Genomic DNA, 57,671 nt, shown 5'->3' on the forward strand with positions numbered 1-57,671 from the left:
ACAGCAACTCCTGTTCATCGACGCCAATATCCTCACCGTCTTCAGCGATGTCAACGACCCCGCTGGCGCGGATAGTCATCTCGCTATGCGGATTATCCAGCGTCAAGACGTGCAGGACGTTGCCCCACGCATCGGTGGTGGTGACCGCCGCCCCCTCCGGCAGAGTCAGCGTCCAGGAAGCAATTTTCTGCCGCCCGGTGCTGCGCGGGGTCAGGCGTAAGTACTGGGTAGAAAACTTCACTTCTTCATCGTAGCCGTAGCGGGTCAGGTGATCGATAACCAGTTTCATAACGCCTCCAGATAAGTTTGTCTGATGCTGTCTGAAAGCGCGTTAATTCGCGCCAGCAGTTCATTGAGAGTGACCTGTAAATCCGCCTGAACCAGATCGTCGCGAGTACTAAAGCGTAAATCGACGTTGAGCTGATGCGCCAGGCGCAGCGGTAGGTGTGACCGATCGTTGGCGATCTGTTCCAGTTGCCCGACCAGATCGGAAATACTGGCGCGCAGCGAACGGGGTACATCGTTGCGCAGGATCAGCAGCTCCATCACCGTTTCGCGACTCACCGGCTGGCGATAAATGCTGTTATACGCCTCGCGGGCGCTGACCGCGTTGAGCAGCGTATCCAGGCGGTAATACTCGCGGACCGGGTCCGGATCGTTGGTTAACTGCTGATCCTTAATCAACAACAGTTGCGCGGTGGAGGACGCCCGCTCGATCAGCGTACCGATGCCGATGAAGCTGAGCGCATCATTGCGCAGCAGCGTGCCAAGTATCGCACCGCGAAACAGATGCACCCGCTCTTTCACCCATTCGAAAAAAGCGTCGTTGCCCAGCTCGCTGATTCCCCGCTGGCGCAGTTTGCGCAGCTCAATTCGCGTGGCGTTGATGCTCTCCCACACTTCCGCCGACAGGCTACCGCGCACCGCGTGGGCGTTGTTCCACGCCATCTCGACGCAGCTAAAAATGCTGTACGGGTTGTTGCCATCGAGGGCGAAAAAATTGAGCAGGTTGCTCATGGTGAAACGCGCGTGGCGCGCCTGAAACAGCTCATGGGTCAGCGACAAATTTAGCGGTAAGGCTAAATCCCGCGACTGCTGGCTGTGGCGCGGGATCATCGACAGCTTCCAGGTGACATCCAGCACCCGGGCATAGCTTTCTGCGCGCTCAAGGTAGCGCGCCATCCAGAAAAGTTCACTCGCTGTGCGGCTTAACATGATTCATCATCCTCCATCACCCAGGTATCCTTGGTGCCGCCGCCCTGGGACGAGTTCACCACCAACGAGCCTTCGGTTAGCGCCACCCGCGTGAGCCCGCCGGGCACCAGGCGGATCTCTTGCCCCGAAAGCACATAGGGCCGCAAATCGATATGGCGCGGCGCCAGACCCTCGTCGATAAAGGTCGGGCAAGTCGATAGCGCCAGGGTGTCCTGAGCGATATAATTCGCCGGGTTCGCCAGCAGACGCTGGCGAAACGCCTCACGCTCCTCTTTGGTTGAGCGCGGGCCAACCAGCATGCCGTAGCCGCCTGCGCCGTGAACCTCTTTAACCACCATCAGCTCAAGGTTGCTCAGCACGTAGCTGAGGTCTTCTGCTTTACGGCATTGCCAGGTAGGAATGTTGCTCAGGATCGGCTGCTCGCCCAGATAGAAGCGAATCATCTCCGGCACGTAGGGATAGATCGATTTATCGTCGGCGACGCCGGTACCGATAGCATTCGCCAGCACCACGCCTCCGGCGCGATACACCGACAGAAGCCCAGGTACGCCTAGCATGGAGTCGGCGCGGAAGGCCAGCGGGTCAAGATAGTCATCATCAATACGGCGGTAAATCACATCGACGCGTCGCGGCCCCTCGGTGGTGCGCATATACACCGCCCCGGTTTTAATAAACAGATCGGCGCTCTCTACCAGCTCAACCCCCATCTGCTGGGCCAGAAAGCTGTGCTCAAAATAGGCGCTATTAAACCGCCCCGGCGTCATCACCACCACGCACGGGTCGTCCACCGGCGAGCTTTCGCGCAGCGTTTGCAATAAATAGCTGGGATAGCGCTCCACTGGCGCAATATGGTGCTGTTCGAACATTTCGGGATACAACCGCATCATCATTTTGCGGTTTTCGAGCATATACGAGACGCCGGAAGGCGTGCGCAGATTGTCCTCCAGCACGTAATACTGGCCGTCGTTATTACGCACCATATCCACCCCGGTGATATGGGCGTAGGTATTGTTGGGTAAATTGATCCCCTGCATGCAGGGCTGATACTGTTCGTTCGCCAGCACCTGCTGTGCCGGAATCAGCCCCGCGCGGAGGATATTTTGCTCGTGGTAGATATCGTAAAGGAAAGCGTTGAGCGCTTTTACCCGCTGGCGAATGCCGCGATCAAGTCGCTGCCACTCTCCAGCAGGAATAATGCGCGGCACGCTATCAAAGGGGATCAGGCGCTCGGTCCCTTCATCTTCGCCATAGACGTTAAAGGTGATGCCGATACGGTGAAAGAGCAGTTCCGCCTGCTCTTTTTTCTGCCGGATAGAGAATTGATCGGTGCTGCGAAACCATTGCCACCAGGCGTTATAGTGCTGACGCTGCTCTCCCTGCGCGGTAAGCATCTCATCATAATAATGCCCGTCAGGAAGCGTTATTTTTATCATGGCCGTCTCCTCCGGTTGTACTCACTTTGGGGTAATCCCGGGAAGAGATAAGCATTAATTATGCCAGGTCACACAGCGCGATGGCTTCACCATGCGCCGTCAAGCCGCACCGTTTCATTGCATAAAAAACAACCAGACGCTTTGCTTATTTATCGCCAAAAACGCACCAATATGGCGCAAGTTGATTCGCGCGATGCTACCGCTTTGCTAACCACTGCGCGTAATGCGCGGGCCACTCGACGGTGGGCGTGCCGGGGCGCCCCATGGCAAAACCGTGACCACCGCGGGCGTAGCGGTACATGCTGACGGCAACCTGATGCTCACGACAGGCGGCGGCCATGATTAGCGTATTGTGTGGGTCAGAGACTTTATCGTCCTCTGCCTGAGCGAGAAAACAGGGCGGCGTCTGCGCGCTAACGTAAGTTTGTACCGACCAGGCGCGATCGACCTCTTCGCTAGCATGAGGTCCGGCGAGAATTCGATGCGTAGCGGTATGGGTATACGGCGGTTCGAGGGAAATAATCGGGTAAATCAGCGCCGCGCCGTCGACCCGGGGTGATATGTCATCCACGGCGTCGACTGGCGAGTAAGCGGCAAAATCGGACCGACAGGCCGCCATGCCCAGCAGATGCCCGCCAGCGGAAAAGCCCAACAAACTGACTTTTCCCTCGCGCTGGCGAATCAGGCGCAGCGCTCGCTGGGCATCCTGCAATGGTGCGAAGCCGCCCGCTTTCCATCCTTCACCGGGAAGGCGGTAGGTCAGCACATAGGCCGTATAGCCGCGCGCGGTTAGCCAGCGCGCAGCGGGCCAGGCCTCTTTCGCCATTTCAATGCGCCGATATCCACCGCCTGCGGCAATTAACACACCGTGACCAAGCGGCACGGCAGGACGCCATACCGTCAATTCAGGCTGAGCGATATGGCTTAGCGCGCCGCGTTCGGATAAGCGGCTGGGTCCGTCAGGACAGCCACCGCCAGGAGGCTCGCCCGGCCACAGGCGCAGCGTTGTCTGCGCTTCCATAGCCCGCGCGCGGCTCACCGCAAGCAGCGCGGCGGCGCTAAAGAATAAAAAATGACGTCGGTTCACTGGCGGCTCCTGATACGGGTATGACGGCAATAACACCATAAACGTTTTACCGATATCACATAATAATGTAGGCCGGGCAAGGTGCCAGCCGCCGCCCGGCAGAACCATCAATCATGGCTAATCATTTACGTGTCTCAGCTCCAGCCAGTCCACCACCAGACCCGGTTTGATAAAATCAAAGCCGACGCGATATTTTCCCGGTTGCAGCTCAAGCCGACACAGCTTCTGTACGATTTCTCGCCCGAGGGTGCCGTTGGTCTGGATCGTCGCCACAAACTGGTCATTAAGCAGCAGATTGCAGGCGGTTTGCGCCAGCGCCGCGCCGTTAGCGTACACGCTCACCAGTACGTCATAAATCGCCGTCTGTTCAACGCTCAACACCAGATCTTCGTCATAGCGCAGCCGCGACTGCTCGGCAATTTTAATTGCCCCCTGACAGGTTCCAGCGCGCCCGGGTTCTGCCACCAGGCGAATGATATCCGTCCGCGGTTTATCCCCGCGTTTAAAGACCTGAGTCTGCATGATAAAGTCGAGAATATTGATCGCACAGCGCTGAAGCTCGCCCAGGGTTAATTGGCCTTTTGCCAGCGCCTCCAGAGTATTATCCCCGCCCGCATTAACCTCCGCGCCGTTATTATTCACCACCATATAAAGATCGTTCTGCGCGCGGATCATCGCCGCAGTGTTGTGGGTGCTTGCCGCGCCGCCGCTGACCGGATCGTTCATCGTTGCCCACCAGTCGGTCATCACAATCCCGCGAAAGCCCCACTCCTCGCGCAGCACGGTGGTGGTCAGATCGTAATTAGAGGCAGCGTGATGGCCATTGACCGGGTTATAGGCGGTCATCACCGCGCTAGCGCCGCCGAATTTCACCGCGTATTCAAAGCCTTTGAGGTAGATTTCACGCAGCGCGCGCTCCGACACCACCGAGTCCGCTTTGGCTCTGGCGAACTCCTGGTTATTGCAGGCAAAGTGCTTAAGCGTCGCAATTCCGCCGCCGCTGCGAATGCCGCGAACCACCGCCGCCGCCATCATCCCGGTCAGCAATGGATCTTCGGAGAAATATTCAAAATTGCGGCCATTGAGCGGGTGGCGCTGGATATTCATCCCCGGCCCCAGCAGCAGGTCGATACCGTTACGCAACAGCTCTTTGCCCTCCATAACATATAGCCGCTCAACGAGAATCGGGTCCCAACTGGAAGCCAGCAGCGTGCCGCTGGGGAGCAGGGTCGCCTTCGCGCCGTTATCCATACGAATACCTGAAGGGCCGTCGGCGGTCGATGCCAGCGGGATACCTTTTTCCAGCAGGCTGTCGGCTACCCCGCCGAAGGCCGATGCGACACCGGGGGTCACTTTATGGCTGCACATCCCTTCCCCGCGCACCAGGCAGGCCAGCTCTTCAACCGACAGCTGGGCAATAAACGCGTTCATCGTGGCGCGTCCTTCGGCGACGTCGCTAAGAGTCAGTCCCTGATTACCGGTGAGCGTGATGGTCTGTGGAAGACGCTCTTCGATGCGCGCACGCAGATTAATCTCCCGACGCGGAACATCCTCCCACTCAATCTGATAGCAGCCATCATCGCCATCGGCAACCGGCTTAATGCGTACAAACGGCACCGTCGGCGCCAGTACCTGCTGATGGCGAGAGAAGACCCGCAGCGTCTTCTGCGTGTACCCGGCTTCACCGTCAATCGTCAGCAATTGCAAATCGCGAACGCTATTGCCCATCAGCAGGCGGTAAAGCCCCGGCTCCATCACATAGCAATGGGGATGTCCGGTAGCTCCGCTGTCGTCCAGCGAGGCAAAGCGCTCCAGTGGGATACGCAGGGTTAAGGTTTCGCTTTCTCCCGGCTGTAACAGACGCGTTTTGGCGAAAGCCACCAGCACGTGCGCAGGTTTCCCCAGCGCGCCCTGCGGTGCCTGAAGATAAATCTGCACCACCTCTTTCCCCGAGAAAACGTCGCCGCTATTGGTGACCGTCACCGACGCCTGAATATGGTCGCCGAAAGCTTCTGCCCGCGCTGATTGCAGGGTAAAACGGGTATAAGAGAGGCCGAAACCAAAAGGGAATTGCAGGCGTTGTGGGCAAAAGGTTTCAAAATAGCGATAGCCGACGTAAATATCTTCCTGATAGAGATTTTGCGCTTGTGCTCCCCAGCAGGGTGATGCCGGATGGTCATCCAGCGACATAACGATGCTGCCGACCAGCTTGCCGGAAGGCGTCACATCGCCATACAGCAGCGAGGCTGCCGCCTGCGCGCCATCGGAGCCGCCGTGCCAGACGTACAGTAACGCGCGTATGCGCTTACGCAACAGAGGATCGTCAGCCCACGACAAATCAATCAGTCCGGCGGTATTCAGCACCACGACGATTTCATCAAACTCACGGCACACCTGGTGCAGCAGGCGCATCTCATCAGCGGTTAACCGATAGCCCCCTTCGACATCAGCATTGTCCTGATCTTCACCTGCGGTACGCCCCAGCACAATCACCGCCTGCGTTGAAACGGCTCGCGCCTGGCGAACCTGCTCATCACTCAGCGACATTTCCTGCTGAAACCAGGGCTCAGCCGCCCATGCACCGCCGCCGTTATCAAACGGGTGATCATTGACCCACTGCTCATAAAGCGCGGCCAGTGACTCATTGAGCGCTCCACTGCTTCGCGCCCGTAAAGCCTGTAATAAGGTGGTATGACTCACCACGTTGACCGCCCCGCCCGAACCGGTGCCGCTGCGATAGTAGTTAATCTGCGTGCGGCCAAACACTGACACGGGCTGCTGAGCGCTAAGCGGCAGCATGCCGCGATCGTTTCTCAGCAACACCGCGCCTTCGGCGGCGGCGGCGGTAGCAAATTCAGCAAACCCTTCCAGCGGGGTTCCCGCTTTACTGTCAAACATGGTGTCGTCCTGTTAACTCGCGCCTCCGTGGGAGGCTAAATGGCATAATGAGCAGAGCCCGCAAGATGCGGGCTGAGACTGATGACAAACCAGTTTTAAAGATTGTGCTCGCGTTTCTGCCGGGCGGCGGCTGACGCCTTGCCCGGCCTACAAAACCCACAATATCAATAAATTGTGCATTTTTCGTAGGCCCGGTAAGGTGCTAGCCGCCACCGGGCAATTCCAGAAAGGTGCACTTTGTCAGCAATCTGAGCCCGTAAGATGCGGGCTCTGCTTTGATCAGAAGAAATACTTGAAGCGGAGACGGCCGCCGTAACGGGCGTCTTCGTGTTTGTCGCCATCCGTCGGCTTCGCTTCAATCCACGAGGCGTAGGCGCCAAGATAGATGTTGAAGTTCTTCATATCCATGACGTTGGGGAACAGGTACGACGCGTGAATCGTGTGGATGTCATAATCACCTACGTTAGAGATCCAGCAGCCATCATCGCAGGTAGAGACGTAATTAGCGGAGTTGAACTTGTCGATTTTGTTGTGGGCATAGATATAACCCAGCTCAAAACGATGCCACAGGGAGTTAATACCGGCAGTGAAGTCTTTCTCATCTGAAGCGTCCATATAGGCCACGTTCAGGTTGGTAGTTATTCCATCTTCAGGATCGGTTTTTTGTCCGTTCCAGGACATTGTCAAACCATAACCCGTGCGATCGGACTGGTCGACCCAACCGCCACGGTTATCGTAATAACCGTAAGCGTTTTTCACGACGTTTTTCTCCATCGCCACGGCGGTCGAGAAACGACCGCTATTCCACGCAATAACCGGGCGCAGGTAAGCAACGTTTTTCTCATTCTCCAGCGTATTACCATGGTAGCTGGAATCCTGGAATAACGTACTGCCGTTTTCAACCAGGTTATTCAGTTCAAAATACCAGTTATCTATCGTTTTGCTGACCAGGAAGTTACCGCCGCTGCTGCTACGACCGCGCCCCTCTTTCATCATGTAGATATAACCGTAACCGTCGCTGTAGAGATCGTTGGCGGTATTCCCGGAGTATTCAACAAAAGTATCCTGATTCAGCGGGAACATATCGTAGGCTTCGAAACGACCCACTTTGACCTTCCAGTCATCTTCACGACCAAAGAAGAATACCGCGTCATCAAGGTTCATTTTACCAGTCATATCGGCCAGCGGCTGGGCGGAAAAACCGGCAAAATTGCCGTTATCCATTTTGCGCATGCCATCGAAGCCCAGCAGAATACGGCCATTAATATCCCAGCGCTCTTTAGTACCGGGCGCCCAGTTTTTACTGGAAGAGGTTTTTACCGACGTCAGGCTGCCGCTGCCGCTGGCGCCATCCATATTGAATTCCACATCACCATAAATCTTCAGATCGCCATAGCCAGAAAGCGTGAGCTTCGCGGGTACCGCGCCGGGAGTCGCTGGTTCAGCAGCCTCCACTTTCACCGCCGGGGCCGTCGTCGCCGCCACTGTTTGTTGTTGCTTGAGCGTTTGTATCTGCGCTTCCGCATCTGCCGCGCGTTGTTCAGCAGTCATTAATCTTTGTTCGAGCTGCGCAAGGCGTTTATTAATATCTTCAGAGGGACTATTTTTTGCTGCCATCACACCAGAGGACATAATGGCGCTAATAGCCAATGCCATATATTTTATCTTCATTTTGACATCCCTAAATTATTTATTGTTTGTTTTACCCAGAATATACCTGTGGCTATGTGATAAATAATTCACATTGCCACAGATATTATTCTGCTATTATCATGACTCGGCGAAAGTTCCGTTTTTCAAATCATCAACAATGCCATTCATTTTATTTTCGGTTAAGCCATAGAACCGAATGGATACTGCGGTAAGAACATAAAACACGGAGGGAACAAGGGTAAACAACAGCATCACGCCCTGCACGGCTGAAGCCGACTGCACAGCGGTATTAGCGGCATAATGGTAGTAAGCCAGCACCCAGCCGAGGATTGCGCCACCTACAGCCACGCCCAGTTTGATAACAAAAATATTGGCCGCGACGTTCATCCCGGTAATACGGCGCTGGGTTTTCCATTCGCCATAGTTATTGACATCAGTGATCATGGACCACTGCAACGCACCGTTACCGCCCTGAATAATGGAGATCAGAATATGTACGCCAAGCACCAGAATCCAATATTGCACCGGCACCATAAAGCACACTACGCCCAGCGCCGCAGTAACCAGATTAATCCAGAAGGAGAATTTAATTTTGCAATAACGCGTACCAAACGGTTTTGCCAGCACCGAACCCAGCATTGAGGCAAACATCCCGCCGAGCATAAATATCGTTATCACATCAGCGCCTTTATTCAGCACGCTATTGACGTAATACACTACCGCACCACCGCGAATCACCACGGCAACCAGCATCATAAAGTTGTAGACCGAAAGAATACGCCACTGATCGTTACGGAAGAGAATTTTGACGTCACGAGCAATATTCAGATTCTCTTCTTTAATCGGCTGAACGCGTTCCTTGGTGGTTGCGAAACAGACAATAAACATCAGACAACCGATAACACCGAATAACGCCATGGAGACCTGAATCCCGGTAGCACGGTCGCCCGGATAAAGAAAGTCAGCCAGCGGCAGGATAAATGCGGTACCCAGCGCACCACCAATTGGGGTGATGGCAAAACGCCAGGATTGCAGGGAGAGACTTTCACGCGGATCGGAAGTCAACGCGGCGCCCAGCGAGCAGTAAGGAATATTAATAGCCGTGTACATCAACGTCATAAATATATATGCCGCTACCGCATAAACCACTTTACCTGAATCGGAGAAAGATGGAATGGAGTAAACCAGTACGCAGCTCACCGCAAATGGGACGCAAATAGCCAGCAGCCACGGACGGAAACGCCCCCAGCGGGTTGAGGTGGCATCCGCAATGGCCCCCATAATCGGATCGGTAATCGCATCCAGCAGACGGACCAGCAAAAACATCGTCCCCATCACGGCGGGCGGTAGACCATAAATATCGGTATAAAAGTAGGCCAGGATGGCCACGGATGAGTCAAACACGATATGACTCGCCGCGTCCCCCAGGCTATAACCTACTTTTTCTCTGACTGAAATTTTGTCGCCAGCAGACATACACCACTCCTTTATGCAAAAGATGAAACCGGTTTCTGTAATGTCTGCATTTTTCACTTATCTGGAGTACTGATGCCATTATGTTTTTTTATAAATTATTTATGTTTTTTTATTTATGTGATCCTGTCAGGCGTCAACGGTATTAATGCACAGATTTTTGTTTGCCAGATCACATGTTTTAATCCGTGGCAGCTTATTTTTGAGTAAAAGGGCTGAGGTCATAAAAACCCCATATAAGAATGCCATAGTGTTTGTCTATTTATTTTTCTTACTAGTGGATTACGTTTTTTATCAATTTACTCTACTCACCAAAATAATGTTCCCATCATCGATGGCAGGTCTGCGGTAAATAGTCTGTTTTGGCGCAAAATGTTACCTCCGACACGCGCAGCGGCGGATATTCGTCTAAGGTTTTCTGATAACCGAATGCAGTGGCGCAAAGTCTACATGATAAGGAGAACCATCAATGAAGTGTTCTGTTTCCCATCGCCCCGCAACCCTGCCTTATGTTCTACGTCTGGCACTCGGCGGCGCGCTCTTCACCCTGGCGACGTTGACGGTACAGGCTGAAGAGCCTCGCCCAACCCCGCAATCACCGGACGTTCTGCTTGGCCCGCTGTTTAACGATGTGCAAAGCGCTAAACTCTTCTCCGACCAGAAAACCTTCGCCGATGCCGTCCCTAACAGCGACCCGTTGATGATCCTTGCTGATTACCGCATGCAGAAAAATCAGACCAGCTTCGACTTACGCCACTTCGTCGAGCTCAACTTTACCCTGCCAGGAGAGAGCGACCAGTACGTGCCGCCGAAGGGGCAGACATTACGCCAGCATATTGACGGGCTGTGGCCGGTGCTCACCCGCAGTACCGTGGAAGTGGAAAAATGGGATTCGCTGCTGCCGCTGCCAAAACCTTACGTCGTTCCCGGCGGACGCTTTCGCGAGGTCTACTACTGGGACAGCTATTTCACCATGCTTGGCCTGGCGGAGAGCGGGCACTGGGATAAAATCGAAGATATGGTCACCAACTTCGCCGCTGAAATCGACGCCTGGGGCCATATCCCCAACGGCAACCGAACCTACTATCTGAGCCGCTCGCAGCCGCCGTTTTTCTCGTTTATGGTTGAACTACTGGCGACACATGATGGTGACGAGGCGCTTAAAAAATGGCTGCCCCAAATGGAGAAAGAGTACCAGTACTGGATGGATGGCGCGCAGGCGCTTGAGCCCGGCGACGCGCACAAGCGCGTGGTGCGCATGGCTGATGGCGCGCTGCTAAACCGCTACTGGGATGATAACGACACCCCGCGTCCGGAATCCTGGCTGGATGATGTCACGACCGCCAAAAATAACCCTAACCGTCCGGCGACTGAGATCTATCGCGATCTGCGTTCTGCCGCAGCTTCCGGCTGGGATTTCAGCTCCCGCTGGATGGATAATCCTCAGCAGCTTGGCACCATCCGCACCATGAGCATCGTTCCTGTCGATTTGAACTCATTGATGTTCCATATGGAAAAAACCATCGCCCGTGCCAGTAAAGCGGCGGGAGACAACGCAAAAGCCGCGCAGTTTGACGCCTTAGCCAACGCCCGGCAGAAAGCGCTGGAACAATACCTGTGGAATGATAAAGAGGGCTGGTACGCGGATTACGATCTGAAAAGCCATAAGGTACGCAATCAGCTGACCGCTGCGGCGCTGTTCCCGCTGTACGTCAACGCTGCCTCCAGCGAACGCGCGGCGAAAGTCGCCGCAGCTACCGAGGCCCGTTTGCTCAAACCTGGCGGCATAACGACCACCACGGTGAACAGCGGCCAGCAGTGGGATGCGCCGAACGGCTGGGCACCGCTTCAGTGGGTCGCCGCTGAGGGCCTGCAAAAATATGGTCAGGAGAAAATAGCCATGGAGGTGAGTTGGCGTTTCCTGAGCAACGTTCAGCACACCTACGACAGCAAGCAGAAGCTGGTTGAAAAGTATGATGTCAGCTCGACGGGTACCGGCGGCGGCGGTGGCGAATATCCGTTACAGGACGGCTTTGGCTGGACCAACGGCGTAACCCTGAAAATGCTGGATCTGCTGTGCCCGAAAGAGAAACCGTGTGACTCCGTTCCCACTACGCGCCCGGCGGCAAATGACGACGTCGGTCAGGCGGCTCAGCCCGCAGCGAATGAACCGGCTACGCCAGAGGATAAAAAAGCCACACAATAAACCTTCGCGCGGCGGGCTTCCGTCGCGCATCTTCCTTTAGCATTCCCCCCGCAGGACGCGATGCCTGCGGGGGGAAAGGATATCTTACATCGCGTCCAGCGCTTTCTGTAGCTTCCAGATATAGCGCGGTGCCTGCGGGGCTGGATGTTTCTTCGCTACGTGTTCAAAGAAGTCATCGGCATCCATATCGTTAATGTCATCAATCGCATCCTGGCGATTAGACGAGAACGTGCGCAGCAGCGCGCCCGCGCCGTTGGCATAGGAGACCACCACCGCATAGCGCATCACCTGCGGGTCCTTAATCCCCGCCAGCGGACCGTTTTCAAGGATGCTCAGATAAGCGGCGCCCATGGAAATATTGCGCTCAGGATTTTTCAGCTCGCTCACCGAAGGATCGCCGCTCCAGCCCATGCGCCGGTAGACGTCGCGACCGGATGTCGAAGGTTTAAGTTGCATCAGGCCAACCGCGCCCGATTTGCTGACCACCGTCGGGTTGCCACCGGACTCAATGGCGATGATTGCGGTAATCAGCTGCGGGTCAACGCCCCACGCCGCACCGGCTTTTTCACTGATTGGCATCCACTGCATCGCCCGCTTAACCGGGACTTCCGCGTTCCACGGCGGATTACGATAATCATGTTTCGAGCTACAACCGGCCAACAAAACCACTAAAAAAACACACCATCTCAATTTCACACATCTATCCTTATTGGCTGAAGTTTGCCGCCTGAAGATGACAATAAACGCTCCAGGCGGCATGATAACCCTTTCATTCTTAGCAAGGAATTGTCATGTCTCAGTTTTATCTCATCGCCCCTTCCGGTTATTGCATCAACCAGGAGGCGGCGAACCGCGGCGTTCAACGTCTGCAGGAGGCCGGACATCAGGTCACGCACGAAGAGGTTATCCCTCGCCGGGCGCTGCGTTTCGCCGGAACTGAGAGTGAACGCCTTGCCGATATCAACCAGCTCGCCTCTCTCGACGGCAAAAACCGCATCGTGCTGGCGGTACGCGGTGGCTACGGCGCGACTCGCCTGCTGCCGCATATTGACTGGCCGGCGCTGGTCGCTCGCCAGCAGCAGGATCCTCTACTTATTTGCGGCCATAGCGATTTCACCGCCATTCAAATGGGCCTGCTGGCAAAGGGTAGCATAATCACTTTTAGCGGCCCGATGCTGGCCGGAAACTTTGGCGCTGAAACGCTTAATGAATTTACCGAACATCATTTCTGGCAGGCGTTGCATAATCCGGCGTTTACTCTCGAATGGCACGGCGATGGGCCGAGCTGTCGCGCTGACGGTACCCTGTGGGGCGGTAACCTGGCGATGTTAACCTCGCTTATCGGTACGCCGTGGCTACCGCAAATTAGCGACGGCATTCTGGTCCTGGAGGACATTAACGAGCATCCGTTCCGCGTCGAAAGAATGCTGTTGCAGTTGCTCAATAGCGGCATTCTGGCGCGCCAGCGGGCGATTATTCTTGGCAGCTTTACCGGAGCCAATACCAATGACTACGACGCCGGATATGACCTGCCGATGGTATACGACTACCTTCGCGCGCAGCTTAACATCCCTGTCATCAGCGGCCTGGATTTCGGCCATGAACAGCGTACCGTGACCCTACCGCTCGGTGCGCGGGCGCTGCTGGTGAACAACGCGTCCATCACCACGTTAACCATTAGCGGGCATCCGGTGCTGGCCGAATAAAAATTCCTCTAACGCATATCCTGATAAGCGTCAGATTGTTAAAATGGTGTAGTTCTTAATTAATCTTCACGCCAGTAAGGAGTACGTCAACATTGGACGCCGCTGCGGTCATTAGTCTGTTTATTCTGGGTTCTGTTTTAGTAACCTGTAGCATCTTATTAAGTTCTTTTTCCTCACGCCTCGGCATCCCCATTCTGGTTATCTTCTTAGCTATTGGGATGCTGGCAGGCGTTGACGGTATCGGCGGCATCCCGTTTGACAACTATCCTTTCGCCTATATGGTGAGCAACCTGGCACTGGCGGTGATTCTGCTGGATGGCGGGATGCGCACCCAGGCCAGCTCCTTTCGCGTTGCTCTGTGGCCCGCTCTTTCGCTCGCCACGGTGGGGGTATTAATAACCTCCGCCCTGACCGGCATGATGGCCGCCTGGCTATTCAACCTCAATCTGATTGAGGGAATGCTGATCGGCGCAATCGTCGGCTCGACCGATGCAGCAGCGGTGTTCTCGCTGCTTGGTGGCAAAGGCCTGAACGAACGCGTCGGCTCCACGCTGGAGATAGAGTCCGGCAGCAACGACCCGATGGCGGTGTTCCTGACCATTACTCTTATCGAAATGATTCAGCAGCACGAAACCGGTCTGAGCTGGATATTCGTGGTGCATATCGTGCAGCAGTTCGGACTGGGCATTGCCATCGGTCTCGGCGGCGGCTATCTGCTGCTACAGATGATCAACCGCATTGTGCTGCCTACCGGTCTTTACCCTCTGCTGGCGCTGAGCGGCGGGATCATGATTTTTGCTGTGACCACCACGCTGGACGGCAGCGGCATCCTCGCAGTGTATCTGTGCGGCTTCCTGCTGGGTAACCGACCGATTCGTAACCGCCACGGCATTCTGCAAAACTTTGATGGTCTGGCGTGGCTGGCGCAAATCGCCATGTTCCTTGTGCTCGGTCTGCTGGTGACGCCGTCCGACCTCTGGCCCATTGCCATCCCGGCTCTGATCCTGTCGATGTGGATGATATTTATCGCTCGATCGCTGTCGGTGTTTGCCGGTCTGCTGCCATTTCGCGGTTTTAATCTGCGCGAGCGCATTTTCATCAGTTGGGTCGGCCTGCGCGGCGCGGTGCCGATTATTCTCGCCGTCTTCCCGATGATGGCGGGGCTTGAGAACGCGCGCTTGTTCTTCAACGTGGCCTTCTTCGTGGTGTTGGTATCGCTGCTGCTGCAGGGAACATCGCTATCGTGGGCGGCGAAAAAGGCCAAAGTGGTGGTGCCGCCGATTGGTTCGCCTATCTCCCGCGTCGGGCTGGATATTCACCCGGAGAATCCGTGGGAACAGTTCGTCTATCAACTCAGCGCTGAGAAGTGGTGCATTGGTGCGGCCTTGCGCGATCTGCATATGCCACCAGAAACGCGCATTGCAGCATTGTTTCGCGACAACGTTCTGCTGCACCCCACCGGCAGCACGCGCCTGCTGGAAGGCGACATTCTCTGCGTAATCGGTCGCGAGCGCGATCTGCCCGCACTGGGTAAAATGTTTAGCCAGTCGCCGCCGGTGGCGCTCGATCAGCGTTTCTTCGGTGATTTCATTCTTGATGCCAACGCGAAGTTCGCCGATGTGGCGCAGATTTACGGCATTGACGGCGGCGAAGAGTTCCGCGACCAGCAGCAGTCGCTAGGCGACGTTGTCCAGCATCTATTAGGCGCAGCACCGGTTGTCGGCGATCAGGTGGAGTTTGCCGGGATGGTATGGACGGTGGCGGAAAAAGAGGAAGATCACGTCCTGAGAGTCGGCGTTCGGATGGCGGAAGATGAGGCGGAGTGATCCGCCTCACATTAAGTTACAGCGTCACAACCGGCACTCTCGGCGCAAGAGCGCACATGAGTTCATAACCGACGGTGCCGCTGGTCGCAGCGACATCGTCAATTTTAATCTCTTTACCCCACAGTTCGACCGGTGTGCCAATGCCCGCCTGCAGGCAAGGGGTTAAATCCACCGCCAGCATATCCATCGATATCCGCCCTACCGTTGTCGTGCGTATGCCGTCAACCAGCACTGGCGTACCGCTCGGCGCTAAGCGGGGATAACCATCGGCATATCCGCAGGCCACGATGCCAATTCGCTGCTCCTGCGTGGTCCTGTAAATGCCGCCATATCCCACCGCTTCACCGGGTTTCAGATTCTGCACGCCGATAATCTCGCTGCTTAACGTCATCACCGGCTTCAGCCCGGTATTAGCCACATCCTGCCACAGACCGGAAGGCGAAGCGCCATAGAGCACAATCCCCGGTCTGACCCAGTTAAAATGCGACTCCGGATGCCACAGGGTTGCCGCTGAGTTAGCCAGCGATCGCGGGCAATCCAGCCCTTCGGCAGCCTGCTCAATGCGCCGCATCGGCTCCACAATTCCATGCGGATTTTCCGCTTCGGCAAAGTGCGACATCAGCGTCATTTCACTGACGTTCTTGAGCCCCCGTAGCTGCTGCCAGACGATTTGCAGACGGTCTGGCATAAAGCCCAGCCGATTCATCCCGCTATTAACCTTGACGTAAATATCAAGCGGCGCGTGGAGTTTTGCTTGCTGTAGCGCTTTTATTTGCCAGTTACTGTGTACGCTGGTCGTCAGGCGGTATTTATCAAACAGCGCCAGTTCATCAGCATGGAAGAAACCCTCCAGCATCAGTATCGGCCCTTTCCAGCCCAGTTCACGCAGCAGGATCGCCTCTTCCAGATTTAACATGGCGAAACCGTCTGCCGCGCTTAGCGCATTCCAGACCCTCGCCAGACCGTGGCCATATGCATTAGCTTTAACGACCGCCCACAGGCGCGAGCCGGGCGCCGCGCGGCGAACAATTTGCTGATTTTGTCGTAAGGCTGACATATCAATGCTGGCCTTGACCGGACGGGACATGAAAGCTCCTTGTTAATTGTGAACACCGTGCAGATGTTGAGCGCGAGTCGGGATAAAACCACGACCGTAGCGGGCAACGGCAAGATCATCATACGGGATCGCCGGAGTACGCCCGGAAATCAGATCGCTAATCAACTGTCCGGAACCGCAAGCCATCGTCCAGCCCAGAGTACCGTGCCCGGTGTTCAACCACAGATTTTTATACGCTGTGCGACCGACCACTGGCGTACCATCTGGGGTCATTGGGCGCAGCCCGGTCCAGAATGTCGCTTGTTCAACGTGTCCACCGCGCGGGAACAGATCGCGTACAACCATCTCCAGCGTTTCACGCCTGGGCTGCAACAGCTCTTTATTAAAACCGACAATCTCCGCCATCCCGCCGACGCGAATGCGATTATCAAAGCGGGTGATGGCGATTTTGTAAGTTTCATCAAGGATAGTCGATACCGGCGCGCCGTCTTCATGTGCAATCGGAATCGTTAGTGAATAGCCTTTCAGCGGATAAACCGGAATATCCACCAGCCCTTTCAGCATCGCCGTTGAATATGAACCCATAGCCATGACGTAAGCATCGGCTTTGATGATTTCAGCTCCGCACTTCACACCGGAGATTTGCTCTCCTTCATATAACAGAGCATCTACTGAAGTATTAAACCGGAAAGTCACGCCCGCCTGCTCAGCCATCAACGCCAGACGAGTGGTAAAGAGCTGGCAGTCACCCGTTTCATCATTCGGTAAGCGCAAACCGCCGGTCAGCTTGTGGCTCACTTCAGCCAGTGCCGGTTCAACTTCCAGCAGTCGATTCGCTTCCAGCAGTTGATAAGGCACCCCCGCATCCTGCAGTACCGCGATATCACGGGTGGCATTTTCGAACTGTTTGTCGGTACGAAAAAGCTGGAGGGTGCCGCCCTGACGCCCTTCATACTGGATTCCGGTGCTTTCGCGCAGCGCTTTCAGGCAGTCGCGACTATATTCCGCCAGCCGTACCATGCGTCCTTTATTTTCCATGTAGTGGCGAGTGTCGCAGTTGCGCAGCATCTGCCACATCCATTTCAACTGGAACTGGGTGCCATCCAGACCGATGGCCAGAGGAGCGTGTTTCTGGAACATCCATTTAATCGCCTTCAGCGGCACGCCTGGTGCCGCCCACGGTGCGGCATAGCCCGGAGAGATCTGTCCGGCGTTAGCAGCGCTGGTCTCTTCAGCGGGACCCGGTTGGCGGTCGATAACCGTCACCTGATGTCCTGCCTGGCTTAAATACCATGCACTCGCGACCCCAACCACCCCACTTCCCAGTATGACGATTCGCATAGCGACTCCGTAATAGTTAAAGAACAATCATCTGATTACAAATTGATAACTCAGATGAAAATATTATTCAACATACGCTTTATTTATGGTGACTTACCTCACACGACACCGCGTGATACCTGACACCAATGTTTTACTATCTCCTGCTACGCTTCATTTTTCCGCAGAATAAAATTCTGATTAAAGTAATGAATAACGCCTTTAAGATTGTGAAATCGCGAAGAAAAGAAATTGCTGGCGGACGCAGTTTGTAGCACCGTGTTCTATGCTTGTTATGAGGTTTTCCGTACAGAGAGAACCATCAACAACGAGGGCGCGCTAATGGCTACGATTGATTCCATGAACAAGGACACAACCCGTTTAAGCGATGGACCCGACTGGACTTTTGAGCTGCTGGAGACCTATCTGGCAGAAGTCGATCGGGTAGCGAAGCTGTATCGTCTTGACACCTATCCGCACCAAATCGAAGTCATTACTTCCGAGCAGATGATGGATGCTTACTCCAGCGTCGGCATGCCGATTAACTACCCGCACTGGTCGTTCGGTAAAAAATTCATCGAGACCGAGCAAGCCTACAAACATGGTCAGCAAGGTCTGGCCTATGAAATCGTCATTAACTCTAACCCCTGCATCGCGTATTTGATGGAAGAGAACACCATTACCATGCAGGCGCTGGTGATGGCGCACGCCTGTTACGGACATAACTCGTTCTTCAAAAACAACTACCTGTTCCGCAGTTGGACCGATGCCAGCTCGATCATTGACTATTTGATCTTTGCGCGTAAATACATCACTGAATGTGAAGAGCGCTACGGCGTTGATGAAGTCGAAAAGCTGCTCGACTCCTGTCATGCGCTAATGAACTATGGCGTTGACCGCTACAAACGCCCGCAGAAAATCTCCCTCCAGGAGGAGAAGGCACGGCAGAAAAGCCGTGAGGAGTATCTGCAAAGCCAGGTGAACATGCTGTGGCGTACCTTGCCGAAGCGCGAAGAGGAAAAAACCATTGAAGCGGCGCGCCGCTATCCTTCCGAGCCACAGGAAAACCTGCTCTATTTCATGGAGAAAAACGCGCCGCTGCTGGAACCGTGGCAACGAGAAATTTTGCGCATCGTGCGCAAAGTCAGCCAGTACTTTTATCCGCAGAAGCAGACGCAGGTCATGAACGAAGGCTGGGCAACGTTCTGGCACTACACCATCCTTAATCATCTTTATGATGAAGGCAAAGTGACGGAACGCTTTATGCTGGAGTTCCTGCATAGTCACACCAATGTCGTGTTCCAGCCGCCCTACAATAGCCAGTGGTACAGCGGGATTAACCCGTATGCGCTGGGCTTTGCGATGTTCCAGGATATTAAACGTATTTGCCAATCGCCGACGGAAGAGGATAAATATTGGTTCCCGGATATTGCCGGTTCTGATTGGTTAGAAACGCTGCACTTTGCGATGCGTGATTTCAAAGATGAGAGCTTCATCAGCCAGTTCCTGTCGCCGAAAATCATGCGTGATTTCCGCTTCTTTACCGTGCTGGATGATGATCACAATAACTACCTGGAAATTTCAGCTATTCATAATGAAGAGGGTTATCGTGAGATTCGCGCGAAGCTTTCAGCACAGTACAACCTGAGCAACCTTGAGCCGAATATTCAGGTGTGGAACGTCGATCTGCGCGGCGACCGCTCGTTAACTCTGCGCTACGTGCCGCATAACCGCGTGCCGCTGGATAAGGGACGCCGTGAAGTTCTCAAGCACGTTCATCGGCTGTGGGGATTTGACGTTCTACTGGAACAACAAAATGCCGATGGCAGCGTTGAATTGCTCGAACGCACCCCGCCGCGGCAAAACCCGCTATAACCCTGAAAAGCAAAACGCCCGGTTTCTCGCCGGGCGTTTTTTATCATATGGTCTTGCTTAACGCATATTCATGGCTAAGTCGCCCGGCAGGTTTTTCTGCATACGGTGCCAAATCTCACCGCTGTCATGCCCGTAGCGACGCACGATTTCATAAACCTGTTCATGTAGGCCCTCTTCACACACCTTTGCCAACTGGTGATAGAAGCCAAGCGCCAGGCTACGCGCTTCTGGATTAGCAAAGTAATGGCGGCCAATTCGGGTATACAGCCCCTTCATCCCATTGATGATCAAGCCATAAATCGGGTTGCCTGAAGCAAAAGCCAAACCGCGGAAAACGTTGTAATCCAGCTCAGCAAAGGCATCGGCATGATCTTCGATTTCGCGCGCCCGAGCCAGCACTTCCAGCGCTTTGTCCGGATGTTGACGGAAAGCGGTACGAATGAAGATAGTTGAAATATTGGTGCGAACCGACAGCAGATTATCAATCAGCTGCGGCACGCTATCGTGATCGAGGCGCGCCAGGGTTTCAAGAATATTAAGCCCTGAGGTTTCCCAGAAATTATTCACCTTCGTAGGTTTGCCATGCTGAATGGTCAACCAGCCATCGCGGGCCAGACGTTGCAACACTTCACGTAAGGTTGTACGGGTCACACCAATCAGTTCAGAAAGTTCACGTTCAGCGGGAAGGATCGTGCCGGGAGGAAAACGGTTATTCCAGATACTTTCAATGATGTACTCTTCAGCGAAACCCGCCGGGCTTTGCGCCTTAATGACCATAATAAGATTTCCATTACACAGCGTTGCAAATTCTACTCATCATACCAGAGCCGCTATAGGGCAGATAGCGCCTGAAAGTAATTAAAAAGGGATCGCCGTTTCATTTTCAACTTTTCATTTCACACTTTCACTTCCTGATGAACGCGATGCGAAGAAAGTTGCGCCCCTTTTTGCGCAACTGGTAATCTTGCATATAGTAACGTATAAAATCTTGTTTCAATTTTGACGGAGAAAGGATGTCTGTCGTGGAAATCTCTTATGGTCGCGCCCTATGGCGCAATTTTCTTGGCCAGTCTCCGGACTGGTATAAGCTCACTCTCATCATTTTCTTAATTATTAACCCGATAGTGTTTTATCTTCATCCGTTTATTGCCGGATGGTTGCTGGTTATCGAGTTTATCTTCACTCTGGCGATGGCTCTCAAATGTTATCCGCTGCTGCCGGGCGGTCTGTTGGCCATTGAAGCTGTTTTTATTGGTATGACCAGTCCGGGGCATATCCGGGCAGAGGTTGCCAGTAATCTTGAAGTCCTGCTGCTGCTGATGTTCATGGTGGCGGGTATCTACTTCATGAAACAGCTGCTGCTATTCATCTTCACCCGTCTGCTATTAGGTATTCGCAGCAAAATGCTGCTGTCGCTGGCGTTTTGCGTCGCGTCCGCCTTCCTTTCAGCCTTTCTGGACGCGTTGACCGTTGTGGCGGTGGTGATTAGCGTCGCCGTTGGATTTTATGGCATTTACCATAAGGTTGCTTCGGCGCGGCCGGACGATGACGATCTGCTCGACGATAGCCATATCGATCAGCACTATCGCGATGTGCTGGAGCAATTTCGCGGTTTCCTGCGCAGCCTGATGATGCATGCCGGGGTTGGCACAGCGCTTGGCGGCGTAATGACCATGGTCGGCGAGCCGCAAAACCTGATTATCGCCAAAGCCGCAGGTTGGCAATTTGGTGAGTTTTTCTTGCGTATGATGCCGGTCACGCTGCCAGTATTCGTGTGCGGCCTGGTCACCTGTCTGCTGCTGGAGAAGTTCCGTATCTTTGGCTATGGCGAACCGCTGCCACCCACCGTGCGTAAAGTGCTGCAAGATTTCGACGATCGCAGCCGCCAGACTCGTAGTCGCCAGGATCGCCTGCGTCTTATCGCTCAGGGTATTATTGGCGTCTGGCTTATCGCAGCGCTGGCGCTGCACCTTGCTGAAGTTGGCCTGATTGGCCTCTCGGTGATCATTCTGGCTACCACTTTCTCTGGGATAACCGATGAACACGCTATCGGCAAAGCGTTTACCGAGGCCCTGCCGTTTACCGCACTGCTGACGGTCTTTTTCGCCATAGTGGCAGTGATTATCGATCAGCAGCTGTTTGCCCCGGTGATTGAATTTGTCCTGGAGGCTTCGCCGCATGCCCAGCTGTCACTGTTTTATCTGTTTAACGGTCTGCTGTCGTCGATTTCCGATAACGTCTTTGTTGGCACGGTCTACATCAATGAAGTAAAGACAGCCCTGGAGCAAGGCACCATCAGCATGCAGCAATTTGAGCTGCTGGCGGTGGCCATTAATACCGGTACCAACCTGCCGTCTGTCGCCACGCCGAATGGTCAGGCAGCATTTCTGTTCCTGCTGACGTCCGCTCTGGCACCGCTGATCCGTCTCTCCTATGGTCGAATGGTGTGGATGGCGTTACCTTATACCATCGTCCTGGCCCTGGTAGGTCTGGCATGCGTCGAGTTTAGCTTGATGCCAGCCACTCAGTGGATGCTTGATCAAGGCTGGCTGGTTACGCCGCAGTTACTTAAATAAAAACGGGAGTACCCAGGCGGCAAGTTTGGGCACTCCATATTCGTTTACGTAATATTTTCAGACTAGCTGCTGGCGTCGCTTCGGTTTTCGTTTACACTGCCATGATTTAGCATGTTCCAGGGAAATGATTATGTTGCGATTTTTAAACCAGTGCTCAAGGGGACGCGGTGCCTGGCTCCTGATGGCGCTAACCGCGTTTATTCTTGAATTGGTTGCATTGTGGTTCCAGCACGTGATGTTGCTACAACCGTGCGTACTGTGTATTTACGAACGCAGCGCGTTGTTCGGCGTGATGGGGGCTGGTATTGTCGGCGCCATTGCCCCGAAATCACCGCTGCGCTATGTAGCGATAGTTATCTGGCTCTACAGCGCCTTACGCGGGCTACAGCTGGCGTGGGAGCACACCATGATTCAGCTTCACCCTTCCCCCTTCCAGACCTGTGATTTTGCCGCGCGCTTCCCAACCTGGCTGCCGCTGGATAAATGGCTGCCTCAGGTATTCGTCGCTACCGGCGACTGTTCCGTGCGCCAGTGGGAGTTCCTGACGCTGGAAATGCCGCAGTGGCTGGTTGGGATCTTTGCCGCCTATCTGGTTATTGGCGTACTGGTGCTTATCGCTCAGCCGTTCAAGCCGAAAAAGCGCGATCTCTTCGGCCGCTAAAACCAGTTACAACTAAGGCGCTCCTTCGGGAGCGTTTTTTTTGCCTGCAAGTTGACGTCAGTCCCATAAAGTTGCATATTAAATGCATCTTATTCGTATTCACTAAGGAGCTCATGATGTCTCATCTGCGTATTCCCGCTAACTGGAAAGTAAAACGCTCCACCCCGTTCTTCACCAAACAGAACGTTCCTGCCGCTCTGCTGACGCACCACAATACCGCCGCCGGTGTTTTCGGCCAGCTTTGCGTCATGGAAGGAACGGTGACTTACTATGGTTTTGCTGATGAGCAGGCGACGGAGCCAGAGGCGAAAGTGGTCATCAATGCCGGTCAGTTCGCCACCAGCCCGCCGCAGTACTGGCATCGTATCGAGTTAAGCGACGATGCGCAGTTCAATATCAACTTCTGGGTTGAAGATGACGCTGACGGCGAAAGCGGGCTGTTTCACGCGAAGAAAAATTGATTTTATAACTGATGGTCTTACGCTGAAAATACTGACTACTTCAGCGTAAGATATCGGTACAAAAGCGAAAATTCACTACCGTTTTTTCCCACTAATCTCTAGTAAAGTTCGTTTAATAAACTCAAGCTTCGCTGTCTGCCTGCGCATTTCCAGGAGCCGCAAGGCATTAAACGGTTCAATTCCTGATAATTTCTGCTCAGACAGCATTTCCAAATCTCGAACGAGTAGTTCTACTTCTTCTTGAACGATCGGTGGTCTCATGACTTCTCCTTTGTCTTTGTCGTATCTTCTTAGTACGCTACGCTAGAGACAAAATCATATCCAATATGCCGGGCTAAAAGCCGATAACCTCAATTACAGAAGAAACATTCATCAAACTCGCGTGTTTCACTGCGCCCAATCTGGTTTATTTAAGATGTGATCTTGCCAGTCCACTACGTTGGACTCTTTAACGGCAATATGGCGAACGGAGATACGTTCGCCATGCATTGCGGCCTTCGAGCCGGTCAACAACGGGTGCCAGTGCGGCAGCGGTTTACCTTCAGCCAGTAAGCGATAAGCACAGCTCGGAGGCAACCATTCAAACGTCGGTAAATTGTCGCGGGTTAGCTTAATGCAGTCCGGTTCATATTCGAAGCGGCGCTCGTAGTTGCGGCACTGACAGGTTTTGATATTAAGCTGACGGCAGGCGACGTTAGTAAAGTAGATTTCGTCGGTGTCCTCATCCATCAGCTTATGCAGGCAGCACTGTCCGCAGCCGTCACACAGTGATTCCCACTCCGCGTCGGTCATTTCATCCAGTGTTTTTTGTTGCCAGAAAGGTTGTTCGCTCATTGGGATGTCCGTCATTGCAATTCAGGGTGCACCTTATAACCAGTCTGGCACGCCGATGCAAGTTTTGCCGCCCGGAGAAGGCGGCAAGCGGACGTTACAGCACGCGGGTGGTCAACGATAATCCGTTGAAACCCACTTCCAGTTCGTCGCCGCTGCTTAGCGGACCTACGCCTTCCGGCGTGCCGGTCAGCACCACATCACCCGCCTTCAGAGTGAAGAAGCGCGACATGTAGGCAATCAGCGGCACAATTTTATGGATCATGTCAGCGGTTGTGCCCTGCTGGCGCACATCACCATTAATCTTCAGGCTCAACGGCGTGTTTTGCGCGTCGCCGTGAAATTCTGCCGCAGGAACAAATCCGGAGATTGGACAGGAGTTATCAAAACCCTTCGCCTTTTCCCACGGCTGACCGGCTTTTTTCAATTTACCCTGCAGGTCACGCAGAGTCAGATCCAACGCCACGCCATAACCTGCAATCGCTTTTAGCACATGATCTTCGGTTGCCTGACGCAGCGTGCCGCCAATCAGCACCGCCAGTTCGATTTCATGATGTACCGAACCCAATCCTTCAGGAAGCACCAACGGCTGGCGGATATCGCATAGCGCCGTTTCAGGTTTAATAAACAGCACCGGCTCGTCCGGCGTTGCACTGCCCATCTCCTTAATGTGGTTGGCATAGTTGCTGCCCACGCAAACCACTTTGCTCACCGGATAATCCAGTAACGCACCCTGCCAGTTATGATGTTGGTACATTTTTATCCCTCTATGGGTTAATCAGATTTATTCCCCTGTTCCGCCAGGTGTTTCTTGAGTAAATTTTCAGTCGGAGGGGGAAGTTGCAGGTAATAGCCTTGTTCGGTCAGGGCCTGTTTCACCTTATCCAGGTCGGCGTGAATGGTTTTTTTCCGCCCATCAAGCGGCAGAATCATTGCCAATTTTGGTGTACCGAAGCCTTGCATTAATTCGTCGGGAACGCGGGAGAAATCGTCCCTTTTTTCGACATATAAATAGGTTTGCTCACGTTTAGTACTTCGATAGATCACACAAAACATAGTTTTACTCGGAATTAGACCTGTGGTCACTTGCCTCAATATATGAGTGACTATAACATGCCTTTTAGTCTTCGGAATATCACCGCACTTCGGCGGGTGATAAACAGCAAATTGAGTAAGGCCAGGATGTCAAATACGCCAATCGAACTTAAGGGCAGTAGCTTCACCTTATCTGTCGTTCATTTGCACGATGCAAATCCCGAGGTTATTCGTCAGGCGTTAGAAGACAAAATCGCCCAGGCCCCCGCCTTTTTACGTCATGCTCCGGTGGTTGTGAATATTAGCAGCATTGAAGATGCCGTCGACTGGCGCGCTCTTCATGAAGCGATTGCGGTCACCGGTTTGCGTATTATGGGTGTGAGCGGGTGTAAACTTCCTCGCCTGAAAACGGAAATTGACCGCGCCGGGATCCCTTTATTAACCGAAGGGAAAGAAAAAATAACCCGTCAGGCTGCACCTGAACCTGTCGCCCCGCCGCCGGTTGTTAATCAGATCACAAAAACGCGTTTGATTGATCAGCCGGTACGTTCCGGTCAGCGCATTTATGCGCCACACTGTGATCTAATTGTTACAAACCATGTGAGTGCCGGAGCGGAACTTATCGCCGATGGTAATATTCATGTCTATGGCATGATGCGGGGACGGGCGCTTGCCGGGGCTGGGGGCGACAGAGATGCCCAAATATTTTGCACTAACCTCTCGGCGGAACTGGTGTCCATCGCGGGGGAATACTGGCTGAGTGATAACATTCCGGCCGAATTTTATGGCAAAGCGGCGCGCCTGCGTTTGGGCGGCAGCGCTTTGACAATTCAATCGTTGAATTAATCCCTTTTTAACAAGGAATTTCTATGGCACGCATTATTGTTGTGACTTCGGGTAAAGGAGGCGTTGGCAAGACCACCTCCAGCGCGGCCATCGCTACTGGTTTGGCGCAGAAGGGAAAGAAAACGGTCGTTATCGACTTCGATATTGGCCTGCGTAACCTTGACCTGATTATGGGCTGCGAGCGCCGGGTCGTTTATGACTTCGTTAACGTCATCCAGGGTGATGCCACGTTGAACCAGGCGCTCATCAAAGATAAGCGCACCGAGAATCTCTTTATCCTCCCGGCTTCCCAGACGCGTGATAAAGACGCGCTGACCCGCGAAGGCGTGGATAAAGTTCTCGAAGAACTGAAAAAGATGGAATTCGATTTTGTCGTCTGTGATTCCCCTGCAGGCATCGAAACCGGTGCGCTGATGGCGCTGTACTTTGCTGATGAAGCCATCATCACCACCAACCCGGAAGTCTCCTCCGTTCGTGACTCCGACCGTATCCTCGGCATTCTGGCCTCCAAATCCCGCCGGGCAGAAAGAGGCGAAGATCCGATTAAAGAGCATCTGCTGCTGACGCGTTACAACCCAGGCCGCGTTAACAAAGGCGACATGCTGAGCATGGAAGACGTGCTGGAAATTCTGCGCATCAATCTGGTGGGCGTGATTCCGGAAGATCAGTCCGTACTGCGCGCATCTAACCAGGGTGAACCGGTTATTCTGGATGATGCCTCGGATGCGGGTAAAGCCTATGCCGATACGGTTGAACGTCTGCTCGGAGAAGAACGTCCTTTCCGCTTCATTGAAGAAGAGAAGAAAGGTTTCCTCAAACGCCTGTTCGGAGGATAAATTATGGCATTACTCGACTTTTTTCTCTCGCGGAAAAAGAACACCGCCAATATTGCGAAAGAGCGCCTGCAAATCATCGTTGCAGAGCGTCGTCGCGGCGATGCCGAACCGCATTATCTGCCGCAGCTGCGCAAAGATATTCTGGAAGTGATTTGTAAATACGTGCAGATCGACCCGGAAATGGTCAGCGTACAGCTGGAGCAGAGAGACGGTGATATTTCGATTCTGGAGTTGAACGTGACTTTGCCGGAAACCGAAGAGTCGAAACCCTGACCCTTTAGCACCCGAAAATGTCATTAAAAAACCGGCAACGCTGTGCGAAGCCGGTTTTTTTGTCTGAAACATTAGCCCGGTGCTGGTTAGCGCGGATACTCGCTTAATAATGCATTCAGACGATCGGCCATCAATTCACCACGCCAGCCGGAAACCAGTTCAGGTTGACCGTTGCCGTTTTTCAGCCCCCAGTGCCAGTTCAACAGCTGGTTAATCTGTCTTCTTGACGCCAACAGCTCTGCGCTGACCCCTTTCTCGGCGCTGACAGCCTGTACAAGCGCTTTAATGTCCTTAAACACCTTGCGATAGCCCGGCATATCAATCAGGTTCTGTAGCGGCTCTGGTAACGCTTCTTCCGGCAGCGCCTGCGCTTTTTCGACGAGACTTATCAGCGTTTTTCCATGGAAGCGAATTTCGCTACCCGATAATCCCAGGCTATCCAGCTCACCCAGGCTGCCTGGCATATAGCGAGCCACGTTCCACAGATGCTCTTCACGAACCACAAAGTTGACGGCCAGATCGCGCTCACGGGCTTCACGTAAACGCCAGTCGGCCAGCAGTTGCAAACAGCCCAATTGGCGGGTACGCAGTTGCCAGGCGTTGCCGATGTCGCGCCATGCCTGCGCCGGGTCCTGAATTTCCTGACGACGCTGCTGCATCAGTTGACATTCATCCAGCGCCGCAGAGAGCCAGCCTGCGCTTTCGGTCTCGGCCATCAATTTGCTGGCAATCGGTAGCAGGTACCAGACGTCTGCAGCAGCATAAATGCACTGGCGTTCGGTCAGCGGGCGTGCCAGCCAGTCGGTACGGGATTCACTCTTGTCCAGCGCTACGCCGGTATACTCTTCAACCATCGCAGCAAACCCCCATGACATCGGGCGACCGCAAAAAGCGGCCAGAATTTGCGTGTCGATCAGCGGTTGTGGCATCAGATGAAAGGCGTTGAGAAACACTTCTAAATCTTCGCTGCCAGCATGCAGAAATTTAGTCACATTTTGATTCAACAGCAGTTCACGCATTGGCGCCCAGTCGGTGATAACCAAAGGGTCAATCAGAGAAACCTGTTCACCGTCGAATAACTGGAGCAGACCGAGCTGCGGATAATAGGTGCGGGTGCGGACAAACTCTGTATCCAGCGCAACCGCCGGGACCGCGCTTGCCGCTTCACAGATGGCGCGCAGGCCATCGTCGGTGGTGATCATCTGATAGTTCACATCATACTCTCTTAACTTGCGCCCATAAAAAACGCCGGCTTAGCCGGCGTCTGGCGATTCACTCATAGCTTCAGGCTTTATTGTCTACTTTAGCGCGAGCTTCGTCACGTAGTTCTCGACGTAAAATTTTGCCGACGTTGGATTTCGGCAGTTCATCACGAAACTCGACCAGCTTAGGTACTTTGTAACCGGTCAGTTGACGGCGGCAAAAGGTAATCAGCATCTCTTCCGTCAGCGCGGCGTCTTTTTTCACCACGAAGATTTTCACCGCTTCACCGCTGCTTCCTGACGGTACGCCAACGGCGGCAACTTCCTGAACGCCAGAATGCTGCATCACCACGTCTTCAATTTCATTCGGATAGACGTTGAAACCGGACACGAGGATCATATCTTTCTTACGGTCGACAATACGCAGAAAACCTTCATCATCCATCACTGCGATATCGCCGGTATGCAACCAGCCATTCTTAATGATTTCAGCCGTGGCGTCCGGACGCTGCCAGTATCCCAGCATCACCTGCGGGCCTTTGACGCACAGCTCGCCCGGTTCTCCCGGCGCGACTTCATTATCGTCGTCATCGACCAGCTTGGCTTCAGTCGAGGGTACCGGCAAACCAATACTGCCGCTGTGGTAGTCGATGTCATGCGGGTTCACGCTCACCAACGGCGCACACTCCGTCAGGCCATAGCCTTCCAGAAGATATTGCCCGGTCAGCTTAACCCAGCGCTCCGCAACCACCTGCTGCACCGGCATCCCGCCGCCCGCTGAAAGATGCAGAGAAGAAAAATCGAGCTGCTGGAACTCTTTGTTATTGAGCAATGCGTTAAACAGGGTATTCACCCCGGTCATCGCGGTGAAGGGATATTTCGCCAGCTCTTTGACCAGACCCGGGATATCGCGCGGGTTGGTGATCAGCAGGTTCTGCCCGCCCAGCTCAATAAACAGCAGGCAGTTCATGGTCAGCGCAAAGATGTGGTACAGCGGCAACGCGGTAACCACCAGCTCTTTTCCACGATGCAGCAGCGGTCCGTAGGTGCCGTTCACCTGCTCAAGGTTCGCCAGCATATTACGGTGGGTCAGCATCGCCCCCTTCGCTACGCCGGTTGTCCCGCCAGTGTACTGGAGGAAAGCGAGATCCTGGGGGACGATTTCGGGCTTGATATACTGCATACGGTAACCGTTCTGCAGCGCACTACGAAATGAGATAGCGTCCGGCAGGTGGTATTTTGGCACCAGGCGCTTAATGTACTTCACCACGAAGTTAACCAGCGTACCCTTCGCCGTTGAAAGCTGATCGCCCATGCGCGTTAAAATCACGTGCTTAACCTGGGTTTTATCGACGACCTTTTCAAGGGTATGCGCAAAGTTGGAGACAATCACAATGGCGGCAGCGCCGCTGTCATTGAGCTGATGTTCCAGTTCACGCGGCGTGTACAGCGGGTTCACGTTCACCACGATCATGCCCGCGCGCAGGATACCAAATAGCGCTACCGGGTATTGCAGCAGGTTGGGCATCATCAGGGCGACGCGGTCGCCTTTTTGCAGGCCCAGGCCCTCCTGCAGATAAGCGGCGAACGCCCGACTGCGCTCCTCCAGCTTACGATAAGTCATCACCTCGCCCATGTTGATAAATGCCGGTTGGTCGGCATAGCGCGTGGTGGATTGTTCAAACAGTTCAACCAGGGATTGATAGCGGTCAGGGTTTATCTCCGCAGGAACATCCGCGGGATAACGGTTTAGCCAAACCTTTTTCACTGCATCACCTCTGAAATAATTATTCGTCGTCATCACAACCCCTGATCAACAAACACTTTGTTAACATTATATTAACTCAGCGTACCAGTTTATTAATTAGGCGTTTTACAGGTTGCGAAGCGCGTCACTATTTATTTTTCTTATTTGACTGAAAACAAAGAAACAGCGGACCAGCCGCTGTTTCTTTTTGTTTATAAAAACTACAAAATCATTCAGTTACGACGTTTCTGACTTCTGCTGGGCCTGGGTTATACCAGCCCCAACCGCCGTATCCGTAGCCCCACGGGCGCGGGCCAAACATCCACGGATCAATGGGCTGCGGCGGCATCACCACCTGCTGCACGACGTTCCAGCGCTTGTAACCGCTGGCATTCATTAGCATAAACTTGTACGGCGTGTTGCCAACTTTACCGTCCACGACGCCGACTATCGGGCCAACCACGGTCACCAGTTGACCGCGAAAATCAACCGGATCGATAAAACCATTCACATCGGCAAAAATACGCCCACGTGAAGGTTCACCCAGTTCCGGACGCGCTGCGCCGTCCAGTTGGACAGTGGCAATCTCTAAGCGAGTTTTACCCTGCTGATTCTGTACGCTGACGACCTTACCGCCAAACCGCGCTTCCTGACCGACGTAAAGCTGCGGCGCGTTCATCACGCGGACTAAATCTTGCTGCGGCGTCGGGGTAGTGCCTTTAATAGCATCCGGTACCGAAGCACACCCACTTAGCGTAGCGACAACCGCGGTCGCCACTAACCAACGTACTACCGTTTTTTGACCCGCCATGACGCGACTCCTTCCTTCTTCTCAGACTTATTAGTTACTGAGATTCACTCGCGGCCAGGAAGTTTCTTCCAGGCGACTTCATTACGTAAATAAACTGGTTCTGCGTGCTCAACGGCCACAGTTTTCCCCACCGTGAGCAGATGGCAAGCCAGCGGCAGCATATCCTGCGCTTCCGGTAACTGAATTTCACCATCAGTTAATGTTAGTCCGGAATCGTTAGCCATATCTGGCCATGCCTGCCAGCCGGTACCGACGGTCGCCCACTGCCCTTCGAGCTGTTGCAGACGTTCACTGACGCCTTCCGGCTTGAGCACCGCTTCGCTCTCTTCGCCATGCCAGACGCCCTGCTCATCGCGCTGATATTCCGCCCAGTAGACTTCGCCCATTCTGGCATCAATTGCCGCCAAAACGCGGGTTGCGCCGGTTTTACGCCACGCGCCCTGCGCCATGGTTGCCAGCGTGGAAACACCAATCATCGGTAGCTCTGCGCCTAACGCCAGTCCCTGAGCAATACCGATACCGATACGCACGCCGGTAAAGCTGCCTGGACCGCGCCCAAAGGCCAGCGCGTCGAGTTCAGTAAGCATGATGCCGCTTTCGTTGAGGACATCCTGCACCAGCGGCAGGATCCGTTGAGTATGTTCACGGGGACAGATTTCGAAATGAGCACTGAGGGTGCCATCATTCCACAGCGCCGCAGAGCAGGCCTCTGTGGCGGTATCGATAGCCAAAATTCGCATGGGTTGTCGCGCTCTCGCTCTAGCAGATTGACAAAATGGCGCGCAGCTTACCACATTTTGCCACGCATTACCTCGCTGGCGGCACCGCCAGGAAACGCACCGCCCGACGGATATCGCGAGTTCGCGGCGCGGGCGGCAGGCTAGCGAGGAACGTTGCACCATACGGACGCATCACCAGGCGGTTGTCGCAGATAACCAGCACGCCGCGATCGTCAATATCGCGAATCAAGCGCCCGACGCCCTGTTTTAAGGTGATAACCGCGTCCGGCAGTTGAACCTCATCAAATGGGTCGCCGCCGCGCAGACGGCAGTCTTCCATTCGCGCTTTGAGTAGCGGATCGTCCGGGGAGGTGAAAGGCAGTTTATCGATAATCACCAGTGAGAGCGCATCACCGCGCACGTCCACCCCTTCCCAGAAGCTGCTGGTCGCCACCAGCAGGGCGTTACCCGCGCTAACAAACTGCTGCAGAAGTTGGCCTTTACTGGTTTCCCCTTGCAAAAGAACCGGCAGCGTCATGGTGGCGCGGAATTGTTCAGCGAGATCGCGCATCATGGCGTGCGAGGTGCACAGCATAAAGCAGCGACCATCGTTGGCTTCAATCAGCGGTTTGAGCATCGCCGCCAGATGCCTTGCTGCACCGGGTTGATTGGGCAATGGCAAATTTCGCGGCACGCACAGCAGCGCCTGATGAGCATAATCAAAGGGGCTGGGCAGCAGCAGCGTTTGCGCTTCGCCAATTCCCAGACGATCGGTGAAATGGTGCAGATCATCGTTAACCGACAGCGTCGCCGAGGTAAAGATCCAACTCCCCGGTTTTTGCACCATCACTTCTTTAAATTTATCCGCCACCGTCAAAGGTGTCAGCGCCAACGTAAAGTGGCGGGAGTTGCATTCGTACCAATAGCTGTAACCGGGCTGATTGGTATCCTTCAGCCGTTTAAGCCGCCCGCGGTATAACGTCGCCCGTTCGAAGGCAGCATCAAGCAGCGCTGAGCGTCCGAGAGACAGTTTTGCCACGTCGTAACACAGCTCAAGGGCATCATCGAGCAGCAGCAGCGCACGCTGAATATTGTTATCCGCCAGGAGCTCACGCAGGTTACCGCGATAGCCCGGATCGCCTAATTGCAGGCGAAAATCCTGCGCGCTCTGGGCCAGGCGGTCAGCGCATTTCTGTAGCTGCTGGGTGTCTTTCAGTTCGGTACGGTAAGCAATCGTGATGTCTTTCGCCAGATCCAGCAACTGGCGGCTGGAGAGCGATTGACCAAAATATTGGCTGGCGATGTCCGGCAACTGATGCGCTTCATCGAAGATCATCACTTCCGCTTCCGGAATCAATTCGCCAAAGCCGCTCTCTTTCACCACCATATCGGCGAGGAACAGATGGTGGTTAACGACCACCACATCGGCATCCATCGCCTTTTTCCGCGCTTTAACGACAAAGCAATCTTTATACAGGGGGCAGTCGCTACCCAGACAGTTGTCGTTGGTGCTGGTGACCAGCGGCCAGGCCTGAGAATCTTCCGCCACGCTCACGCAGGTGCTGATATCGCCATCAATAGTTTGGTTCGACCACGATCGCAGCAGAATGACGTCGCTGAGGGTTTGCACCGGCAGGTCGCCCCCGGCAAGCGCTTGTTGTTCAAGACGCTCAAGGCAGAGGTAGTTCGAGCGCCCTTTCAGCAAGGCCAGTTTCCCGGCGAACTTCAGCGCTTTGGCCACGGTGGGCAAATCCCGGCTATAGAGCTGATCCTGCAACGCTTTCGAGCCGGTGGAGATGATGACTTTTTTATTTGCACGCAGCGCTGGCGCCAGGTACGCGTAAGTTTTCCCGGTTCCTGTTCCCGCTTCAACCACCAGCGGACGGGTTTCTTCAATCGCGCTGGCGACGGCGAAAGCCATCTGGCGCTGCGGCTCGCGTGGTTTAAATCCCGCAATCGCGCTGGCCAACTGGCCGTCTGCTGCAAAATCGTCGATCACATTACCCCCTGGTTATTTGGACAGTGATTATGTCAGGGTGGGCTGGTTTTCGCCAGTACGGGTAGTGACGCAGATGAAACATTGTGGCAGTCTGGCCGCAGTTTGATGAACCGGAATAAAGAGGAAATAAAAATGACAATTACGCGTATCGATGCCGAAGCCCGCTGGTCTGATGTCGTGATCCACAACCAGACGCTGTACTACACCGGCGTACCATCAAATCTGGATGCCGACGCCTGCGCGCAAACCGCTGACACTCTGGCGCAGATTGACGCAGTGCTGGAAAAACAGGGCAGCAGCAAGTCGCGCATTCTTGATGCCACTATTTTCCTCGCCGACGGCGCTGATTTTGCGGCGATGAACCAGGCATGGGATGCCTGGGTTGTCGCTGGCCACGCGCCGGTGCGCTGCACCGTACAGGCCAAACTGATGAATCCAAAGTACAAAGTCGAGATTAAGATTATCGCCGCAGTCTAAGCGATAATTATGTAGGCCGGATAAGGCGGTACGCCGCCATCCGGCAACGTACGCCACATTGCCTGATGGCGCTACGCTTATCAGGCCTACAAACTATCAGCCCGGACACCACATTAACTGTTCTTTGAGCTGCAAAGTCTCCCGCGGCAAACACTTCAGCACTTCACGATAGTTGGCCGACTGTTTCGGATAACCACGTACCGACTGCAACAACAGGCGCAGCGCGCTATCCCAGACAATCCCCTGCAAATCACTGTACGGCCAAAGATCCGGTTCGCGAATAAACGGCACCAGATAATCAATCCCCTGTTTCACCCCGCGCCCGTCGCGAATGTGATTCCAGCGGTCAAATTCCACGTGCTCGGCGTAACGGTTAAGCAACAGATGCGCTTCCAGGTTAAACAGCGAGTAGTGGAACGGAATGGTGCGCTCCAGCTCCATCGTCTGCTTACCGTCCTGGTCAATTTGCGCCGCCATCCGCTGGGTAATCCCCTGCTCGATAATGCGCGCCGCCAGCCCCTTATCGCCATAAAACAGCGCATTGACCGTGCGCTGGGCGTCATACCAGGTACCGTGGTTATTGTGCCAGACGTATTCGGAATGGCCGATTTCGCTGTAGTACATCCAGTGGTTAAAATCGCGAAACCACTGATGCAGGCCGATAATATCGTCAGTATCCAGAACGCTGGCGGCATTAATCAGCCCGATGGTATCCACCACCATCCACAGCAGACGCGTATCGATAAGCCCGGTGCCGCGCCCGGAGACAATCCCCGGGATCGCCTGGCCGTAGTTCAGATGCGGATTCATCCGTGTCTCGGCATCGAGGAACCAGCAGCGAATCTGTTGTGCCGCTGCCAGCGCATACTGCCGCTGGCCGGTAAAGTACCAGGCTAACCCCAGCGTCAGGCAGCGCTCGCACATGCGGATGATGCGTGAGGTGTCGGTGTCGTTATTCTCGCACTGCGGATTGATATGCCCGTCGCGGCGGATATAGGGCAGCCCGTTCGGCCGCCGTGGATTTGGCCACCAGTAGGTGCCCAGGCTGTAGTAATCGTGCGCGTCACCGCTCGCCGGGCGCAATTTTTTATGCACCACGCTTTCCGGCGGTTCGCGCCTCACGACATCGGCCTCAGAGACCAGTTGACTCAGCGCCAACTGGAGCGGCGAGAATGGCTGCTTTAAGCTTGCGCGAGCATTTTCCAGACAGGCTTCATCCAGGGTGTACAGCTTCATCGCCACCTTATTTTTCCTCCCCACACGCGATGCGTAGGCCGCTTTGCGCGTCAAACAGATGCACGCCGGAGAGCTTCGGCTGCAGCCAGATGTTATCACCCTCTTTGACCGGCAGACGCTGCTTGAACACCGAGGTGAACGCCCCGCCGCCGGTGTCGCAGAATAGCTGCATATCCGAGCCGGTATTCTCCACCGCTGTCACTTTCGCCGCCAGCGCGTCGTCGCGGGCTTCGTGCACCACGTTGACCTGCTCTGGGCGAATCGCATACACCACCTGTTGACCGTTTTTCACCTGCAACCCGGCAGGCAGCGCCAGCAACGAACCGTCTTTCAGGCGCAGGCTGGTCCCGCTGGCGTTCAGTACCACTTCACCCGGTAGCTGGTTGATTTCCGGCGAGCCGATAAAACCGGCGACAAACAGGTTGGCGGGCTGGTCGTATAGCTCCAGCGGCGTTCCCGCCTGCTCAATGCGCCCGTCGCGCAGCACGACAATCATTTGCCCCATGGTCATCGCTTCGATCTGATCGTGGGTCACGTACACCGAGGTGGTTTTTAACCGGCGGTGCAGTTCGCGTATTTCGCCGCGCACCTGGGTACGCAATTTGGCGTCGAGGTTCGATAACGGTTCGTCGAACAAAAACACCTGCGGCTTGCGCACTATGGCACGACCCATCGCCACACGCTGACGCTGACCACCGGAGAGATCTTTCGGTAGACGCTCCAGCAGCGGCTCCAGCCCCAGCAGCGCCGCCGCCTCGTTAACCTTCTGGTTGATATCCGCTTTCGGCAGGCGCGCCATCTTCAGGGCAAAACCCATATTTTCACGCACCGTCATTTGCGGGTACAGCGCATAGCTCTGGAACACCATCGCAATATCGCGCAGCTTCGGCTCAACCTCAGTGACGTTACGTTCGTTGATGTGCACTTCACCGCCGGAAATTTCCTCAAGACCAGCAATCATCCGCAGCAGCGTCGATTTACCGCAGCCACTGGGGCCGACGAGGACGCAAAATTCACCGTCCGGGATAGTCAACGACACATCCTTAATGACGTAAGCATCACCGTATGACTTGCGCACGCTATTCAATACAACCGATCCCATCGCTAACCCCTTATCCTTTGACCGCGCCGGACATAATCCCGCGATTAAAATGTTTTTGCAGACCCAGATAGACGATGATGCTTGGCAGCATCGCCAGTAACGTAATGGCGATAAAAATGTTCGGCGTGATGCTCTCATCAGTACGCAGCGTGCCGAGGATCACCGGAATGGTGTTCAGGCTGTCCTGGTTAACCACAATCAGCGGCAACAGGTACTGGTCCCAAATCATAATGAATCCAAAGGTCACTACCGTGCCCAGCGCCGGTTTCACCAGCGGCAGGATCACATGGAAGAAAATCTGCCATTCGTTAGCACCATCAATACGCGCCGCCTCCTCCAGCTCTTTCGGAATGGCTGACATAAATTCGGTCAACACGAAGATGGAGAACGCCCAGCCCACCACCGGCAAGATCATCCCGAGGTAACTGTTGTACAGCGAGGCGTCGATAAACGGCAGCCGCCAGTTGATAATCATGTACAGCGGAATGGCGATAACCTCTTCCGGTAGCATCATGGTGGAGAGGATAACGAGGCTTACCAGCGCCACGCCGTGAAACTTTTTACGTGCCAGCGCATAAGCCGCCAGCGCACTGACTGAGACCTGCAACACGGTGCCGAAGAACACCACCAGAATCGAGTTCAGCAAGTACTGCCAGACGCCGATATCCATCCATGCAAAGATGAAGTTCTCGAAGGAGAACTGATTTGGCCAGGCCAACAGTTCCCCCGGCTTCACCGGCGCGCCGCTAAAAGCGGTGGCAACAATGCCCCAGAACGGCCCGACGAAGACAATCAGCAGCAGCGCGTAGATGCACCAGCGCCCTGCGGTATCCCAACGTTTACTTAACATCACGGCTCCTTAGTAACGTGCGATACGTTTTTTCAGCGTCAGATGACAGATGGTTAACAGCACCGTAAAGGTGAACAGCAGGAACGACACCGCCGAGGCGTAGCCATAGTCAAACTGCTCGAAACCCAGTTTATAGATGTGGGTCATCACCATTTCCGTAGAGTTTGACGGCCCGCCGCCGGTGGTGGCGTACACTTCGGCAAACACGCGGAAACCACGAATAAAGGAGAGCATCAGCACCACCGACAGCGCTGGGATCATGCCCGGCAGCGTGACGTAGCGCAGGCGGTTCCACCAGTTCGCACCGTCAACGTTTGAGGCGTCATACAAGTCACGACTGATGCCCGCCAGACCGGCGATAAAAATCACCATGTTGTAGGGCACTGCTTTCCAGATATGCAGCAGCATGATGACTCCCAGCGCCTGGTCAGAACTGGCGAGAAAACCCTGATCCGCCACGCCAAACCAGCTCAGGATATGGTTCATCACCCCGTTTGGCGTTGGGTTGAACAGGATGCGCCACATTTCCGCGACAATCGCCGCGCTGGTCACCGCCGGTAAGAAGATAGCGGTACGGATAAAGCGCAGGTGGCGCGCCGGACCTTCCAGCAGCATGGCAAGGAAGAACGCGAGTATTGCGGCGGCGAACATGGTGACCACCACGTACAGCAGCGTATTGACCACCGCCGCATGTAGCTCCACGTCGGCGAAGGCGCGGGTGAAGTTGGCAAACCCCACCCACTCATTGGGCTGATTAAAGTTGACCTTGTAGAAGCTCATCACCAGACCCTGAATCATCGGGATGAACTTAAACCAGCTAAAAATAATCAGCGCGGGGGCCAGAAACAGCCACGGGATCAGCGCCCGCTTGCGTTTTGCCGTCAGCCATCCGCTCGCGTCAGGCGAAGCGGCTTGCTTTAGCGGCGAGGACTTCGTCTCGTGCAGCGTCATAACTCAATTCCTCACTTAGCTAATACATTCTGTTTTTCAAGCTCAGCGTTCACCTTGCCGTCAATCGTTTTCAGCTCAGCAGAAATGTCGCTGTTACAGTCGGCAAAGATACGGTTAAAGCCATCGGCTGCCACCAGGCGTACCGGCGTCCAGTTTGGGATCTGCGGCACATAGCGACCCTGCTCGTTGTACAATTTGGCGAAGGTTTCCCAGCGCGCATCCTGATACACCGCTTTGACATCGACGTTCTTATTCACCGGCAGGCGGACAACGGGAATATGTTTACTACCTTTGCCCATACCAATTTCCTGACCTTCCGGCGAAATCATAAATTCGATAAACTGGCGCGCCGCATCTTTCTGCTTGCTGCTCTTCATCATGAAGACCGTGGTGCCTTCGGCGAGAGTGGCCTCACCTTTTGGCCCAACGACAGGCACAACCTCAAAGTTGTCTTTCCCAGGATCTTTATCAAACAGCGCAATGTGATACGGGCCGCTAAAGAACATGCCGCTCTGACCTGAACGGAATGACGGGATAACATCGGCAGTCGTGGCGTTAATGGCTCCCGGCTGAGTCACTTTTTCGCACATCATGGTGCGCATAAAAGTCATCGCCTGAGCGACTTCCGGGGTATTGAGCGAGGCGCTGAATTTACCGTTATGGTCGCTGACGAAATCCCCACCAGCCTGCCAGATAAAGCTGCTCATAAACCAGCTGGCATAGCCACGGGTGGTGGACGCCGGGACGATAAAACCGTAGGTATCATTTTTACCGTTGCCGTCAGGATCTTGTGTGGTAAAGGCTTTGGCGAGGGTCTGGATATCATCCCAGCTTTTCGGCGACGGCAAGCCCAGCTTTTCACGCCAGTCTTTGCGCACGAACAGGGCGAAGGTTTGTGCCGAAGTTGGCACGCCGTAATATTTGCCGTCGATATAGCGGGTACTGTTCCAGGCCGTCTGATAGAGCTCGTCGCCGCCGTTTATCGCTTTGGGGTCGATTTCATCAGCAATACCGAGCTGGATAAACTGCCCCAGCGATGCCGCATCGTTAAAGATCAGATCAGGTAAGGCGTTGCCCGCTGTGGCACGTGCCAGACGCTGCTCGAAATCGGTGGTCGCGTTGAAGTATTCGATTTTGATTCCGGTTTTTTCTTCAAACTTTTCCGCCTCTTGTTTGTAGATATTTTTCGAGTCGTTGCTTGCACGGATCCAGACGTTAAGGGTTGTGGCGGCGTAACTCTGCCCGACGCCCAGTCCCAGAGCGGAAAGAAGTAACAATGAACGTAATTTATTCGCAGACATGATTGCATATCCTTTATTGTTGGGCACAAAGGTAATTAAATTCGCAAAAGTGCATTTTCAGAGAAAAATAAAAATCATTTCGATATTAATTCAATATGCGTAAAAATATTTACGATCATTAAATAGAAATATATTTCCCAATACAACCACACAAAAAAGAAATCGTATTTCAAAAATCAAAAAATTGAAGCAGGTCACACACAAACGTGACACAAAAAGTGACATTGAGTTTTAATTCATTAAAATCAATGCGTTGTATTTTTACCGATTCCGTTAAAATTTTAAACAAAAATAGAAAAACGCTTAATTCTGTGACTCACCTTGCATTAAATGCGTCGTTTTTTATCCATAGCGATAAGCTTGACACTCATCACAAAAAAAATAACTTTGTCTTTTACACTGCACCGCATCGCTTTCATAAACACATTATTTTTAATTAAACCGCCTGTCTCTTATGCCTCTTAAATACGTGGCAGGTATAATTCTGTTGTTATCTTTTCTCTTATTTGCAGAAGGGTTATCACGATGAACTCAATACCTCACTGGAGAATATTCGGCATTGCGCTGCTTTGTTCTGGTTTAAGCACATCACTGTACGCCGCCGAGCCTTATACGCTCGATGGCAAAGATTTGGCCTTCAGCCGCCAGCAAATCGCCGCCAAAGACCCGTTATTTGTCCAGGCACAAAGCGCGCTGTTAAAAAAAGCGGACCTTGCATTAAAACACCCGCTGTTTTCGGTGATGGATAAAACGCTGGTCGCCGCCAGCGGCAACAAGCACGACTATTACAGTTTCCCACCGTACTGGTGGCCAGACCCGAACACGAAAGACGGACTGCCGTACATTCGCAAAGATGGGCAAACCAACCCGGACGCCAACAGCGATGCCACCGACAAAAACCGGTTGGTGAAGATGAGTAACGATGTGTCCACGCTAGCGCTGGCGTGGTATTTCTCTGAGGATAATCGCTATGCGCAGAAAGCTGCCGAGCAGATTAAAAGCTGGTTCCTTAACCCAGAAACTCGCATGACGTCAAACCTGCAATACGCGCAAGCGATCCCTGGCATTAATACCGGACGCGGCATTGGTATCATCGACAGCCGGGCGCTGGTTGAGGTGGTTGACGCTATCGCGGTGTTGCAATCCTCCGGCGCATTAAGCGAGACCGAGGTGGCTGAGCTTAAGCAGTGGTTCGGCGAGTTTTATCACTGGATGACCACCAGCCAGAACGGTTTTGAAGAAGAGAATTGGCATAACAACCACGGCACCTATTTTGACATGCAGGCCGCTACGTTTGCCCTGTTCAGCGGCAAAACCGATGAGGCAAAAAAGCGTCTATATATCACGCAGCTGCGGCGCATTGCCGGACAGTTTGACGTTGAAGGGCGTCAGATGGCGGAGCTTGAGCGTACCCGTCCGTGGCACTACAGCAACTTCAACCTCGAAGCCTACAACCGCCTGGGGCGTCTGGGTGAGAAAGCGGGCGTTGATATCTGGAACTTCACCCTCGACGACCATAGCCTGCGCAAGGGCTATCAGTATGTCGCTGGATTTATTAACAGCGATACGCCATGGCCGTGGAAAGACCTCGACAAAATGGACGATAAGAAAGCGCTGCGTAATATTGCCACCGCCGCCCACGCCTGGCCGGATGACATGTTATTCCGCGAAAAAGCCCAGTGGTTGCGCGCGAAATACCCTGACGATATCACCACGCTCATCGCCCCGCTTCCCGCGTCAGCAGAGGTCAAGGATAACCACTGATGAAACAATTTTCTGGGCTATGGCCCGACATTGCCAGACGTGCAGCCGGCAATAACGGCCTGATTGAACAGCTCGTGAAGAATGCACAACCGATGCTCGACGCCGCCGTGTGCATCCCGCAAACCGGTATTGCGAGCTGGAATCTCTACTATTTTTGCTCGCACCATGGGGTGCGGCTCACCTGGCAGGCAGACTCCCCTCATCATCACGCCTGCCCGGTTGACGGCGAAGTTTTTAGCGGCGAGCCATGGGACGGAGCCTGGTGGCGGGAGATGAACGGACGCAACGCCAGCGCCTGTCAGCAGCTGGGGCTGCTGTGGCAGTTGACCGGCGAAACGGTGTATCGCGATAAAGTCCGCACGTTACTGATGGGGTATGCAGACGTGTACCCCGCCTATGAAGTCCACGGCGATATCCCCAACAACGGTCCGGGGAAAATGAACGCCCAAACGCTGTGTGAAGCAAACTGTATTCTGGAGATGGCGCTGGGATACGACTTTATTCGTGACGGTTTAACACCCGCCGAACAGCAGCACATCAGCCAAAACCTGCTGCGCTGCGCTGCGACGTTTTTACGCGAGCATCGCAGCCCGCAAATTCATAATCACGAGGTGAAAATCAGCGCTGCGCTCGGCGTGCTGGGTTTTGTCCTTGAAGATGATGCGCTACTGGAGTTTGCCGTTAACCAACCCTACGGCCTGCGCTGGCAACTCGAGCATGGGCTGCTGGCGGAAGGCTTGTGGTTTGAGGGGTCGGTACATTACCACTATTACGCGCTGCAGGGGTTCTTTGCCTTTGAGAAGCTGGCGCGCGGCACCCGCTGGAGCCTGATTGATGGCCCGTGGTATCAGCCGATGCTGAAGTTTCCCCTCTCATTGTTGTTGCCGGATGGCTCCTTCCCACGGCTCAATGACTGCCTTGCCGGACAGGAGAAACTGCATCACCGGGATCTGTACGAATTTGCCTGGTTTATCTGGCACGACCCGCAATACGCCGCGGTGTTGCAGTTTACCGACGCGGAGCCCGACGAGCGCGAAACGCTGCTGTGGCGCGATCGGCCGCTACCGGAAACCACGCTGGCACTTATTCCTCAGCAGTCGCTGTTTGCGCCGGGTGCGGGGATCACGCTCTGGCGACGGCCGCAAGAAGTGCTATTGATTAAACATAGTCCGTGGGGCGGCGAGCACGACCATTACGACCGGCTGGGGCTGATGCTCTGGCAGCGCGAGGGTTGGCTGCTGCCGGACATGGGTACCACCGGTTACGGTGCCAAAATGCACTATGACTATTACAAGAATAGTGCCACCCATAACACGTTGACGGTCAATCAGACCAACCAACCTCCGGCTAACCCGGATGTGCTGGGCTGGCATATGGGCGAGGATTATCTCTGGCTGGACAGCGAAGTAGACTGGAGCAAACCGCCACCGGAACTGAACAGCCATTCGCGGGTCGAGTGGGACGTTAATGCCTGGCGCGAAGTGCGCTTTCGCCGCCGCTTACTGTGGCTGGACGATGTGCTGATCGACCTGTCGACGGTGGAGAACCCGCATCGCCAGCAGCTCGACTGGACGCTACATCTGGCGGCACAGGCGCTGGACCAGAGCGGCACGCCGCAGCCCTTCTCGCTCAGCGGGCCACTGCGTGGTATGGAAGGTTCCACCATGACGCCGCTGCACGGCTGTCAGCCACGCCATTTTGCCCGTGACGGCGATACGGTAGCGCTGTGGTTGGCGGGTGACGGTGAGCTGTGGCAAGGGTTGGCTCCGGATAACCCGGCGGTAAGCAATCTCAGTTATCTGGTGTTACGCAACCATCTACCGCAGGCGAGATTTGTCTGTCTGTGGGACCTGACGAAGTCTGCGCCGTTAACCGAGGTCAGCGTGAACCACACGGCTACTAGCACACAGCTCACCTACTGGCGTGGCGAAAGCATGGCGCAGATAACGCTACACGACGATCCCGAACGGCTACCTGATGTCATCAATTGACTTTCCGCCTTCTGCCTAAGGAAGGTGGCATGACACGAATGACGGTATTAGCTTACTCGTCTTCATCCTCAAAGCGCGCCACAATCCGATCGCCGGTATGCGAGGCGCGCAGTTCGTTAGCCACTAAAGAGATAGCCTCGCCGCTGCTCATGCCCTGCGACATCAGTTCCTGAATTCGTTCTACTGCTTTTTGCTGTTGCTCGTGGCTCAGCGAAGGTAAACCTGCAAACATCACTCACTCCTGCTACATTGTGGGGCGTAATTATTTCACGCCGTCCTCTAGTATACCAGCAGGCGGTAACGATCAGGATTGAAGAAGACGATGTTGTCCCCCGCGATTATTTCCCTGCCCTGGCGTGCGGATGCCGCTGAACACTATTTTAAGCCATTAAGTTCACAACCCTGGGCAATGCTACTGCACTCTGGTTTTGCCAATCATGCACATAGTCGGTTTGACGTTATCGTCGCTCAGCCATGCGCAACGCTGGTGACCCACGGTCAAACTACCGTTATAAGCGAGGGCGAAACGACCACAACGTCAAGCGCCGATCCGCTCGCGCTCGTGCATCAACAACTGGTAAAGCATAATCTGCAACCGCAAGCTCATCCGCATCTGCCGTTTCTTGGCGGCGCGCTGGGGCTGTTCGGCTACGATCTTGGGCGGCGTTTTGAAACGCTACCGTCGCAGGCGGATGCGGATATCGCCCTGGCGGATATGGCGGTGGGGATCTATGACTGGGCATTGATTGTCGACAATCATCGCCAGGAAGTGTCGTTAATCAGCTATGACGATCCGCAGCGCTGCCTTGCGTGGCTGGAGGCGCAATCAGCCCCGGTCGTTGAGCCTTTTGAACTGACTTCGCCATGGCGCTCAAATATGAGTCGCGAGGAGTACGGCCAAAAATTTCGCCAGATTCAGGCTTATCTGCACAGCGGCGACTGCTATCAGGTCAACCTGGCGCAGCGCTTCAGGGCCAGCTATCGCGGGGATGAATGGCAAGCGTTCTGCCAGCTTAATCGCGCCAATCGCGCACCGTTCAGCGCCTTTATCCGCCTGCCTGAAGGGGCAATATTGAGCCTGTCGCCCGAGCGCTTTATTCAGCTACATCAAAGTGAAATCCAGACCCGACCGATTAAAGGCACCTTGCCAAGACTGTCCGACCCCGAGCTGGATGCGCAGCAAGCGAAAACGCTGGCGAACTCGCCGAAAGACCGCGCAGAAAACCTGATGATCGTCGATTTAATGCGCAACGACATTGGCCGGGTTGCCGTGCCCGGTAGCGTTCGCGTCCCCGAACTGTTCGTCGTTGAACCGTTCCCTGCCGTACATCATCTGGTGAGCACCATTACCGCCAGATTGCCCGCTCATCTTCACGCTACCGACCTGCTGCGCGCCGCGTTTCCCGGCGGCTCAATTACCGGCGCGCCGAAGGTCAGAGCGATGGAAATTATCGATGAACTGGAGCCGCAAAGGCGCAATGCGTGGTGCGGAAGCGTCGGCTATATCAGCTTCTGCGGCAATATGGATACCAGCATCACCATCCGCACGCTCACCGCCAGGCAGGGGCAGCTTTTCTGCTCCGCCGGTGGCGGTATTGTGGCCGATAGCGAAGAAGCAGCGGAATATCAGGAAACTTTTGATAAAGTTAATCGTATCCTGCATCAACTGGAGAGCTAGAACATGGCGGACAGCGCCCTCGACCTTGACGACTTTCTTTCTCGTTTTCAGCTTCTGCGACCACAGCCCACAGCCAATGCGCTCAACCAGCGTCAGGCTGCGGTTCTGGTGCCAATTGTTCGCCGTCAGCAGCCGGGCCTGTTGCTAACCCAACGCTCGCCGCTGATGCGTAAACATGCCGGACAGGTTGCTTTCCCAGGCGGCGCGGTGGATAACAGCGATGCCACGCTTATTGCCGCCGCGCTGCGCGAGGCGCAGGAAGAAGTAGCGATACCACCAGAGTCCGTTGAAATTATTGGTGTTCTTCCGCCAGTTGATAGCGTAACCGGTTTTCAGGTGACGCCGGTGGTCGGGATTATCCCGCCTAATCTGCACTATCATGCCAGTCAGGATGAAGTCGCGGCAGTCTTCGAAATGCCGCTGGCTGAGGCGCTGCGACTCGGGCGCTATCACCCGCTGGATATTCATCGGCGCGGTAATTCACATCGCGTCTGGCTGTCGTGGTATCAGCATTATTTTGTCTGGGGCATGACCGCGGGCATTATTCGTGAACTGGCGCTACAGATAGGCTCCCGTCCTTAACTATACTTAAACCTGGACGATGCTCTCAGCATTAGTAAATTCTCGGTTATCCATTAGTTTAATTCATGTGAATACTTAAGCTGATGGCACGGTTCCCTCTTACACTATGCGCAGTTATTACATCGTTACCGCACCCGCGGTAACCCTGTCAGGAGTGTTATCGTGATTAGTATATTCGACATGTTCAAGGTGGGGATCGGTCCCTCATCTTCCCATACTGTAGGCCCGATGAAGGCCGGTAAACAGTTCGTCGATGACCTGGTCGAAAAGGGATTGCTTAATGAAGTGACTCGCGTGGCGGTTGACGTCTACGGTTCACTGTCATTAACCGGCAAAGGCCACCACACAGATATTGCGATTATTATGGGACTGGCAGGCAATCAGCCTGATACGGTCGACATTGACGCAATTCCGGCATTTATCCGCGACGTTGAAGCACGCGGTCGCCTGCTGCTGGCGCAAGGGCAGCATGAGGTCGATTTCCCGCAGGATGACGGTATGCGTTTTCGTAGCGATAACCTGCCGCTGCACGAGAACGGCATGACCATTCACGCCTGGGCTGGTGATAAAGAAATCTACAGCAAAACTTATTATTCCATCGGCGGGGGCTTTATCGTCGATGAAGAGCATTTCGGCAAAGAAAATGTTGGTGAAGTCAGCGTCCCATACCCGTTTAAATCCGCGCAGGAGATGCTGGGCTACTGCAAAGAAACCGGCATGTCGCTTTCCGGCATGGTGATGCAGAACGAGCTGGCGCTGCACAGTAAAAAAGAGATTGAAGATTACTTTGCTAACATCTGGCACACCATGAGCGCCTGTATCGATCGCGGCATCAATACCGAAGGCGTGCTGCCTGGACCACTGCGCGTTCCTCGTCGCGCCTCGGCGCTGCGGCGTCTGCTGGTCGCCAGCGATAAACTCTCTAACGATCCGATGAACGTGGTGGATTGGGTCAACATGTTCGCCCTGGCGGTCAATGAAGAGAACGCCGCCGGTGGCCGCGTAGTGACTGCGCCCACCAACGGTGCCTGCGGTATTGTTCCGGCGGTGCTGGCCTACTACGACCACTTTATCGAGTCCGTCAGCCCGGATATCTATATTCGCTACTTCCTGGCCTCTGGCGCTATCGGCGCGTTGTATAAGATGAATGCTTCAATTTCCGGTGCGGAAGTTGGCTGTCAGGGTGAAGTCGGCGTGGCCTGCTCAATGGCGGCGGCGGGCCTGGCTGAAATCCTCGGAGCCAGCCCGGAGCAGGTTTGCGTGGCCGCGGAAATCGGGATGGAGCATAACCTCGGTCTTACCTGCGACCCGGTAGCCGGACAGGTGCAGGTTCCCTGCATCGAGCGTAATGCGATTGCCTCGGTTAAAGCGATCAACGCCACCCGAATGGCAATGCGCCGAACCAGCGAACCGCGCGTCTCCCTCGATAAAGTCATTGAGACCATGTATGAGACCGGTAAAGATATGAACGCCAAATACCGGGAAACGTCGCGCGGCGGCCTGGCTATCAAAGTTCAGTGCGATTAATGATTATTTAAACGAATGCGTCCATCGGACGCATTCTTCTTTTTTATCGATTCCCACTACTCTTGCCCTATGGCGGCTGTTACTCTCATTGACACGTTCTAGCCGACAAGGCGTCGCGCATGCAGACTGCACAAAAAGTCATCACGACATACCGCAGGAAACGTATCCTGGTATGTTTGCTCGTGGCGCTATTAACGCTAACAACAACGTTAGTGATTCGATTTATTTCGCAGCGTAGTTTAAATCAGCAGCGTGTCCAGACGAGCACCAACAAAATGGTGGAGGCGATGGATAATATTTTGCGCCCCCTGGCCGCTCAGCACACTGCACTGCTTCATCTGGTGAACCAACCCTGTCAGGATGCCCACCTTGCGCTTCGCAAGCTGGCCTCATCGTTGCAAACAGTACGCTCCATTGCGCTGGTCCAGTCAAACCAGCTCTATTGCTCTAGTATTTTTGGTCAGCGCCATATTCCGGTACATCAACTACAGCCTGCATTACCGACAAATCATCCCCTGTTAGTCTTCAGCTACGACGCTTCGCTGCTTAAAGGAACCCCGGTACTTATTCAGTGGTATCCCGCCTCGCTTAGCGGTGCTGACGGCGTGCTGCTGCTCATCAATATTGAGCTGTTAGGTGGGTTAATTTTCAATGCAAAATCATCGTTAATTACCGGGATTGGCCTGCAGGTTGGCGAGAAAAGCTTTATCAGCGGTTCGGGTCTGGTAAGCCAGGAGATGTTGCCGGGAGAGCAGATTATCTACCGCCAGCGTTCCACAGAATTTCCTTTTACTATCAACGTCAGCGGTCCCGGAGCCTCGGCGGTCGCCCTTAGCGATCTTCCCAATGAATTGCCGCTGGCGCTGATCCTTAGCATGTTAATGACCGGCATCGCCTGGCTGGCGACGGCGGGACGAATGAGTTTCTCTCGCGAAATTAATCTCGGCATTACTGCGCACGAGTTCGAGCTTTGGTGCCAACCTTTACAAGACCTGCATACCCGAAAGTGCTGTGGAGTTGAGATACTGCTGCGATGGAATAATCCGCGACGAGGGGCTATTTCACCGGATGTTTTTATTCCCATTGCTGAAGGCTATAACCTGATTATCCCCCTCACCCGCTATGTGATTTCACAAACCGCACATAAATTAGCGCTGTTTCCTCAGGACAAACATTTTCACATCGGGATTAACGTCGCCGCCCGCCACTTCGCCAATGGCGAACTGCTGCGCGACCTGCACCATTACTGGTTTAGCGCGCATCCGGTACAACAATTGGTTGTCGAACTCACTGAACGTGACGTACTACAGGATGGCGATCACCATATGGCTGAACACCTGCATTTCAAGGGGGTACAGCTAGCGATTGATGATTTTGGCACTGGCAATAGTTCCCTTTCGTGGCTGGAAAAACTGCGTCCTGATGTGTTGAAAATTGATAAATCTTTCACCAGCGCTATTGGTATCGATAGCGTCAACGCCACGGTGACCGATATGATCATCGCCCTTGCACGTCGGCTAAAAATTGTCACGATTGCTGAGGGAGTCGAGACCCGGGAGCAGGAGGAATACCTGCGCAGAAATGGCGTGGATTTATTGCAGGGTTTTTATTATGCCCGCCCGATGCCAATAGACGACTTTCCACAGTGGCTGGCATCTGAAAAACACAAAGGGGTATTTACGTAGGGAATACCCTGCCGGCTTCATGATAAAGCCGACAGGGTTCAACCATTACTCTTCTTCGTCGTTATCCTGGCGTACTTTCACGACCCGCACCAGGTCGACACGGTAGTCGTTGGCTTCGACAATCGTGAACTGCAAAGGCGGTAAATCAAGCACATCACCCGCACGAGGGATATGACCATTAACCGCAATCACCAGCCCGGCAACCGTTGCGATATCTTCATCTTCATCAACCAGATGATCCAGCCCCAGCGCCTGCTGCAACGCATGCACGTCGGTTGAGCCTTTCACCAGCCAGCCATCAGCATCAATGACTATTTCCGGGGTTTCGTCAGCGTCCGGGAATTCACCGGCAATCGCCTCCAGCACGTCCAGCGGCGTGACCAGCCCCTGCACCACGCCAAACTCGTTGGTCACGATAACAAAGCTGCCACGAGCACGGCGCAGCACGCCCAACAGGTTGATCGGATCCAAAGTTTCCGGAACCACGATCGCCGGAGAAGCCGAGGCCAGCGCAGCAACGTTATCCCCCGCTTCCAGCGCCACCAGCATCTCTTTCGCACGGACGATACCGATGATTTCATCCAGCTCGCCCCGGCATACCGGGAACAAGCTATGCGGTGAAGACAGAAGCTGGCGACGAATTTCCTCTTCGCTCTGCTCGGCGTTCACCCAGCTAATTTCCCCGCGCGGCGTCATGATGCTGCGCAATGAACGCTGGGCAAGGGTTAGGACGCCGTTAATCATATAGCGTTCTTCTTCAGCAAAGGCGCCTTCCGGTATCGGCACCACGGATGGGTTATCGCTATCGTGCGCCACGACGCTCTGTTTACGACCGCCCATCAGACGCAGGATCGCATCGGCGGTTCGTGCACGCAGCGGCAGCATCGACTGGTGGCGGATAAAGTTACGGCGCGCCACCTGGTTGAAGAATTCGATAGTTATCGAGAAACCAATTGCGGCGTACAGGTACCCCTTCGGTATATGGAAACCAAAACCTTCAGCCACCAGGCTCAGGCCGATCATCAGCAGGAAGCTCAGACAGAGCACGACGACCGTCGGATGCTGGTTGACGAAGCGGGTCAACGGCTTCGAAGCCAATAGCATCACCGCCATCGCAATCACTACCGCCGCCATCATCACCGGCAGATGGTTAACCATCCCGACAGCCGTAATGACGGCATCCAGCGAGAACACGGCGTCAAGCACGACGATTTGCAGTACCACCACCCAAAAACTGGCGTATCCCTTACCATGACCGGAATCATGCTGGCGGTTTTCCAGCCGTTCGTGCAGTTCGGTGGTCGCCTTAAACAGCAAGAATATCCCCCCGAGCAGCATGATGAGGTCGCGCCCGGAAAACGCGTAATCGGCAACGCTGAAAAGCGGTTTGGTTAACGTCACCATCCAGGAGATGACCGACAGCAGGCCCAGACGCATAAACAGCGCCAGAGAGAGGCCGATCAAACGCGCTTTATCGCGCTGTTTTGGCGGCAGCTTGTCAGCAAGGATGGCAATAAACACCAGGTTGTCGATACCCAACACGATTTCGAGGACGACCAGCGTCAGCAAGCCAACCCAAATAGAGGGATCCATTAAGAATTCCATGAGCAGCTCCAGTTAACGACAGACATAGTCATCGCTGTGTCATGCACAGACGAGACACTTGTTGCTGGTAAAAAAACGTAGCAGATGATGGCGGCAGACGAGTGCCTGAAGGTGAAAAGACGTCGGTGACGATCCATATAGCGGGCTATGCCCTATACTCCTGAGTAATTAAACGGAACGTAAACATATCAAAATATAGAGCCAGATTGGAAAAAATTTACCTGTCTTTGCAATAGCTAAGACTATTTTTTGCGCTGCAAAATAATCCCAAACTTATACATCATTAGCGGAGCTTCATCACATTAATTATTTTTTCACTGTCTAAAATAATTCGCTGTAGTAATTACTTTATATCTTACACCCTTACTGAATCGATTTTGTTCGCAAGAGTGATTCAGTATGTATCACAACAGATGATGCATTCACGATTATAAAGGAGGTAGCAAGTGACGATTGCTATTGTAATAGGCACACATGGTTGGGCTGCAGAACAGCTGTTGAAAACGGCAGAAATGCTGCTGGGCGAGCAGGAAAACGTTGGCTGGATCGATTTCGTTCCTGGCGAAAACGCAGAAACGTTGATTGAGAAGTACAACGCTCAGCTAGCGAAGCTGGATACAGCAAAAGGCGTGTTATTTCTCGTCGATACATGGGGAGGCAGCCCGTTTAACGCAGCTAGCCGCATTGTCGTCGATAAAGAACATTATGAAGTCATCGCGGGTGTCAACATCCCGATGCTGGTGGAAACACTGATGGCGCGCGACGATAACCCGTCGTTCGATGAACTGGTCGCGCTGGCGGTGGAAACCGGCCGTGAAGGCGTGAAAGCACTGAAAGCGAAGCTGGTGGAAAAGGCCGCCCCGGCACCGGTTCAGGCAGCAGCACCGAAAGCGGCAGCCCCATTGAAACCAATGGGGCCGGAAGATTATATGGTCATCGGGCTGGCACGCATCGATGACCGTCTGATCCATGGTCAGGTCGCTACCCGCTGGACCAAAGAAACTAACGTTACTCGCATTATCGTCGTCAGCGACGAAGTGGCGGCAGACACCGTGCGTAAAACGCTGCTAACTCAGGTTGCTCCTCCGGGCGTTACCGCCCACGTTGTAGACGTCGCGAAGATGATTCGTGTCTATAACAACCCGAAATACGCAGGCGAGCGCATCATGCTGCTGTTTACTAACCCAACTGACGTTGAGCGCGTTGTTGAAGGTGGGGTGAACATCACCACTGTCAACATCGGCGGTATGGCTTTCCGTCAGGGCAAAACGCAGGTGAACAACGCTATTTCGGTCGATGAGAAAGATATTGAAGCGTTTAAGAAACTGGACGCACGCGGTATCGAACTGGAAGCCCGTAAAGTTTCCACCGACCAGAAACTGAAAATGATGGATCTGATCGCCAAGGTGAAATAAGTCACCCCGCGATTCGCAACCCAATTTTCAACTTAAGACTTAATCAACAGGAGAAGTACAATGGAGATTACCCTTCTTCAGATTGTGCTGGTGTTCATCGTCGCGTGTATTGCGGGTATGGAGTCGGTACTTGATGAATTTCAGTTCCACCGTCCGCTGGTGGCCTGTACGCTGATTGGCGCCGTTCTCGGTGATATGAAAACCGGTATCATCATCGGTGGTACCCTGGAAATGATCGCTTTGGGCTGGATGAACATCGGTGCCGCCGTTGCGCCTGATGCCGCTTTAGCGTCAATCATCTCAACCGTTCTTGTTATCGCAGGTCACCAGAGCATTGGCGCTGGTATCGCGCTGGCTATCCCACTGGCAGCAGCAGGCCAGGTTCTGACCATTATCGTTCGTACCATCACCGTTGCTTTCCAGCACGCTGCGGATAAAGCAGCAGAGAGCGGAAACCTGACGGCCATTTCCTGGCTTCACGTTTCGTCTCTGTTCCTGCAGGCCATGCGTATCGCTATCCCGGCGGTTATCGTGGCGATCTCCGTCGGCACTAGCGAAGTACAGGGTCTGCTGAACGCCATTCCTGAAGTGGTAACCGGCGGTCTGAACATCGCAGGTGGCATGATCGTGGTAGTCGGTTACGCGATGGTCATCAACATGATGCGCGCAGGCTACCTGATGCCGTTCTTCTACCTGGGCTTCGTTACCGCTGCATTCACCGATTTCAACCTGGTTGCTCTGGGCGTGATTGGTACAGTAATGGCTGTCCTCTACATCCAGCTGAGCCCGAAATATAACCGCGTAGCGGGTGCGCCAGCGCAGGCTGCTGGTAATAACGATCTCGATAACGAACTGGACTAACAGGTGAGCGAAATGGTTGATATGACTAAAAATACCACCGAGAAAAAACTCACTCAGAGTGATATTCGTGGCGTGTTCATTCGTTCTAACCTGTTCCAGGGTTCATGGAACTTCGAACGTATGCAGGCGCTGGGCTTCTGCTTCTCTATGGTACCGGCAATTCGTCGCCTGTATCCTGAGAACAACGATGCGCGTAAACAGGCGATTAAACGTCACCTTGAGTTCTTTAACACCCACCCATACGTTGCCGCGCCGGTTCTCGGCGTAACGCTGGCGATGGAAGAGCAGCGTGCTAACGGCGCAGAAATCGACGATGGTGCCATCAACGGTATCAAAGTCGGTCTGATGGGTCCGCTGGCAGGCGTAGGCGACCCAATTTTCTGGGGTACCGTTCGTCCGGTATTCGCTGCGCTGGGTGCAGGTATCGCGATGAGCGGCAGCCTGCTTGGCCCTCTGCTGTTCTTTATCCTGTTTAACGCAGTACGTCTGCTGACCCGTTACTACGGCGTAGCGTACGGTTATCGTAAAGGTATCGACATCGTTAAAGATATGGGCGGCGGCTTCCTGCAGAAACTGACAGAGGGGGCGTCAATCCTCGGCCTGTTTGTTATGGGGGCGCTGGTTAACAAGTGGACGCACGTGAACATCCCGCTGGTGGTTTCTACCATCACTGGTCAGGATGGTCAGACTCGCGTCACTACCGTGCAGACCATCCTTGACCAGCTGATGCCGGGCCTGGTGCCGCTGCTGCTGACCTTCGCTTGTATGTGGCTGCTGCGTAAAAAAGTAAACGCCCTGTGGATCATCGTTGGCTTCTTCGTCATCGGTATCGCGGGCTACGCTGTCGGCCTGCTGGGCCTGTAATTATTGTGCTGTGCGCCGGGGGCTTGCCCCCGGCTTTTTTATTTGGAGGATGGATGACAATCACGGACCTGGTGTTAATCCTGTTTATTCTCGTTCTGCTCGCCTTTGCGGTTTACGACCAGTTCATTATGCCGCGTCGTAACGGCCCAAGTCTGCTGGCTATCCCCCTGCTCCGCCGCAGTCGTGTTGATGGTATTATCTTCGTCGGCCTTATCGGGATACTGATTTACAACAATATGGCCAACCAGGGCGAACTTATCACCACCTGGTTATTATCTGCCCTGGCATTAATGGGGCTATATCTGTTCTGGATCCGCACTCCGAAGATCATCTTCAAAAAGAGTGGTTTTTTCTTCGCCAATATCTGGATTGAATATAAGCGAATTAAAGAGATGAATTTATCGGAAGATGGCGTGCTGGTGATGCAATTAGAGCAACGCCGTTTACTTATTCGTGTGCGCAATATCGACGACCTGGAGAAAATATACAAACTTCTCGTTTCAACTCAATGAGTTAAAAATATAGCTCACGCTATATCTCACTATTTCCCAACGGATGATGTATAGCCAGTGCTATATTTCATCCGTCTAATATCCTCATATTTATTAACGAGTCATTCACGCCTAAATTAAAATGAAAATCGTTATCATTTAGTTATCAAAATAACCTAACTCTGTTATTGTTTTATATTCTAAAATTATGTTAAGGTTGCGCCCGTCGTTGGGGAGTAGCCGATTTCCTGTCAGTCAGGAAATGTACGTGTCAACATACTCGTTGCAAAACGTGGCACGTACGGGTTGAAGAAAGTATTCAATCAGGCGAGACCATAGACACATCACTGCTGTACGCAGCGCTTCATCATCAGGATGAGCTGCGTATGCTTACTGGGGGTAGCGATGTGTCATATGGATTATCCCCGGTCAGGACGCTCTAATGAATATTTCCGCTACCATTCTTCTTGCCTTCGGCATGTCCATGGACGCCTTCGCGGCTTCTATCGGTAAGGGCGCGACCCTCCATAAACCCAAATTTTCCGAAGCCCTACGCACGGGTCTCATCTTTGGCGCTATCGAAACGCTCACCCCGCTCGTCGGTTGGGGAATGGGGATGCTGGCCAGCCAGTTTGTTCTTGAATGGAATCACTGGATTGCCTTCATACTGCTGGTGTTTCTCGGCGGTCGTATGGTTATCGAAGGATTTCGCGGCAGCGACGACGAAGAGTGTGAAGCTCCCCGCCGTCACGGTTTCTGGCTGCTTGTCACCACCGCTTTCGCCACCAGTCTTGATGCCATGGCTGTCGGCGTTGGTCTGGCGTTCTTGCAGGTCAATATTATCGCCACCGCGCTGGCCATCGGCTGTGCCACGTTGATGATGTCGACGCTGGGCATTATGGTAGGACGCTTTATCGGCCCGCTGCTGGGCAAACGGGCCGAAATACTGGGTGGTATCGTTCTGATTGGCATTGGCGCCCAAATACTCTGGAGCCATTTTGCCGGCTAGCCATCAGGCATCGCGCTGCCAGCAGTGAATAGCAAAATCGGTCTGGCAGCCAAATAGTTCCTGCTGACGTAAGGTTTCTCGAACTGCCGGTTTTGCCCGCCACGCAAACGGCGTCATCTGTAGTAACGCTTCTGCCTCACTTCCATTTAGCTGCATCGGATAGGCCAACTGCTGCTGGTGGCATAACGTGAATCCCGTCATCTCTTCCGTGTTCTGCTCATGCAGGCGCACGTCGTCGTAAATTAATCCTTTGAGTTCCAATAAATGACGCGGGCCAGGCGTCGCGGTGATCACCCAGCCGCCGGGCCTGACAACACGCGCCAGTTCTTGCGCATTACACGGGGCATAAATTCGCACGACCGCATCAAGGCTGGCATCGTCAAACGGCAAGCGCTGGCTGGATGCGACGCAAAAATTGACTTGCGGATAACGTTTAGCCGCGGCGCGAATAGCGGATTTAGAAACATCCAGCCCCCAGCTATGGGAGGCAATGGCAGCAAAAGCATGAGTGTAATACCCTTCCCCACAGCCGATATCCAGTAAATCAATCGGAGCGAAGGTTTGCAGATAAGCGCTAATAGCATCTCGCAGAGGTTGATAATGACCCGCATCGAGAAACGCCCGACGGGCCTGCATCATCTCCGCGCTGTCGCCAGGATCGCGAGACCGCTTAAACTGCACCGGCAGCAAATTAACGTAGCCCTCCTTCGCCAGATCGAACTGATGCCGCTGTGGGCAAATATAGCTATTGTCGCGGCGCTCAAGCGGCGCGTGGCAAAGTGGGCAACTGTAAGACATGACAACTCCGGTGTCGCTGAAAGGGCGAAAGTGTAGCGCTATTCGCCCTTTCAGACCACTGTTACAGCGCGGGGGACAAGGCCTCGCCGTTGTGCATTACGATGAGGTTTTCTGAATCCTGCGGCATTCCATCCGGCATAACGTTCTCCAGACGCAGCACATCGCCCATGATCTGACTGAATACCGGCGCAGAAACCGCTCCGCCGTAATACGACCCGTTGCTGGGGTCGTTCATCACCACCACCAGCGCAAATTTCGGGTTGCTGGCCGGCGCAACGCCAGCGGTATAGGCAACGTACTTATCAATGTATTTACCATCCGGACCGATTTTTTTAGCGGTGCCGGTTTTCACCGCCACCCGATAGTCGCGCACCGCCGCTTTAGTCCCGCCGCCGCCCGGTAAGGCCACGCTCTCCATCATGTGCTCAACTTCATGTACGATTTGCTCCGGCATCACGCGAGTGCCAATGACCGGCGGGTCGATGCGCGTGATCGACAGCGGCCGCTCGATGCCATAGCCGCCAATTGTGGCATAAACATGTGCTAACTGAAGCGGCGTCACCATCAGACCATAACCGAAGGCGAAAGTCGCCCGATCCAGTTGCCCCCAATAGCGACGCTGCGGCATCAGCCCCGCGCTCTCGCCGGTCAACCCCAATCCGGTAGAGTCGCCAAAACCGAATGCCTTATAGGTATCAATAAGATGCTGGACCGGCATCGCCAGCGACAAATGCGAAACCCCAGTATCGCTGGATTTTTGCAGGATGCCGGTGAGGGTCAATTCCGGATAGTAACCCACGTCGCGAATGCGGTGACCATCCAGCACAAAGGGGTGGGTATCCACCACGCTATCTGGTTGTACGATACCTTGTTGAAGCGCAGTCATCAGCACCAGAGGTTTGACCGTTGAACCGGGCTCAAAGGTGTCGCTGATCGCACGGTTGCGGAAGTCATCCAGCTTCGCATCATCGCGATTATTAGGGTTGAAATCCGGATAGCTGGCCATCGACAGAATTTCTCCGGTGTCGATTTTAATCAACACTGCCGCTCCCGACTCCGCTTTATTCCAGCGCACGGCATTGTCCAGCGCATCTTCAGTCACCGTTTGCAGCCGCTCGTCAATGCTCAACTGCAAATTGTGGGCAGGAACCGCCGCCATTTCGGTAATGTTTTCAATAACGTTGCCATGACGGTCTTTACGTACCAGCCGACGCCCCGGCTTACCGGTTAGCTGGGCATTAAAACTTTTCTCAACCCCTTCAATACCCTGGTTGTCGATATTGGTAAAACCAAGCAGGTTAGCGGCGACGTGACCAGCCGGATAGAAGCGGCGCGATTCATCGCGCAGATTAATGCCCGGTAGATGAAGTTTATCGATCCATTCCGCCTGCTCCGGGTTTATCTGGCGTGCCAGATAGAGAAACCGCGCATGAGGATGCGCTTCAACACGGTGGGCCAGGTCGTTGAGATTGAGGTGTAAAGCCTCGGCCATGGCCTGCCAGCACGGACCGTATCCCACCCCACCCTTTTCGATGGTCGTTTGCGGATCGACCCAAATCGCGCTTACCGGTACACTAACCGCCAGCGGGCGGCCTTCGCGATCGCTAATCATCCCACGTTGAACGTCAACAGGCTCCTCGCGCAAGGAGCGCATATCTTCTTGTTTAACCAGATTGTCTGGGGAGACAATTTGTAGCCAGCCCACTCGAGCCAATAGCAGCCCAAGACAACTGAGAAT

51 protein-coding genes and 1 riboswitch (2 of these 52 cut by a window edge) are annotated in these 57,671 nt (G+C 54.1%); of the genes, 22 read left to right on the plus strand and 29 right to left on the minus strand.

Annotated elements, in window-relative coordinates; genetic code table 11:
* From HV127_RS24880 to HV127_RS24910, 7 genes are all read right to left on the minus strand, one after another.
* Positions 1-289 carry the start of a transglutaminase family protein gene (locus HV127_RS24880; protein WP_182239512.1) on the minus strand. 527 nt of this gene lie to the left of the window's left edge, so 289 of the gene's 816 nt are visible here — the first part of the coding sequence; it begins with the start codon at positions 287-289; its stop codon lies beyond the left edge, outside the window.
* Positions 286-1,215, minus strand: coding sequence for an alpha-E domain-containing protein (locus tag HV127_RS24885; RefSeq protein ID WP_182239514.1), 930 nt, complete (start codon positions 1,213-1,215; stop codon positions 286-288). Before HV127_RS24885 ends, HV127_RS24880 begins: the two co-directional genes overlap by 4 nt.
* Positions 1,209-2,648 carry a circularly permuted type 2 ATP-grasp protein gene (locus tag HV127_RS24890; RefSeq protein ID WP_181485837.1) on the minus strand — a complete coding sequence of 480 codons (1,440 nt, stop codon included), beginning with the start codon at positions 2,646-2,648 and terminating at the stop codon, positions 1,209-1,211. Before HV127_RS24890 ends, HV127_RS24885 begins: the two co-directional genes overlap by 7 nt.
* A 196-nt stretch (positions 2,649-2,844) precedes the next feature.
* A complete protein-coding gene (locus tag HV127_RS24895; protein ID WP_182239516.1) occupies positions 2,845-3,735 on the minus strand; it encodes an alpha/beta hydrolase in 891 nt (296 codons plus the stop codon).
* Positions 3,736-3,852: 117 nt separating this feature from the next.
* On the minus strand, positions 3,853-6,633 hold the full coding sequence (locus HV127_RS24900) for a glycoside hydrolase family 3 protein (RefSeq protein WP_182239518.1): 2,781 nt from the start codon (positions 6,631-6,633) through the stop codon (positions 3,853-3,855).
* A gap of 279 nt (positions 6,634-6,912) precedes the next feature.
* A complete protein-coding gene (locus HV127_RS24905; protein ID WP_182239520.1) occupies positions 6,913-8,304 on the minus strand; it encodes a carbohydrate porin in 1,392 nt (463 codons plus the stop codon).
* Between the two features lie 99 nt (positions 8,305-8,403).
* Positions 8,404-9,762 carry a glycoside-pentoside-hexuronide (GPH):cation symporter gene (locus HV127_RS24910; protein ID WP_181485833.1) on the minus strand — a complete coding sequence of 453 codons (1,359 nt, stop codon included), beginning with the start codon at positions 9,760-9,762 and terminating at the stop codon, positions 8,404-8,406.
* 466 nt (positions 9,763-10,228) lie between these two features.
* On the opposite strand from HV127_RS24910, the gene HV127_RS24915 reads away from it, so the two are divergent.
* Positions 10,229-11,965 (plus strand): alpha,alpha-trehalase, encoded by a 1,737-nt coding sequence (locus HV127_RS24915; protein WP_182239522.1) that lies wholly within the window; start codon positions 10,229-10,231, stop codon positions 11,963-11,965.
* An 84-nt stretch (positions 11,966-12,049) separates the two neighbouring features.
* Here the strand turns inward: HV127_RS24915 and emtA are convergent, their stop codons facing one another.
* Positions 12,050-12,661, minus strand: a complete 612-nt coding sequence (gene emtA, locus HV127_RS24920; RefSeq protein WP_181485829.1) for a membrane-bound lytic murein transglycosylase EmtA — start codon at positions 12,659-12,661, stop codon at positions 12,050-12,052.
* A gap of 95 nt (positions 12,662-12,756) precedes the next feature.
* Between emtA and ldcA the strand changes: the two genes are divergently transcribed.
* Both ldcA and HV127_RS24930 read left to right on the plus strand, forming a co-directional pair.
* Positions 12,757-13,671: a muramoyltetrapeptide carboxypeptidase gene (gene ldcA, locus HV127_RS24925; protein WP_182239524.1), complete on the plus strand. Its 915-nt coding sequence runs from the start codon at positions 12,757-12,759 to the stop codon at positions 13,669-13,671.
* A gap of 92 nt (positions 13,672-13,763) precedes the next feature.
* The gene (locus HV127_RS24930; RefSeq protein ID WP_182239526.1) at positions 13,764-15,497 is read left to right on the plus strand and encodes a potassium/proton antiporter; all 1,734 of its coding nucleotides are present in this window, start codon (positions 13,764-13,766) and stop codon (positions 15,495-15,497) included.
* Positions 15,498-15,513: 16 nt separating this feature from the next.
* Here the strand turns inward: HV127_RS24930 and dadX are convergent, their stop codons facing one another.
* On the minus strand, positions 15,514-16,584 hold the full coding sequence (gene dadX, locus HV127_RS24935; RefSeq protein WP_182239528.1) for a catabolic alanine racemase DadX: 1,071 nt from the start codon (positions 16,582-16,584) through the stop codon (positions 15,514-15,516).
* 12 nt (positions 16,585-16,596) lie between these two features.
* A complete protein-coding gene (locus HV127_RS24940; RefSeq protein ID WP_182239530.1) occupies positions 16,597-17,895 on the minus strand; it encodes a D-amino acid dehydrogenase in 1,299 nt (432 codons plus the stop codon).
* A 321-nt stretch (positions 17,896-18,216) separates the two neighbouring features.
* Between HV127_RS24940 and HV127_RS24945 the strand changes: the two genes are divergently transcribed.
* On the plus strand, positions 18,217-19,749 hold the full coding sequence (locus tag HV127_RS24945; RefSeq protein WP_110274239.1) for a SpoVR family protein: 1,533 nt from the start codon (positions 18,217-18,219) through the stop codon (positions 19,747-19,749).
* A gap of 57 nt (positions 19,750-19,806) precedes the next feature.
* Here HV127_RS24945 and fadR read toward each other — a convergent pair whose 3' ends face one another.
* Positions 19,807-20,526, minus strand: coding sequence for a fatty acid metabolism transcriptional regulator FadR (gene fadR / locus HV127_RS24950; RefSeq protein WP_110274240.1), 720 nt, complete (start codon positions 20,524-20,526; stop codon positions 19,807-19,809).
* 245 nt (positions 20,527-20,771) lie between these two features.
* On the opposite strand from fadR, the gene nhaB reads away from it, so the two are divergent.
* The 3 genes from nhaB to HV127_RS24965 all read left to right on the plus strand — a co-directional run bounded on the left by nhaB (position 20,772) and on the right by HV127_RS24965 (position 23,447).
* The gene (gene nhaB, locus HV127_RS24955) at positions 20,772-22,325 is read left to right on the plus strand and encodes a Na(+)/H(+) antiporter NhaB (protein ID WP_182240820.1); all 1,554 of its coding nucleotides are present in this window, start codon (positions 20,772-20,774) and stop codon (positions 22,323-22,325) included.
* Positions 22,326-22,455: 130 nt separating this feature from the next.
* Positions 22,456-22,986, plus strand: a complete 531-nt coding sequence (gene dsbB / locus HV127_RS24960; protein ID WP_110274241.1) for a disulfide bond formation protein DsbB — start codon at positions 22,456-22,458, stop codon at positions 22,984-22,986.
* A 116-nt stretch (positions 22,987-23,102) separates the two neighbouring features.
* Positions 23,103-23,447 carry a DUF1971 domain-containing protein gene (locus HV127_RS24965; RefSeq protein WP_182240822.1) on the plus strand — a complete coding sequence of 115 codons (345 nt, stop codon included), beginning with the start codon at positions 23,103-23,105 and terminating at the stop codon, positions 23,445-23,447.
* 75 nt (positions 23,448-23,522) lie between these two features.
* Here HV127_RS24965 and HV127_RS24970 read toward each other — a convergent pair whose 3' ends face one another.
* The 4 genes from HV127_RS24970 to HV127_RS24985 all read right to left on the minus strand — a co-directional run bounded on the left by HV127_RS24970 (position 23,523) and on the right by HV127_RS24985 (position 25,334).
* Positions 23,523-23,708: a hypothetical protein gene (locus HV127_RS24970; RefSeq protein ID WP_182239532.1), complete on the minus strand. Its 186-nt coding sequence runs from the start codon at positions 23,706-23,708 to the stop codon at positions 23,523-23,525.
* Positions 23,709-23,834: 126 nt separating this feature from the next.
* A complete protein-coding gene (locus HV127_RS24975; protein ID WP_142670527.1) occupies positions 23,835-24,281 on the minus strand; it encodes a YcgN family cysteine cluster protein in 447 nt (148 codons plus the stop codon).
* A 94-nt stretch (positions 24,282-24,375) separates the two neighbouring features.
* Complete coding sequence (locus HV127_RS24980; protein ID WP_182239534.1) at positions 24,376-25,035, minus strand: fumarylacetoacetate hydrolase family protein; 660 nt, start codon at positions 25,033-25,035, stop codon at positions 24,376-24,378.
* Positions 25,036-25,052: 17 nt separating this feature from the next.
* On the minus strand, positions 25,053-25,334 hold the full coding sequence (locus HV127_RS24985) for a YcgL domain-containing protein (RefSeq protein WP_110274245.1): 282 nt from the start codon (positions 25,332-25,334) through the stop codon (positions 25,053-25,055).
* Between the two features lie 126 nt (positions 25,335-25,460).
* Here HV127_RS24985 and minC point away from each other — a divergent pair, with 126 nt between their 5' ends.
* The 3 genes from minC to minE are packed head-to-tail and all read left to right on the plus strand — an operon-like array spanning position 25,461 to position 27,268.
* Positions 25,461-26,159 (plus strand): septum site-determining protein MinC, encoded by a 699-nt coding sequence (gene minC, locus HV127_RS24990; protein WP_181486394.1) that lies wholly within the window; start codon positions 25,461-25,463, stop codon positions 26,157-26,159.
* A 23-nt stretch (positions 26,160-26,182) separates the two neighbouring features.
* On the plus strand, positions 26,183-26,995 hold the full coding sequence (minD, locus tag HV127_RS24995; RefSeq protein WP_110274247.1) for a septum site-determining protein MinD: 813 nt from the start codon (positions 26,183-26,185) through the stop codon (positions 26,993-26,995).
* 3 nt (positions 26,996-26,998) lie between these two features.
* Positions 26,999-27,268, plus strand: coding sequence for a cell division topological specificity factor MinE (minE, locus tag HV127_RS25000; RefSeq protein WP_004103270.1), 270 nt, complete (start codon positions 26,999-27,001; stop codon positions 27,266-27,268).
* 86 nt (positions 27,269-27,354) lie between these two features.
* Here the strand turns inward: minE and rnd are convergent, their stop codons facing one another.
* From rnd to HV127_RS25025, 5 genes are all read right to left on the minus strand, one after another.
* A complete protein-coding gene (gene rnd / locus HV127_RS25005) occupies positions 27,355-28,470 on the minus strand; it encodes a ribonuclease D (protein WP_182240824.1) in 1,116 nt (371 codons plus the stop codon).
* An 82-nt stretch (positions 28,471-28,552) separates the two neighbouring features.
* Positions 28,553-30,238, minus strand: a complete 1,686-nt coding sequence (fadD, locus tag HV127_RS25010) for a long-chain-fatty-acid--CoA ligase FadD (RefSeq protein ID WP_110274249.1) — start codon at positions 30,236-30,238, stop codon at positions 28,553-28,555.
* A 208-nt stretch (positions 30,239-30,446) separates the two neighbouring features.
* Entirely contained in the window at positions 30,447-31,028 is a 582-nt protein-coding gene (locus HV127_RS25015) for a Slp family lipoprotein (protein WP_112213326.1), read from the minus strand.
* A 44-nt stretch (positions 31,029-31,072) separates the two neighbouring features.
* On the minus strand, positions 31,073-31,768 hold the full coding sequence (tsaB, locus tag HV127_RS25020; protein ID WP_182239536.1) for a tRNA (adenosine(37)-N6)-threonylcarbamoyltransferase complex dimerization subunit type 1 TsaB: 696 nt from the start codon (positions 31,766-31,768) through the stop codon (positions 31,073-31,075).
* Positions 31,769-31,835: 67 nt separating this feature from the next.
* Positions 31,836-33,746: an ATP-dependent DNA helicase gene (locus HV127_RS25025; protein ID WP_182239538.1), complete on the minus strand. Its 1,911-nt coding sequence runs from the start codon at positions 33,744-33,746 to the stop codon at positions 31,836-31,838.
* 132 nt (positions 33,747-33,878) lie between these two features.
* On the opposite strand from HV127_RS25025, the gene HV127_RS25030 reads away from it, so the two are divergent.
* Positions 33,879-34,223: a RidA family protein gene (locus tag HV127_RS25030; RefSeq protein WP_004113724.1), complete on the plus strand. Its 345-nt coding sequence runs from the start codon at positions 33,879-33,881 to the stop codon at positions 34,221-34,223.
* Between the two features lie 96 nt (positions 34,224-34,319).
* Here the strand turns inward: HV127_RS25030 and HV127_RS25035 are convergent, their stop codons facing one another.
* Genes HV127_RS25035 through HV127_RS25055 form a run of 5 tightly spaced genes read right to left on the minus strand, consistent with a single transcriptional unit; the run spans position 34,320 to position 39,663 of the window.
* Positions 34,320-35,459, minus strand: coding sequence for an alginate lyase family protein (locus HV127_RS25035; protein ID WP_182240826.1), 1,140 nt, complete (start codon positions 35,457-35,459; stop codon positions 34,320-34,322).
* A 7-nt stretch (positions 35,460-35,466) separates the two neighbouring features.
* Positions 35,467-36,561, minus strand: a complete 1,095-nt coding sequence (gene ugpC / locus HV127_RS25040) for a sn-glycerol-3-phosphate ABC transporter ATP-binding protein UgpC (protein ID WP_182239540.1) — start codon at positions 36,559-36,561, stop codon at positions 35,467-35,469.
* Between the two features lie 10 nt (positions 36,562-36,571).
* Complete coding sequence (locus tag HV127_RS25045) at positions 36,572-37,411, minus strand: carbohydrate ABC transporter permease (RefSeq protein WP_182239542.1); 840 nt, start codon at positions 37,409-37,411, stop codon at positions 36,572-36,574.
* Between the two features lie 9 nt (positions 37,412-37,420).
* Entirely contained in the window at positions 37,421-38,362 is a 942-nt protein-coding gene (locus HV127_RS25050; RefSeq protein WP_228727498.1) for a sugar ABC transporter permease, read from the minus strand.
* Between the two features lie 11 nt (positions 38,363-38,373).
* Positions 38,374-39,663 carry a sugar ABC transporter substrate-binding protein gene (locus HV127_RS25055; RefSeq protein ID WP_182239544.1) on the minus strand — a complete coding sequence of 430 codons (1,290 nt, stop codon included), beginning with the start codon at positions 39,661-39,663 and terminating at the stop codon, positions 38,374-38,376.
* Between the two features lie 525 nt (positions 39,664-40,188).
* Between HV127_RS25055 and HV127_RS25060 the strand changes: the two genes are divergently transcribed.
* Both HV127_RS25060 and HV127_RS25065 read left to right on the plus strand, forming a co-directional pair.
* Complete coding sequence (locus tag HV127_RS25060) at positions 40,189-41,427, plus strand: alginate lyase family protein (protein ID WP_182239546.1); 1,239 nt, start codon at positions 40,189-40,191, stop codon at positions 41,425-41,427.
* The gene (locus HV127_RS25065; RefSeq protein ID WP_182239548.1) at positions 41,427-43,418 is read left to right on the plus strand and encodes a heparinase II/III family protein; all 1,992 of its coding nucleotides are present in this window, start codon (positions 41,427-41,429) and stop codon (positions 43,416-43,418) included. Before HV127_RS25060 ends, HV127_RS25065 begins: the two co-directional genes overlap by 1 nt.
* A gap of 52 nt (positions 43,419-43,470) precedes the next feature.
* On the opposite strand, the gene HV127_RS25070 is transcribed toward HV127_RS25065, so the two are convergent.
* Positions 43,471-43,650, minus strand: coding sequence for a YoaH family protein (locus HV127_RS25070; RefSeq protein WP_110274258.1), 180 nt, complete (start codon positions 43,648-43,650; stop codon positions 43,471-43,473).
* Positions 43,651-43,740: 90 nt separating this feature from the next.
* On the opposite strand from HV127_RS25070, the gene pabB reads away from it, so the two are divergent.
* The 4 genes from pabB (at position 43,741) to HV127_RS25090 (ending at position 48,890) form a co-directional block, all read left to right on the plus strand.
* Entirely contained in the window at positions 43,741-45,096 is a 1,356-nt protein-coding gene (gene pabB / locus HV127_RS25075) for an aminodeoxychorismate synthase component 1 (protein ID WP_182239550.1), read from the plus strand.
* 3 nt (positions 45,097-45,099) lie between these two features.
* Positions 45,100-45,678, plus strand: a complete 579-nt coding sequence (locus HV127_RS25080; RefSeq protein WP_142514092.1) for a CoA pyrophosphatase — start codon at positions 45,100-45,102, stop codon at positions 45,676-45,678.
* 162 nt (positions 45,679-45,840) lie between these two features.
* Positions 45,841-47,205, plus strand: coding sequence for an L-serine ammonia-lyase (gene sdaA, locus HV127_RS25085; protein ID WP_181485818.1), 1,365 nt, complete (start codon positions 45,841-45,843; stop codon positions 47,203-47,205).
* A 119-nt stretch (positions 47,206-47,324) separates the two neighbouring features.
* On the plus strand, positions 47,325-48,890 hold the full coding sequence (locus HV127_RS25090) for an EAL domain-containing protein (RefSeq protein WP_182239553.1): 1,566 nt from the start codon (positions 47,325-47,327) through the stop codon (positions 48,888-48,890).
* 45 nt (positions 48,891-48,935) lie between these two features.
* Here the strand turns inward: HV127_RS25090 and yoaE are convergent, their stop codons facing one another.
* Entirely contained in the window at positions 48,936-50,495 is a 1,560-nt protein-coding gene (gene yoaE / locus HV127_RS25095; RefSeq protein WP_182239555.1) for a CNNM family cation transport protein YoaE, read from the minus strand.
* A 446-nt stretch (positions 50,496-50,941) separates the two neighbouring features.
* Between yoaE and manX the strand changes: the two genes are divergently transcribed.
* The 5 genes from manX to mntP all read left to right on the plus strand — a co-directional run bounded on the left by manX (position 50,942) and on the right by mntP (position 55,135).
* Positions 50,942-51,910 carry a PTS mannose transporter subunit IIAB gene (manX, locus tag HV127_RS25100; protein WP_182239557.1) on the plus strand — a complete coding sequence of 323 codons (969 nt, stop codon included), beginning with the start codon at positions 50,942-50,944 and terminating at the stop codon, positions 51,908-51,910.
* A 60-nt stretch (positions 51,911-51,970) separates the two neighbouring features.
* Positions 51,971-52,771: a PTS mannose/fructose/sorbose transporter subunit IIC gene (locus tag HV127_RS25105; RefSeq protein ID WP_110274265.1), complete on the plus strand. Its 801-nt coding sequence runs from the start codon at positions 51,971-51,973 to the stop codon at positions 52,769-52,771.
* Between the two features lie 12 nt (positions 52,772-52,783).
* Positions 52,784-53,635: a PTS mannose transporter subunit IID gene (locus tag HV127_RS25110; RefSeq protein WP_110274266.1), complete on the plus strand. Its 852-nt coding sequence runs from the start codon at positions 52,784-52,786 to the stop codon at positions 53,633-53,635.
* A 53-nt stretch (positions 53,636-53,688) separates the two neighbouring features.
* Positions 53,689-54,147 (plus strand): DUF986 family protein, encoded by a 459-nt coding sequence (locus HV127_RS25115; protein WP_182239559.1) that lies wholly within the window; start codon positions 53,689-53,691, stop codon positions 54,145-54,147.
* 198 nt (positions 54,148-54,345) lie between these two features.
* A riboswitch (yybP-ykoY riboswitch) is annotated at positions 54,346-54,451 on the plus strand.
* A 117-nt stretch (positions 54,452-54,568) separates the two neighbouring features.
* Positions 54,569-55,135 (plus strand): manganese efflux pump MntP, encoded by a 567-nt coding sequence (gene mntP / locus HV127_RS25120; RefSeq protein ID WP_110274268.1) that lies wholly within the window; start codon positions 54,569-54,571, stop codon positions 55,133-55,135.
* 3 nt (positions 55,136-55,138) lie between these two features.
* On the opposite strand, the gene rlmA is transcribed toward mntP, so the two are convergent.
* Positions 55,139-55,933: a 23S rRNA (guanine(745)-N(1))-methyltransferase gene (gene rlmA / locus HV127_RS25125; RefSeq protein ID WP_182239561.1), complete on the minus strand. Its 795-nt coding sequence runs from the start codon at positions 55,931-55,933 to the stop codon at positions 55,139-55,141.
* A gap of 61 nt (positions 55,934-55,994) precedes the next feature.
* Positions 55,995-57,671: the 3' portion of a peptidoglycan glycosyltransferase FtsI gene (gene ftsI, locus HV127_RS25130; RefSeq protein ID WP_182239563.1), read on the minus strand. The gene runs 69 nt beyond the window's last position; only the last 1,677 of its 1,746 coding nucleotides appear in the window; its start codon lies off the right edge, out of view; the stop codon is at positions 55,995-55,997.

The sequence above is a fragment of the Klebsiella sp. RHBSTW-00215 genome, from assembly GCF_014103785.1.
GTDB lineage: Bacteria > Pseudomonadota > Gammaproteobacteria > Enterobacterales > Enterobacteriaceae > Klebsiella.

What these genes read in the sequence shown, in the direction of transcription:
- HV127_RS24970 (WP_182239532.1), bottom strand. Translation starts at nt 23,708, where the DNA reads ATGAGACCACCGATCGTTCAAGAAGAAGTAGAACTACTCGTTCGAGAT.
- HV127_RS24940 (WP_182239530.1), bottom strand. Translation starts at nt 17,895, where the DNA reads ATGCGAATCGTCATACTGGGAAGTGGGGTGGTTGGGGTCGCGAGTGCA.
- HV127_RS25015 (WP_112213326.1), bottom strand. Translation starts at nt 31,028, where the DNA reads ATGGCGGGTCAAAAAACGGTAGTACGTTGGTTAGTGGCGACCGCGGTT.
- HV127_RS24975 (WP_142670527.1), bottom strand. Translation starts at nt 24,281, where the DNA reads ATGAGCGAACAACCTTTCTGGCAACAAAAAACACTGGATGAAATGACC.
- dsbB (WP_110274241.1), top strand. Translation starts at nt 22,456, where the DNA reads ATGTTGCGATTTTTAAACCAGTGCTCAAGGGGACGCGGTGCCTGGCTC.
- HV127_RS24980 (WP_182239534.1), bottom strand. Translation starts at nt 25,035, where the DNA reads ATGTACCAACATCATAACTGGCAGGGTGCGTTACTGGATTATCCGGTG.
- rlmA (WP_182239561.1), bottom strand. Translation starts at nt 55,933, where the DNA reads ATGTCTTACAGTTGCCCACTTTGCCACGCGCCGCTTGAGCGCCGCGAC.
- HV127_RS25060 (WP_182239546.1), top strand. Translation starts at nt 40,189, where the DNA reads ATGAACTCAATACCTCACTGGAGAATATTCGGCATTGCGCTGCTTTGT.
- pabB (WP_182239550.1), top strand. Translation starts at nt 43,741, where the DNA reads ATGTTGTCCCCCGCGATTATTTCCCTGCCCTGGCGTGCGGATGCCGCT.
- HV127_RS25105 (WP_110274265.1), top strand. Translation starts at nt 51,971, where the DNA reads ATGGAGATTACCCTTCTTCAGATTGTGCTGGTGTTCATCGTCGCGTGT.
- minD (WP_110274247.1), top strand. Translation starts at nt 26,183, where the DNA reads ATGGCACGCATTATTGTTGTGACTTCGGGTAAAGGAGGCGTTGGCAAG.
- HV127_RS24885 (WP_182239514.1), bottom strand. Translation starts at nt 1,215, where the DNA reads ATGTTAAGCCGCACAGCGAGTGAACTTTTCTGGATGGCGCGCTACCTT.
- dadX (WP_182239528.1), bottom strand. Translation starts at nt 16,584, where the DNA reads ATGTCCCGTCCGGTCAAGGCCAGCATTGATATGTCAGCCTTACGACAA.
- HV127_RS24905 (WP_182239520.1), bottom strand. Translation starts at nt 8,304, where the DNA reads ATGAAGATAAAATATATGGCATTGGCTATTAGCGCCATTATGTCCTCT.
- HV127_RS24910 (WP_181485833.1), bottom strand. Translation starts at nt 9,762, where the DNA reads ATGTCTGCTGGCGACAAAATTTCAGTCAGAGAAAAAGTAGGTTATAGC.
- HV127_RS25080 (WP_142514092.1), top strand. Translation starts at nt 45,100, where the DNA reads ATGGCGGACAGCGCCCTCGACCTTGACGACTTTCTTTCTCGTTTTCAG.
- HV127_RS25115 (WP_182239559.1), top strand. Translation starts at nt 53,689, where the DNA reads ATGACAATCACGGACCTGGTGTTAATCCTGTTTATTCTCGTTCTGCTC.
- HV127_RS25090 (WP_182239553.1), top strand. Translation starts at nt 47,325, where the DNA reads ATGCAGACTGCACAAAAAGTCATCACGACATACCGCAGGAAACGTATC.
- HV127_RS24915 (WP_182239522.1), top strand. Translation starts at nt 10,229, where the DNA reads ATGAAGTGTTCTGTTTCCCATCGCCCCGCAACCCTGCCTTATGTTCTA.
- HV127_RS24985 (WP_110274245.1), bottom strand. Translation starts at nt 25,334, where the DNA reads ATGTTTTGTGTGATCTATCGAAGTACTAAACGTGAGCAAACCTATTTA.
- HV127_RS24900 (WP_182239518.1), bottom strand. Translation starts at nt 6,633, where the DNA reads ATGTTTGACAGTAAAGCGGGAACCCCGCTGGAAGGGTTTGCTGAATTT.
- HV127_RS25030 (WP_004113724.1), top strand. Translation starts at nt 33,879, where the DNA reads ATGACAATTACGCGTATCGATGCCGAAGCCCGCTGGTCTGATGTCGTG.
- HV127_RS25065 (WP_182239548.1), top strand. Translation starts at nt 41,427, where the DNA reads ATGAAACAATTTTCTGGGCTATGGCCCGACATTGCCAGACGTGCAGCC.
- HV127_RS25055 (WP_182239544.1), bottom strand. Translation starts at nt 39,663, where the DNA reads ATGTCTGCGAATAAATTACGTTCATTGTTACTTCTTTCCGCTCTGGGA.
- HV127_RS25110 (WP_110274266.1), top strand. Translation starts at nt 52,784, where the DNA reads ATGGTTGATATGACTAAAAATACCACCGAGAAAAAACTCACTCAGAGT.
- HV127_RS25050 (WP_228727498.1), bottom strand. Translation starts at nt 38,362, where the DNA reads ATGACGCTGCACGAGACGAAGTCCTCGCCGCTAAAGCAAGCCGCTTCG.
- ugpC (WP_182239540.1), bottom strand. Translation starts at nt 36,561, where the DNA reads ATGGGATCGGTTGTATTGAATAGCGTGCGCAAGTCATACGGTGATGCT.
- HV127_RS24890 (WP_181485837.1), bottom strand. Translation starts at nt 2,648, where the DNA reads ATGATAAAAATAACGCTTCCTGACGGGCATTATTATGATGAGATGCTT.
- HV127_RS25070 (WP_110274258.1), bottom strand. Translation starts at nt 43,650, where the DNA reads ATGTTTGCAGGTTTACCTTCGCTGAGCCACGAGCAACAGCAAAAAGCA.
- rnd (WP_182240824.1), bottom strand. Translation starts at nt 28,470, where the DNA reads ATGATCACCACCGACGATGGCCTGCGCGCCATCTGTGAAGCGGCAAGC.
- tsaB (WP_182239536.1), bottom strand. Translation starts at nt 31,768, where the DNA reads ATGCGAATTTTGGCTATCGATACCGCCACAGAGGCCTGCTCTGCGGCG.
- HV127_RS24965 (WP_182240822.1), top strand. Translation starts at nt 23,103, where the DNA reads ATGTCTCATCTGCGTATTCCCGCTAACTGGAAAGTAAAACGCTCCACC.
- HV127_RS24945 (WP_110274239.1), top strand. Translation starts at nt 18,217, where the DNA reads ATGGCTACGATTGATTCCATGAACAAGGACACAACCCGTTTAAGCGAT.
- fadR (WP_110274240.1), bottom strand. Translation starts at nt 20,526, where the DNA reads ATGGTCATTAAGGCGCAAAGCCCGGCGGGTTTCGCTGAAGAGTACATC.
- HV127_RS25035 (WP_182240826.1), bottom strand. Translation starts at nt 35,459, where the DNA reads ATGAAGCTGTACACCCTGGATGAAGCCTGTCTGGAAAATGCTCGCGCA.
- minE (WP_004103270.1), top strand. Translation starts at nt 26,999, where the DNA reads ATGGCATTACTCGACTTTTTTCTCTCGCGGAAAAAGAACACCGCCAAT.
- HV127_RS25045 (WP_182239542.1), bottom strand. Translation starts at nt 37,411, where the DNA reads ATGTTAAGTAAACGTTGGGATACCGCAGGGCGCTGGTGCATCTACGCG.
- mntP (WP_110274268.1), top strand. Translation starts at nt 54,569, where the DNA reads ATGAATATTTCCGCTACCATTCTTCTTGCCTTCGGCATGTCCATGGAC.
- ldcA (WP_182239524.1), top strand. Translation starts at nt 12,757, where the DNA reads ATGTCTCAGTTTTATCTCATCGCCCCTTCCGGTTATTGCATCAACCAG.
- minC (WP_181486394.1), top strand. Translation starts at nt 25,461, where the DNA reads ATGTCAAATACGCCAATCGAACTTAAGGGCAGTAGCTTCACCTTATCT.
- yoaE (WP_182239555.1), bottom strand. Translation starts at nt 50,495, where the DNA reads ATGGAATTCTTAATGGATCCCTCTATTTGGGTTGGCTTGCTGACGCTG.